We start from the raw sequence: 57671 nt of genomic DNA, 5'->3' as shown, positions 1-57671 counted from the left end.
AACCCTGCTGCCCATGGCCCCCTTTTGATTGATGAAATATCCGGGCTGACCCTCATGCAAGCAGGTTGCAAAAAACGAAAGATGTCTTCTATGAAAATACCCCCAAAGATCAGTGCCGCCATCCCGGTTATTGGTATCGCAGCCTTCAGCGGTACCGGTAAAACCACGCTTATCGAGAAACTACTGCCACTGTTAGCTGGCAAGGGACTTCGAACCGGTGTGGTCAAAGCCTCGCATCACAGGATAGAACCTGATCCACCGGGAAAAGACAGTTATCGTTTACGCCATGCCGGTGCCAGCCAACTGGTGTTGAGCATGCCTGGTCGCTCCCTTTGCTATACCGAGTACCCGAATGGATATGAACGACAGCTGCAGGAGCAACTGCAACTCCTCAATCAGGATCAGCTGGATTTAATCCTGGTGGAAGGTTTTCGAGAGGCTCCCATCGCTAAAATCGAGCTTCATCGCAGTGATTATAACAAGCCCTTCCTGTTTACTGATGACCCCCATATCATAGCCATCGCCTGGGATGGCAATCCCGGCATCAACCTTCCAGGTCATCTGGCAGAACTGGATATCAACAGCCCCGAACATATTGCCAGCTTTATTGAAAACTATTGTCATGAAAAATAGCTTGCATCACCACCTGGCATAACAGAGAGTTAAGCACGCTATTTTTTCCACCCGCTATGAAAGAGGGCAATCATGAGCGACTGCTGTGCCACTGATGGATTAATAAGGCTGGAAGCAGCACTGGCAACACTGACCAGCAGTGTCAAGCCAGTATCCAAAACCGAGACCGTTGCCCTGGAAGACAGCCTTGGCAGGGTGCTCGCAGAGCCTATCGTATCGCCTATCAATGTGCCCTCCCATGACAACTCAGCCATGGATGGTTATGCCCTGGCACTGAAGGATTTGTACAACCGTGATGCTTTACCCCTGGCAGGCCAGTCCCTGGCCGGCCACCCTTTTTCCGGGGAGATTCCCGCAGGACATTGTATCCGCATTATGACCGGGGCCAGTGTTCCATCAGGTGCCGATGTGGTGATCATGCAAGAGCAGACTGAGACCACAGAACAAGGCATTCGTTTTCTCCAGAAACCGGACCAGCCCGGTAACAATATCCGAACAGCGGGGGAAGATATTCCGGAAGGCACCCGGGTGTTCACACCGGGCCGGAGAGTTCGCCCTCAGGATATCGGGCTGCTGGCCTCGCTGGGTATTGCCAATGTCACGGTCTACCGGAAAGTCAAAGTTGCGGTATTTTCCACAGGTGATGAATTAAAGCTGCCCGGCGAGCCACTGAAACAGGGTGATATTTACGACAGCAATCGTTTTGTTATCAAGGCCATGCTGAAAAAAATGGCTGTCGACATCATCGACCTTGGCAGAATTCCTGATGACAAAGCGGCGTTAAGAGCAGCCTTTCTGCAAGCTGATCGGGAAGCTGACGCAGTAATCAGCTCCGGTGGCGTCTCTGTCGGCGATGCGGATTACACCAAAGACATTCTTGATGAGCTGGGGGAAACCAGCTTCTGGAAACTGGCCATCAAACCGGGCAAGCCGTTTGCCTTTGGACAGCTCCCGAACAGTGTCTTCTTTGGCCTGCCCGGTAACCCGGTATCGGCTACCGTCACCTTCCAGCAGCTGGCCGCGCCAGCATTACGCCACATGATGCACCAGCAACCGGAACCAAAAGTGGAGCTGACACTGGCGACGGAAACCCCGCTCAGAAAGCGCCCGGGACGCCGGGATTTCCAGAGGGCAAAACTGGTTTACCGGGAATCCGGTGAACTGCAGGTTATGTCAACCGGTCATCAGGGGTCTGGCGTTCTCAGTACCATGAGTCATTCTGACTGCTATATCGTACTGGCGGAAGAAGACGGTGATAAACCAGCGGGTGAGCTGGTGAATGTGCAGCTGTTTGATGACCTGTTGAAATAAACTATCCACCAAATAGAATAGCCTTCGCATTTATCCACAAGGCTATTCCCATTTCCCTGCTAATTTAAACTAGCGTTTGTCCTTCACTCGATGACCACCGATGTGGAACTTACTCTCGAATATCGGGTCAATTTTATATGCTTCCGTAAAAGAACTGGTGGAAACGTGGATAACGCCCATTTCAAGGCCCCTCTCTCCATAGAATATTACAGACAGGCCGCCAGGGGCTGTATTCGCCAACATCACAGCAGCGGCCATCTTCAGCAGCACACCGGAGAGGTCAACACAAGTCCCGGCAGGGGGACTGGCAATATCGAGAGCCATGTACCAGCCAACCGGACGTCCGGATATCTTGGGTTTAGCTTACAGCCAAGCCACCCTTCTGCCTGTTACGTCAGGCAAGCGCCACCGGGCCAGAGATTACCTGCCCCCGCCGCGAATAGTCCACGCACGTTGGCCCACCATCCCGCTCATCCCCGACTGCCTCCTCCGTCAGCCAGCAAAACGGATTTGCCAGCGCCGGCACAAACCGCAACTCTCCATAATCCACCAGAGGCCGAGGTTCGACAGAGTGAATTTATCGTTAGACCCATTTATGGAAGGATCATACCTTACAATGACCGGTATATCCCTGACCCGCTCCTCAGAGCAGAGGTTCACAGGGATTTTCTGGCCCTTGAGGACTGGATACTTAACCCGTGGGTGGACGATCAGTTATTGTTTGATATCAGCCGGACCGGTGAACAATGGAAGCATGATGAAACTCTGGTTAACTGGGCAATGAAAGAAACACTCTGGACTGAACTTGATGATGGTCCGGTGGATCCCGCCTTCACTGTTACAATAAACCTTAAAGTCAGGGAAGTCGGCAGGCTCAGGGAAACCAGTAATCTGCCGGATGCAGCGTTCGCACAGCTGAAAAAGTGTCGTGAATTGCAGCAACTCCAACAACAGAAAGCCGAGAATTCAGAGCGGTTCGCGAAGTATCTGAAGCTGACACCACTGGTGGGGAAAGAACTCAGAAAACTGACAGAATCCGAAAGACTGGATAAGCTGTTGCCCCACGCTATGTTGCAGGGGTATACGAGAACTGCACAATGGTGCCTGGAAAACGGGGCAAATATCAAAACAGCGATGACAACGTTGCGCCAGCTGAAATCCCGGACAGATAATCAGCCCGGCAACATAACAGATCACCGGACCACCACAGCAACCGCCCCATCAATCAACAGGCGTTCCCGGGGCATCGACTCGTTCAGCCACAATATCAATACAACATTGCTGGAGGTGATTGCTGAGACTCATATCGATATGGCCATTCAGGCAGACTGGCTGCTGGCCAATGGGGCAAGCCTGACACCCGCAGCCTCCGCAGCGCTGCTTAACCAGGCTCTGAATACCTCCCTAAACCGCGGGTATCTTGCCAACGCCCGATGGCTGATCGACAAGGGAGCCACTCTGCAAGCCCAGCATCAATTTGAACAGGCCATGAGCCATTATAATACTCGGGTAGCCCAATGGCTGATGGATAATCACCAGGCCAAACAGAACCCCGGTAAAGCCACCTCGGCATTGCTCAGTTATTTTGATGGCTATCTTTCCCGGGAAGAAGTGGTGGAGCCCATCTACACCCACCAGCCAATAGACTGGTTATTAGAGGTGGGAGGAGCATCCCTTGAGGAATTGCGACCATTTGCGCCACGTATCCTGGAGAGAGCATTGGAGTTCAGTGATCCCTATATCGCAGGATGGCTGTTAAAACACCAGCTCACCACCTTCGAATCCCAACCGGAAAAACCGCAAGAACTGTTGGATAAAGAGATCGTCAGAGCCAGGGAAAAACCGAAAGAAGACAGAAAATATATGATCGACTTTTTGCAAAAACAGGTCGATCAAGAGAGCGCTTCAGACTGTTATGAGCCACCCAAAAAAAAAATCTGCTGATTGTTTGTGAAGAAGTTGTCATAAAACTGTAATAAAGACTCGATACTTTTAGCATCAACTTTATAAGCACCGGGGTGCACTCTCTATGTCTGAAATGACATCTGCTTCTTCACAGGGCGCTGATTTCGAAACCATGACCACGCGACATTACGGTCGTATCTGGCTGCGCGTTGTTCTATGGATTTACGCTCTGCTGGTAGCTGTTAGTGTCATCGGCTCCGGCTTTAAAATGGCGGTGGGTGGCAGTGAAGCGGCAGCACAGCTGTTCAGCTTTGCCAACAATGCCGTCATGGGTCTGCTGGCGGGCACACTGGCGACAGCACTCGTACAATCTTCCAGTACAGTCACCTCTGTTATTGTCGGCCTGGTCGCTGGCGGCCTGCCGGTTCACCTGGCGATTCCGATGATCATGGGTGCCAACATCGGCACGACCATTACCAATACCATCGTAAGTCTTGGTCATATTCGCTGCCATAAAGAGTTCAAACAGGCGTTTGCCGCCTCTACGGTTCATGACTTCTTTAACTGGCTGGCGGTTTTCATTCTTCTGCCTCTGGAGCTATTCACAGGCTTTTTGAGCAAGCTTTCTGCATCGGTAGCCAGTATGCTGGTTGGTGGTCAAAATTTGTCAATGAAAGGCCTGAACTTTATTGACCCGTTAACCTCTCCGGCTGAAGACATTGTCACAGGTTTTGTATCGGTACTGCCAGACAGCACACTGGCTGGCATTGCCATGATTGGCATCGGCATTGTCCTGATCTTTTTCTCGGTGGTTCGTCTGGGCAAGCTGCTCAAAAAAGTCATGGTGGGTAAAGCCAAAGATGCCCTGCACAAGTCCATTGGCCGGGGTCCGATCAGCGGCATTCTGTCCGGTATGACCATGACTGTAATGGTTCAGTCGTCCTCAACCACCACCAGCCTGATGGTACCCATGGTGGCCAATGGTCTGTTTACTGTACGACAGATGTACCCTTTCACCCTGGGTGCCAATATCGGTACAACCATTACCGCCCTGCTGGCTGCCACGGCAATTACCGGTCCTGCTGCCCTGCCCGCACTGACCATCGCCATGGTGCATTTCTTCTTTAACTTCTGTGCCGTAGTTCTGATTTACGGGATCAAGTGGCTGAGGGAGATCCCGCTGTATATGGCTGACAAACTGTCTGATCTGGCAGTCAGAAACAGAATGTATGCGTTTGCCTATCTGTTCATCGCATTCTTCATTCTGCCAGGTGTCCTTATTTTCCTGACAGCGTGATTGGCAAGATTCCTTGCTCTGTAAAAAAACCTGCTGTGCCTTGACTGCACAGCAGGTTTTTTTTTGCAGGCTTAACCCCGTTCATCCTGAGTGGAGATTACACACCAAACTCATCGAAATGGTGTACTAGACTAGGGGTGCTTTGGACAAGAACTATTTAACGATAGCCAGTGTCCAGGAAGACGCAGAACAGGACAGCCTCCCGGGAAAACGCCTGTCAAGTCTCAACATAAAAAGCAACGGATGGGAATGAAAATGAATATCAACCTGTTTGCCAATGGCTCCACTTTTGGCGGGCCCTTTAGCATACCTCATTACAATTTTACGAAGGGTGAAGGGCATAGGGAGAAACTGCATGACCGAAGTCATCTTATTAAATTGTTTCGGGTGTCAGTCAAAACAGCCCACTTTGCCATTCCATTTATACCCAAGCCTTATGGCAAGACAAGGTATTTACATGAAGATTTTGATTTTGAGAAAATGCTCAAAGAGGTAGACATAGAAATGATCCGCCTCAATCCCGATCTCCGATTTATGCCCGCTGAGATTTTTAGCCGCTGTGAAACAATCCCCCTGAAAATACTGGCGAACATGAAGGTTGCTGTCGTGGTTAGTGACAATAAATACCAAACGCTCGGAGAGGTTGGTGAGCAGAACAGGCGTCAATCGTTTTATCATTCCAATACGCCCAGGCATCCTGAATTATCTGATGAACGTATAGCTGAATTAGCAAAATTTGGATTTTTCCTTATGCCCGGGGATGATATGAATGGATCATTGAGCAGGAGAAGCCAGCCCCTTTTCAATATCAATGATAGTGACGCTTTGAGTGAAACAATTCATGGCTTCGACCTGTCAATCTCAGACGAGGAGCTCCTTGAATACAAACATTTTGTCGGCCATGATTTATTGCAGCACCCTATCATCGAAACTGGCCAGGTTTCCCAGGCAGCTTATGTCTCTTCCGTTTATTCACCGACGAACGATAATCACCTGCTTCTCATCAGGCCTGCTGATACCAAACTACCCATGCTGCAAGGGACTGAGCTTATCGAAACGAAGTATCAGGCAATGATTACTCGGATAACGAATGATCGGGATAATAACGCTGGCCAACCAACACGTCTTGAAAATGAGGTGGGGTTGAACAAATCGTTACGGGAAGCGAAGTTTTTTATGGCTCCTTACCAGAAGTCTATAAGGTTTTGTCAATCGGTCATCGAGGAGTTGAGTACCTGCCCACAAGAGTGCCCCAATCTCTCTGTTGCCATTAATAAAGCAATCAGTCGATTGGCATTCTCTGAACAATACATGACTGATTGTTCGGGCCTGGTCAGGCAAGCCATTGTGTATGATGAACTGATGCAGCTGGAGAATACCAGTACTATGGAAGAACTGAAAATTAAACAGGAAGAAATCAGTAAGCAGTTAATCCATAAGGAGGTGGAATGGCATAAGAAAGCTGTGCAGGAAGAAATCCTTTCGGGAAAAGACTCTTATTTCCCAATGATCAACATGCATTCGCTCATCATGACGTCACTCGGTGATCTGTTAATGGAAATGGATTATCACAACTCATGGGGCGAAAACGCATTGCGAGAGAAAATCGTTGCTCGGAAAGCAGAGGCAGAAACTATTTGTACCCAGACAGATGAGCTGCTTTCTGATCGGAAGACCATTCATTCATTAAAGCTAAAGAATATTTGGGTTTCCATTGAGAGCACAGATACGGAGGATGACGTTGAAAATCCCTGACAGGGATAAAAAACCAATTTTCGAGTCTAATTATTCAATATGAGCACACCAATGCAGCCTTAATGACGACACTTCAGAACACAACACCCAACCTCTCGATTGGTGCAGAGAACCTCAAGCGCCTGTGCTGGCTCCGTGGAACCCTGATTGCTGTTGAGGGTGTGGTCTTTTTCCTGGCCAGCCGCCATTTTAACATCCAGATAACCGGCCTTGTTCTGGCCTGTTTAATCACCTTGCTGATGATTGATATTCATTTGCTTGGCATGTGGCTAACATTTGTGCTGAGATCCTTTCTAATCAATTACTTTGTCGAACTGATGGCCTCAGCCCTGAGAAGAGACGGAAAACAGGACAGCCTCCCGGGAAAACTCCTGTCAAGTCTCCACATGAATAGCAACAGATGGGGATGAAAATGAATATCAACCTGTTTGCCAATGGCACCACTTTTGGCGTGCCCTATACCTGTAGCAAACCTCATCACAATTTTACGGAGGGTGAAGGGCATAGGAAGATACGGCTTGACCGAAGTCGTCTTATTCAATCGATTCCGGTGCCAGTCAAAACAGCCTACTTTGCCAATCGGTTTGTGTATGAGCCTTATGATGAAAGGGATTTATCTGGATATTATAATTTTGTGCGTACGCTCAATGTGGTACACACAGAAATGATCCGCCTCAATCCGGATCTCCGATTTATGCCCGCTGAGATTTTTAGCCACTGTGAAGCAATCCCCCTGAAAAAACTGGCGAACAGGAGGGTTGCTGTTTTGGTTAGTGACAATAAATACCAAACGCTCGGAGAGGTTGGTGAGCAGAACAGGCGTCAATCGTTTTATCATTCCAATACGCCCAGGCATCCTGAATTATCTGATGAACGTATAGCTGAATTAGCAAAACTTGGATTTTTCCTTGTACCCGGGGATGATGTGAATGGAGCATATAGTGGAGAAAGCCATCCCGTTTTCAATATCAATGGTATTGACGGTTTCAGTGTAAGATCTTATTGCTTCGACGAGTTAATCTCAGACGAGCAGCTTCCTGAATACAAACATCCTGAATGCAAACATTTAGTCGGCCATGATTTATTGCAGTACCCCATCATCGAAACTGGCCAGGTTTCCCAGGCAGCTTATGTCTCTTCCGTTTATTCACCGACGGACAAAAATCACCTGCTTATCATCAGGCCTGCTGATACCAAACTCCCCATGCTGCAAGGGACCGAGCTTATCGAAACGAAGTATCAGGCAATGATTGATCGGGCCGTTAACGCTGGCCAACCAACAAGAATTGAAAATGAGGGGGTGGTCAAATCGTTACGGGAAGCCGAGTTTTTTATGGCTCCTTACCAAAAGGCTATAGAGTTTTGTCAATCGGTCATCGAGGCGTTGAGTACCTACCCGCAAGGGTGCCCCAATCTCTCTGTTGCCATTAATAAAGCGATCAGTCGATTGGCATTCTCTGAACAATACATGACCGATTTTTCGGGGCTGGTCAGGCAAGCCATTTTGTATGATGAACTGATTCAGCTGGAAAATACCAGTACTATGGAAGAACTGAAAATTAAACAGGAAGAAAACAGGAAGCAGTTAATCCAAAAGGAGGTGGAATGGCATAAGAAAGCTGTGCAGGAAGAAATCCTTCCGGGAAAAGACTCTTATTTCCCAATGATCAACATGCATTCGCTCACCATGACGTCACTCGGTGATCTGTTAATGGAAATGGGTTATCGCAACTCATGGGGCGAAAACCCATTGCGAGACAAAATCGTTGATTGGAAAGCAAAGGCAGAAACTATTTGTATCCAGACAGATGAGCTGCTTTCTGATCGGAAGACCATTCATTCATTAAAGCTAAAAAGTATTTGGGTTTCCATTGAGAGCACAGATACGGAGGATGACGTTGAAAATCCCTGACTTTGCCTGGCATGTGGCTAACATTTGTGCTGAGTGCCTTTCTAATCAATTACTTTGTCGAACCCTCAGCCCTGAGAAGAGACGGAAAACAGGACCGCCTCCCGGGAAAACGCCTGTCAAGTCTCAACATAAATAGCAACAGATGGAGGAGGGAAATGAATATCAACCTGCTTGCCAATGGCACCACTTTTGGTGCGCCCTACAGCAGCCCTCCTGGCAAGTTTACGGAGTGTAAAGGGTTTAGGAATAAACTATGTGACCAAAGTCGTTTTATTAAATCGATTCCGGTGCCAGAGAAAACAGCCTACTTTGCCAATCCGACTATTCGCATGGTTTCTGCCGGGGGAGAAAATTTATTTGGAGATTTGGATTATTATGAGCATACGCTCAAAATGGTAAACACAGAAATGATCCGCCTCAATCCGGATCTCCGATTTATGCCCGCAGAGATTTTTAGCCACTGTGAACCAATCCCCCTGAAATCCCTGGCAAACAGGAATGTTGCTGTCGTGGTTAGTGACAATAAATACCAAACGCTCGGAGAGGTTGGTGAGCAGAACAGGCGTCAATCGTTTGATCATTCCAATAAGCCTATACATCCTGAATTATGTGATGAACGTATAGCGGAATTGGCAAAACTTGGATTTTTCTGTATGCATGGGGAGAGGTATGATACGTATAAAACACTGTGGGGGGGAATCCAGCCTGTTTTCAATATCAATTACAGCGGCACTTTCGGTGTAACACTTCATTGCTTCGAGCTGTCAATCTCAGACAAGCAGCTCCCTGAATACAAACATTTAGTCGACCATGATTTACTGCAGTGTCCCATCATCGAAACTGGCCAGGTTTCCCAGGCAGCTTATGTCTCTTCCGTTTATTCACCGACGGACAAAAATCACCTGATTCTCATCAGGCCTGCTGATAACAAACTACCCATGCTGCAAGGGACTGAGCTTATCGAAACGAAGTATCAGGCAATGATTGATCGGGCTGTTAACGTTGGCCAATCAACAAGCATTGAAAATGAGGGGGTGGTCAAATCGTTACGGAAAGCGGAGTTTTTTATGGCTCCTTACCAAAAGGCTATAGAGTTTTGTCAATCGGTCATCGAGGAGTTGAGTACCTGCCCGCAAAGGTGCCCCACTCTCTCTGCTGCCATTAATAAAGCGATCAGTCGATTGGCATTCTCTGAACAATACATGACCGATTGTTCGGGCCTGGTCAGGCAAGCCATTGTGTATGATGAACTGATGCAGCTGGAAAATACCAGTACTATGGAAGAACTGAAAATTAAACAGGAAGAGATCAGGAAGCAGTTAATCCAAAAGGAGGTGGAATGGCATAAGAAAGCTGTGCAGGAAGAAATCCTTCCGGGAAAAGACTCTTATTTCCCAATGATCAACATGCATTCGCTCATCATGACGTCACTCGGTGACCTGTTAATGGAAATGGATTATCACAACTCATGGGGCGAAAACGCATTGCGAGAGAAAATCGTTGATCGGAAAGCAAAGGCAGAAACTATTTGTATCCAGACAGATGAGCTGCTTTCTGATCGGAAGACCGTGCATTCATTAAAGCTGAAAAGTATTTGGGTTTCCATTGAGAGCACAGATGCAGAGGATGACATTGAAAATCCCTGACAGGGATAAAAAAACCAATTTTCGAGTCTAAGGGTATTCAATATGAGCACACCAATGCAGCCTTAATGACGACGAACACAACACCCAACCTCTCGATTGGTGCAGAGAACCTCAAGCGCCTGTGCTGGCTCCGTGGAACCCTGGTTGCTGTTGAGGGTGTGGTCTTTTTCCTGGCCAGCCGCCATTTTGACATCCAGATCACCGGCCTTGTTCTGGCCTGTTTAATCACCTTGCTGATGATTATTGGCACTGTCATTCGGTTATATGTGGTCAAAAGACACGTTAGCGATCAGGAGTTCTTTGTTCAACTGCTGCTGGACCTTTTTTCCCAGAGTACGCTGTTATTCTTTAGTGGTGGTTATACCAACCCACTGGTATCGACCTATTTGATCACTGTCTGTATCGGCGCAGCACTTCTGCCGGGCAAATACAGCTGGGGCGTGACATTCACTGCGACGCTGCTCTATACCCTGCTGATGAAATGGTACGTACCATCCGGCCCCGGTTCGATGCTTCACTTGCCAGAACAGCAGCTGATGATTGATATTCACTTGCTTGGCATGTGGCTAACGTTTGTGCTGAGTGCCTTTCTTATCAATTACTTTGTCGAACTGATGGCCTCAGCCCTGAGAAAACAACAAAGGGATATAGCCATCAGCAGAGAACGTCAACTGAGAGATGAAAGCATTCTTGCCATTGCCCTTCAGGCAGCGGGTGCAGCCCATGAACTGGGAACGCCATTAACCACAATGGCCATTGTGCTCAGGGATCTTCAGGAAGAATACCAGGGCAGCGCACTGGCTGAGCGCTTGATATTTCTCCGGGATCAGATCGATGAATGCAAGAAAAGGCTGCAACAGTTGGTATCGGAAAGCCAATATAAAGGTATTGAAAGTATTGATAGTCAGGATTTTCTGGCTAAGGTCATCCAAAAATGGCAGCTGCTCAGACCTGAATCCGAGCTTCATTACAACGCCGCTCAATGGCCTGTTTCAGTATCTATTCCCTGTGATCTGACACTGTATCAGGCAATCACGTCATTACTTGATAATGCAGAAGATGCCAGCCCGGGACAGGTTTCACTGCACGTGATTCAGAACCGCCAAAACCTGACCCTGCAGATTCTGGATAAAGGAGCGGGCTTCCCGGAAGCCCAGGGCAGACCCAAAAAAAATTCAGCCCATATAAAAGAAGGGAACTCAACCACCTTATCAAGGACGCCTTATAGCTTAAAAGAAGATGGCCTCGGGATTGGTTTGCTACTCAGTCAGGCCAGTATTGAACGGCTGGGAGGTCTGATACAGATTCGCCCTCTGACCTGCGGGGGAAGCTTGATTGAAGTTCAACTGCCCATCACCGGCCAACCAGAACAGGAACCATGAAGCGACGATGAGCCCCGGAAAAACCCTGGAGTTACCGACTATTTTGATTGCCGATGATGACCAGACCCTGTTACACACCCTTGCCACCTCACTCAGAAAAAGGGGATTCAACCCCATTACGGCAGACACCATCAGTAAGGCGACTACCCTGCAACAACAACACCGCCCGGCAAGCGCGGTTGTTGATCTGAAAATCGGCAGTGAGAGTGGCCTCCGGCTTATTTCACTGTTACGCAACGTCAATCCTGATATTGATATCATCGTACTAACTGGGTATGCCAGCATTGCCACCGCAGTCAGCGCCATCAAACTTGGGGCTAAAGACTATCTCTGCAAGCCGGTGGATACCTTACAGATACTCTCGGCACTCAATATCAGCCAGCAGCCTCATGAACCCGGCCCTGTCATCCCGGAAACAAGAATGCCGGTTTACCAGCTGGAATGGGAGTATCTGCAAAAAGTCCTTCTGGAGCACAATGGCAATATCTCTGCCGCCGCCCGAAGCCTGGGCATGCATCGCAGGACACTGCAGCGAAAACTCAACAAACGATCAGGCTCCCGCTGAAATTATGTAAGCATTATTGCCTCTTCTCTGTCGTAGCCATTATGCTTGTGGGTTTTACAGGCAGCGGCCAGTCTTTTCCAGTGAATTGCTTATTGTTTCGTAGCGCTTTCTTGCGAGGCTCTTTTTTCAGAAAGAATCGTCAGATACTCTCATTGATGGGCCTGCTCAGTATTACCTCCCTCTTTGGCAGCACCCTGGTCACCACACTGGCGATCACCTGGCAGGACACGCTTGACACGCTATCCATCAGCCAGTGGGCCTGGCTCTTTTCAGCCAGCGCCCTGACCATGGCGCTGGCCCTGACACCGTCTACGCTTATTGCCCTGATCAGTGGCTATTTTCTCGGGTGGACAGCGCTTTTCTATATCCTGATTTCCTACCCGGCAGCATCTGTCCTCGGTTATCTGGTCGGGAAATCACTGGATCATGGGAAGCTGATGCGGACACTCCCGCCGAACTCCCGAATACATCTGATTCTGGAGGAGCTGCAACATCATCAGTGGCCGCTGGTCGTTCTGACCCGGATATCCCCGGTCCTGCCCTTTTCATTAATGAACCTGGTGTTACCCGTAATTGGGATCCGCCTTCCTGCATTCCTGATCGCTGGCTTTATTGGCATGTTACCCAGAACGCTGTTTGCCCTTTGGGCAGGTATGCAGGCAAGAGACCTGATCTCTTTACTGAACAACCCGACGCAAGGTAATCTGTCCGTTATAGTCATGGTGATAGCATCGATTCTTTCCATTGGCGGATTGCTTTATCTTGCCCAGAAAGCATCATCCACCATCATAATGAGACAGTCGGCAAGCAAACGCGGGGAAACAAAAACCTATGGCTGAAAATCGTGTTGCGCTGTTTGTTGATGTGCAGAACATCTATTACACCACCCGACAGTTCTATAACAGTCACTTTGACTACAACGCATTCTGGGCGCTTGTCAGTAAAGGCAGAAAGATCACCAAGGCCATCGCCTACGCGATTGATCGCGGAGATCCAAAACAGCGGCAATTCCAGGATATTCTTCGAGCCATTGGCTTTGAAGTAAAGCTGAAACCCTATATTCAAAGAAGCGATGGCACCTCAAAGGGTGACTGGGATGTCGGGATAACGCTGGATGTTATGAGCTGGGCACCCGAGGTCGATACCATTGCCCTCGCTTCCGGTGATGGTGACTTTGACCTGCTGTTGCAAAAGGTGCAACAGGATTTTGGTCGGCAGACTGAGGTATACAGTGTTGAGGCGCTGACAGCATCTTCCCTGATTCAATCGTCCAGTCACTTTATTCCAATTACCCATGACCTGTTACTGCCAATCAAGAGTGCGAAAAACAGTCAACAAAAAGTAACAAACACTATATAAATCAAAGCATTAATTTCCTATCCAAGCGGGTCTTCCAACCCCTGATTTCCGGTTAAAATTCCTCCGATAATTTGTTTTTCACAAACTTGATAAAATCTTTGACATCCCTTCGGACAGCTATTAGAGTTCCTATTGGCCATTATTGAGAAGAACGAAAAATCGTTTTACTTTTTGAGTACTTCCTGATCGTCACACCACTTCTTAGTTTAAGTTATGTTGCTTTAATTGCTTTACTCTTAAATAGATATATGAAGATGTGACTACACATTGGCTCAACGCGTGTACAACGCATTTTTATAGAAATATTCAGGAGACATTGCATGTCTAAATCGACCGGAACGGTAAAGTGGTTCAGTGAAGAGAAAGGCTTTGGCTTTATCGCTCAGGATAACGGCGGTCCAGACGTTTTCGTTCACTTCCGTGCCATCATTGGTGACGGCTTCAAAACTCTCGCTGAAGGTCAGGCTGTGACCTTTGATGTTGAGCAGGGCCAGAAAGGCCTTCAAGCTGCCAACGTAGAGAAAGTATAAGCTTTTCCCTTTTCGGGAAAACAGAAAAAGAGCACCATAAGGTGCTCTTTTTTTATGGGTTAATCCAGCCCTCTTGAGGAAATCAAACCAGTAGCACTGCACAGCCTATTGGTAGAAAAGAGTTCCAAAACGATACAATAACGCACAGAAGTTCCCATCCAATAACGGTCGGATTACTGGAATCAAAACCCGGTTTCATTTGACCCAATACTAACGACAGAAGAAAAACCTGATGGGACCATTTTACTTTTTCTACTTGAAACCTTTGTCAAAAGTTAATATACACTTCTATTCCAAACCGCTCCTTCGTTGAGTATCAGACACCTGTCAACAGTATTAGATAACATCCAGACAGGACCCTTTAAAATGGGCAAAAACACGTTGCCCCACCGACAGATTCAATAACCCCAGCGCTCTTCTGGTGACCAGCGCCAACAATGTCTGCCCTTCCGCCGCCATAAACAGCATGACATTTTTGGAATCCATTTCCTGAATAGCCTGAATCGTTGTTGCCACTCGATTCTGAACACTTGTGCAGTGGATATCTTCCACCACGATACTGACTTCATGAGCTGGCAATATCACTCGCAGGTCGGTTCCCGGCAGCGATGAAAGCTGATTGACCAGCAATTTCTGACCACCCAATAACAGCTCGGTGAAACCATATTCGTGATCGTGGCTGCCCACCTGCACTTCCAGAATCGACAGTGCACAGTCATCCCGGGTTAATAAAGAACCTGGCCGACTGAGTAATTGACGACACTCGCCTCGGGATACCACCTGCCCCTGATCAATAAGCAGCAGTTTATCAGCCAGCCTTGCCACCTCTTCACGGGCATGACTCACCATAACAACCGGTATTTCAAAGTGCTGATGGATATTTCTCAAACAGGGAAGAATGCTTGTTTTTGATGACCAGTCCAATGACGCCAGCGGCTCATCCATTAATAGAAGACGGGGGGCACTTAATAAGGTGCGGGCAATGGCCACACGCTGCTTCTCACCACCGGACAGTTTATCAACCGTACGCCCCAGTAGATGCACAATATCGAGCTGCTCAACCACCTCGGATAATGACGGCATGGCAACATTGCCACTCGCCCGCCTCAAGGCAAACCGGAGGTTTTCCATAACATCCAGATGGGGAAACAGCCTGGCTTCCTGAAATATATAGCCAATGCCCCGTTGCTCCGGCGGAACCCATATTCCCTGTTCCGAGTCCTGCCAGATTTCATTATTAAACTGAAGCCGCCCCCTGGCATGACTTTCCAAACCCGCGATGGTTCTCAGGAGTGAAGTTTTACCACACCCGGAACGCCCCATAATGGCCCAGGTGTTATCGGTATCCAGTGACTCATCAACACCAAGAACAAAGCGGTCCCGGGGCAGCTGAATATCAATTCTTAGCATTAATAACGACCAGGGTTTGATTTTAGGGGTAATTGAGCCGCAGGCTGACGATCAAGGCTGTAAAGGGTAATCAGCAGAATCATGGCAAACACCATCAGTCCCGCTGCAATCTGGTGCGCTTCGGTAAACTGCTGCGATTCCACGGCATCGAACAGGGCAATGGACAACACCTGCGTCTCTCCGGGAATATTGCCGCCAATCATCAGCACCACACCAAACTCCCCGACTGTATGAGCAAACCCCATGCAGGCCGCCAGAATCATCGCCCGGCGGGTACAGGGCAGTACCACATTAAAGAAACGGTCCATTCGCCCTGCCCCCATCATGGCTGCCGCCTCAAGCAGGCCTTTATCAAGCTGTTCAAACGCCCGTTGCAAAGGTTGCACGACAAAGGGCATGGAGCAGATAACAGAAGCGATCACCAGCCCGGTAAAACTGAACGCCAGGGTGGTACCGGTCAGGGACAGCCAGAGCTGCCCGGGAGCGTAGTTTGGTGAGCAAAGCAACAGTATATAAAAGCCAAGGACGGTGGGCGGTAATACCATTGGCAGCCCCACCAGGGCTTCCAGCAGGGGTCTTAGCCGACTCTGCATATTAGCCAGCCCCCAGGCCATGGGAATCGCCAGCAGCATCAGAATCACGGTGGTAATGGTGGCCAGTTTCAGCGTTACCCAGACAGCGGTGAGCAGCATTCAGAGCGCTTCCCTTCAATTTTCGGACGTAGTTTTATCGGCCATTGTCGTCGATACAGGGAAGTAACCCTGTCTGGCAATAGTGCGCTGGGCAGACGGTGACAAAATAAACGCCACAAATGCTCTGGCCGCCTCAGGTTGTCTGGTGTGCTTTAAGATAACCAGATCCTGCTGAATCGGATCATACAACGTTGCAGGAATCGAAAAAATATGACCGTCGTTGCCAACCAGCTGCGCTTTCGCCACCAGCCCTGCAGGAATATTACCACTGGCCACAAACTGCCAGGCCTGCTGGACACTGGCACCCTGAACCAGACGGGAGCGGAACGAGGACCAGAAACCCAGTTTCTCCAGCACCTGCTGTGCCGCCAGACCATAAGGAGCCGTTGCCGGATTGGCAATGGCCAGGCGTCCCTGATAAATCGCCAGATCCTCCAGGGTCATGGCTTCCCCCTCTTTAGCGGAAAACCCGGGGCTCCATAGCACCAGTTCTCCCAGGGCATAGGGGTGGCGGCTACCTTTCAGTGTCAGTCCTTTTTTTTCCAGCAACTCCGGTCTGAGGCTATCTGCTGACAAAAAGATATCGAAAGGCGCACCATGGGTGATCTGGTTATACAGCACACCGGTAGAGGCCGAGGAGATCAACAACTGGTGTCCGGTTTCGATTTCAAACGCTTTTGCCAGAACCTCCAGCGACGGTTTGAAGTTTGCGGCAACGGCCACTTTCAGTTCTTCGCCGTAGACCGATACCCCCGGAAAAATGAGGAAAAATGCTAAAAATACTGTTCTTAACATGAAGCAGATGTTCTTTATGAGTTCGAAGGTTAAAGCCAGCGATCCGCCGCTGCCTGGTCAGACTCACGCTCATCCACCCAGCGATCTCCTTCCGGTGTCGTCTCTTTCTTCCAGAACGGCGCACGGGTTTTCAGGTAATCCATAATAAACTCACAGGCGGCAAACGCTTCTTTGCGATGGGCGCTGGCGACACCCACAAAAACGATTCGGTCCCCGGGGTACATCTGACCAATGCGATGGATAACCCGGACAGTTTGAAGTTCCCAACGAGCCATGGCCTCATCGATAATTTCCTGCAAGGCTTTTTCCGTCATCCCCGGATAATGTTCCAGAAACAGGCCACCCACCTTATCCCCAAGGTTCATATCGCGAACTGTACCGGTAAAAGTGACAATCGCTCCTGATGACTTATTCCCTTCCAGGCGTTCATATTCCTGGCCTGGGTTGAAGTCTTCTGTTTGAATGGCAATCAAGGTTCTGATCCTGTTTGTTTTTTGCACCACTTTTCACCACAAAGACACAAAGTTTTTCCGGGGCTTTCGCGACAGTCTCAGACTGTGGGAACGAGAACAAAATAAAGCCTTTGTGTCTTCGTGTCTTTGTGGTTCAAATAAAAATCACCCGCCGGTCACCGGAGGAAAAAAGGCGACCTCATCACCAGACTGCAATGTGACATCCTGACGAGTCATGGTCTGATTGATGGCAACCAGAGTACGCTCACTCATCATTACTTCACGCCAGTGTTCACCTTGGTCCGCCAACTGACTTTTTAATGCGGACAGCAAGGGAGCATACTCGCCTTCTTCCAGCGTCAACTGTTCGCAGTTCAGCTTTTCCCGAAAACTGGCAAAGAACCGTACTTTAATCATGCTGCACCACCTGTCGCTGAACCATGAATATAGTGACCACTGCGACCACCACTCTTTTCCAGCACACGAATGCCTTCAATATGCATCTCTTTGTCCACTGCCTTGCACATATCATAGATCGTCAGGGCAGCAACCGATGCCGCTGTCAGCGCTTCAATCTCAACGCCGGTTTTGCCATTCAAACGACAACAGGTTTCAATTCGAATGCAGGCTTCGCCATTCACTGAAGCCGCGTCTTCAAGCTGAAACTCAACACCGATAAAGTTCAGCATCAACGGGTGACAAAGCGGCACCAGCTGGCTGCACTGTTTGGCAGCCTGAATGCCGGCAATTCTGGCCACGGCAAGCACGTCCCCTTTTTTAAGGCCATTGTCTTTTACCAGCGCCAGTGTCTCAGGTGCCATGTAGATATAACCTTCGGCCCTTGCTTCACGACGTGTGATGTCTTTTTCACCAACATCAACCATGCTGGCCTTACCATCACTATCAATATGGCTAAGGGCACTATTGGCAGACGACATGATTACCCTGCCTTTTTTAATTGTTCAACAAAGTTACATGGACGATGCTGGCTGTTCAGCTGATCCCTGATAATGCCTTCCCAGGCGGTCTTACAGGCATTATTGGAGCCGGGCATAACAAAAATAACGGTTCCGTTGGCCATGCCCGCCACGGTACGGGACTGGATGGTGGAGGTTTTGATCTGTTCATAGGAAAGCTGGCGGAACAGCTCGCCATAACCATCAATCTGCTTGTCAAAAACAGGCAACAGTGCTTCTGGTGTGCTGTCTCTGCCAGAGAAACCGGTACCGCCTGTGACCAGCACGGCCTGCACACAGTCTGGAGACCCGGCATCACTGGCAATCCAGCGGGATACGACTTCGCGAATCTTGTAGATGTCGTCTTTTACAATGGCCTTATCAACAAGTTTGTGACCATCGGCGGTCAGGCTCTCAACCAGTAAGTGACCGGATGTGTCGTTTTCTTCGGTACGGGTGTCGGACACCGTCAATACGGCGATGTTTACAGGAATAAACTCATCAAACTGATTATGAGCCATGGCTATTCTCGCTCCAGTCGTATTTTCAATCGTATTCAGGGGTGCTCATGACCAGGCCCGCAATGTGGACGACAGCCTACGTCTGAACAACCGCCTTATTAACCAGATTATGCCAGTCTTCTGGTGTATTGACGTTGACAAAAAGGTCTGCCATGGATGACGGCAGTGGCAGGGTCTGCCCACCTGAAAGCTGATGCAGGCGCCACAGGGCATAGTCCTTCGGATTGTCACTGGTGATGGAACTCTCAACGGCTTGTCGCAATTCCGCAGTGACCGGCAATATCACCGGCAGATTAAAACCCGCAAAACAGCAAGCCTGCTGTTGATCGCCAAGTGTCCGGAGCGCATCGGCAGGAACCAGTGGCATATCCACAGGAATCACCAGCAGCCGGTCGCCATCCTGCAGTTGCTGTATAGCCGCATGAATGCCGCTGAGCGGGCCTCTTCCGGGAACCACATCGGCAATAACAGAGTCATCCGGGGCAAAACCGGACCCACTGATCAGAACCTGATCAATCCCGGCCCGGGTCAGCAGAGCAACCATATGCCGGTAAAGCGGTTTGCCACACCAGTTCAGTCGTGACTTGTCCTGCCCCATCCGGGAGGAACGGCCACCAGCCAGAACCAGGCCGTAAAGTGTGCCATGGGCTGTCATTCGATCACAGACTCTTTGTGCCAATATTCAAATTAACCCGGGGATTGTCAGGAAACAGGGCAAGTCAGGAAAACCCCGTCTCCGGACAGACCACCGGCTAGTGTAAGGTTTTCCACCCCGCTGACAAGCCTTGGGACCAATTATCATAGAGAAAAGCAACCGCTTAACCCGCTCGTCCGTTGGCTATACTGTTTTGAACACAGCAAATAGATAACAATGATCAACAATGAGAAAGAATCAGGTACTGAGCCTTTTCCAGCAGAACAAGACAGCCATCAACTGCTGGCTTATCCATCCAAGCCCAATGACGGCAGAGCTGATCGCCCACCAGGGTTTTGACTCAATGACCATCGATATGCAGCACGGCATGATTGGCTTTGAATCGGCCCTGGCCATGCTGCAGGCCATATCCACCACCCCGGTGACTCCGCTGGTCAGGGTTCCCTGGCTTGATCCGGGCATCATTATGAAGATGCTGGATGCCGGTGCTTATGGCGTTATCTGCCCAATGATTGAAACCGCAGAGCAGACCCGGGAATTTGTCGCCACCTGCCGTTACCCTGCCAAAGGCAACCGCAGCTTTGGCCCCAGCAGGGCGATGATCTATGCAGGCAGTGATTACCCGGAAAAAGCAGAAGAGACCATTCTGCCCATGGTCATGATAGAGACCCGTCAGGCCCTGGATAACCTGGATGATATCCTCAGCACTGAAGGACTGGGAGCCATCTATATTGGCCCCTTTGACCTGTCCTACGCCCTGGGCTGTCAGCCCCAACCAGACCACTATGAGGCCCCTGTTATGGAGGCCATCGAACATATCCTTGCCTGCAGCAAAAAACATAATGTTCCCGCTGCCATTCATTGCATGGGACCGGAGTTCGCTGATCGTATGCGAAAAAAAGGGTTCCGTCTGGTCACCGCTGGCTGTGACGCCGACTTCGTCCGGGCGGGTGCCACACACACCATCCAATCACTGAGGCAGTAATCTGAAAGGCGTTCAGAAACCACCTCACTTCACCCGAATAATATAATCAAACCAGTCCGAAGGGTCCGGAACATCTTCTTCTGAAGCGATGTCCTTGCCCTTGATGGAGAAACCGGATTCATGGACAGAGTCCGGGCTTCCGGTTTTCAGAGGATGCCATTGTGGCAGGTCATAACCATGGTAGAGCAGATGATAAGCGCAGCTGTCCGGCAGCCATGGCAAATGCTCATGCAGGGTTTTCGGGGTAAACTTGATGCAGTCATCCACATACTTGCGACGGTGTTTATAATGCCTGCAGCGGCAGGTCTCCAGGTCCAGCAACCGACAGGCTACCGCCGTTGTGTGAATCTCATCCGTATCCGCATCAATAATCTTATTGAGGCAGCAGCGACCACAGCCATCACAGAGCGACTCCCACTCTTCGGGCGTCATCTCGGTTAACGATTTTACCTGCCAGAATGCAGGTTCCTGCTCACTCATCAAACACCTGAACACGATATAACATTGGATTTGCCTGAGCATACTACCACTTCAAAAGATGGCAATACGCGAGTTCACGGTTCAGTAATTATCACACGTTATAACCATCGATAATGGGCTGAAGGTCATCGACACTGCTTCGCTGAATTCTGGTTTGCTTCAAATTGGCGATTTATCCCTCCTGCTCTAAGCTGTTCGGCAGATGGGATGCGTTGATATGAATAACAGAATATCGTCGTGCGACTGTTGTTTTCATTGTTTTTCTTATACTCGTGATGCCTTCTAAAGTCGTGCATTAGTCTTTTGTTATTAAAAGCAATCACAAGGATTATGATTTTCCTCATGAATCTGGAGAAAGAGTATGCAAACACCAACCGAAAAGAATTATGCTGGAGTAACATACCCGGGCAACGTTTTCAGTACATCTCCCGATCAGGAGAACTCCGGGACGGGTAATACCGGGCAGTTAAATGGTTTGAGTGTCATTGCGCGCTCTGCCGTCATTCCTTTTTTTCAGTCGCTCTCTCCTTATTACCAGCAGCCTTCGGCCAATAATAATGAATCAGTGACGTATGATTCAAAGCCAGTTGCACTACCCAGCCAATCAATGCTGAATGATATTTGCCAGGGTGCTGGATTAGTCGCTCAACTGGCGGGAGCCTGGGTGCCGCAAGTGAAAGTGTTGGCTGATGTGGCTTCTAAATTATGTTCCGCTGGTAGTTTTGCAGGTAAAGCCATTGACTACATGCAAGAAAAAGATGCTGTAAAGGGAGAGCTTTCCGGGCAAAAATGTACCGGTGAGAAGCGCCGACCGATCGCCCAAAGTAGTATGCCCCGGGGAGTGCTCACCGCTGCTGCCATGATCACTATGGGGCAGATACCCGTTTCTGCTGCTTCACCTGCACCAAGCAATGCAACGGATCGCCCGATTCCGGTACCAAACCGGGAAACATTGGAACAAATTGGCCAAAATGGCAGTTACCCGTTATCGGGTCATTATGTCCAGACTCAGGATATCAACAGCGATGTAACCATTGGCAGTGAAGATCAGCCGTTTTATGGGGATTACGATGGCGGATGCCATAAGATCACTGGTCAGAGACATTGTTTATTTGGCAAGGTTGCAAAGCATGGTGTTGTCCGTGATCTGAGCATGGTGCAGGCCCATGTTGAGAGTAATGATAAATACAGTGCCGTAGTCGCCTGTAAAATGGGCGAAGGAAGCCGTCTGGAAAACCTGCTGATAGAACACTCCCGCGTTTTGACTAACAAGGATGGCGAGCGTGGCGCAGCATCGATGACTCATGCAGGTGTGATAACAGGCCACCAGCAGGAGAATAGCAATATTGAGCAAGTTTGGGTCAATAATTGCTCAGTGACCAGTACTGGTAAATCTGGAGCTGTTGGCATTGTCAGTGGTAGGGCTGAAGGAGATATACAACATGTGACTGTAAAAAACAGTCGGGTCAAAACAGCTTGTGACGACTCCCGCGCAGGCATTGGTGCCGGAATCGTTGAGGGCCGAATTAGCCATCTTACCGTTCTGGACAGCAAGGTTGAAACCGATGCGACTGATAGTTTCGCCGGCATTGGTGGGGGAATAATATATGACGGGGGCAAACTGGAAAAGTTGACCGCTGTGAACAGTTCAGTAAAGACCGGAGGAGTCTTTTCAGATGCTGGTATCGGTGCTGGTGAGTGTAAATCTGGTGCACTGCTAGCAGGAACAACAGCAATAGCATGTAATGTAAAGACCCTGGGAAGGGGCGCTGATGCCGCCATTGGTGTGGGTGAAACTCGATGTGAGGTTCTTGATACCAGAGCCATTGACTGTTTCGTCAACACCTCCGGAGATTACGCTGATGCTGCCATTGGGACCGGTTATTTTAATGGGGGAAAAACAGAGGGCATTATTGCGGTGAGAGGCGGCATTACTGCCAGCGGTGAAAGTGCAGTAGCAGATATTGCTGCTGGACAGATTGATGTATTTTCCTATCCTTCCGGTCATTCCTCTATTACTAAAATGAGAAAAAGTGTTCAGGCAGTGAAGGTCACTGTAAACGGCGGGTTGCAAAATGTCGGTAATGTGTCCCAGTCCTTTTTAGATCAGTTGTGTGATATTGCCGATCAACGATTTGTGGCCAATGATTGTCGGGTAATGAATCAGCCTTTAAAAGGTTACGGGAACTGTACAACAACGGATTTGCTGTTTGCACCCTCCCTGCCAAGTTCAAGTGCTCCATCGACGCTGAATACCGGACTGGTCAATTATTCCGGAGCCTCAACAGCATTAACCGCCCTGGCAACCGGAGTCCAGGCAGGAACAACCCTAAGCACTGGGGCCATTGTCGGGATTTCTGTAGGGGTGGCGGCGGCTCTGGGTCTCGGTGCTTTATTCGCCTGGCGTTATTACTCACATCGTCAGGCTGATTCGGATGTCGTGACCATGAGAGTACTGAGTGAAGAGCCGAATGATGAGTAATCATTCATTACCCTGACAAGGAAAAAAAGAGGAAAAAAAGAGGAAAAAAAGGAAAAAAAGGAAAGGAAAAAAAGGACATCCAAAGATTTAAAGAGAGGAAGAAAAGGACACCCAAAGACTTTAAAGGAAAAAAAGGGAAAAAAAGGACATCCAAAAGAGGAAAAAAAGGACACCCAAAGATTTAAAGAGGGGAAAAAAGGTAACTGCTCAAAATTTGGTGGGAAATTTTACACAGACACCTCTGCAGCCCAGTAAAATCGATAAAATTTTTCCAGAAAATGCATTTTTACCACCAAATTTTGAGCAGTTACGAAAAAAGGACACCCAAAGACTTTAAAGCCAAGATAATCAAATATTTCGTTCGCTAATTGCGGAAATGAAGGTCACAGTCAAGGAAGAGAAAAGCAATCAGAACTCAGAAATGTTCACTTATGAGCTGCCAGAGTCTATAGCGTAGTGTGAAGGGCAGGGGCTGAAGTCAGAGTTTTTTCAGCTTCAACAATATGGCGGACGGAAAGTTAGCCTGCAAATAGCAAAGCGCTGGTACTCTGACCATGTACCCAAGACTTTCCCACTTTCTCAGCATAACTTTTCAGTGATGCCAGCGTACCAACGGCCCGATAGAAACGATTATTCCACTGCATGGTTTTAATCCACTCATCCGGCGGAATATCAAAAAACTTAAGTATTGAGGGAATGTTGTCGTTTAAACAACCTCGCTTACCTTGACGAACAATTCCTCCCGACCAGTCAACCAGTTCAAAATAACTACTGAGTGCATAAGGCAATGCATGGTCAGGGTTTTGTCCTGGCTCTTTGAAGGGCTTCAATTTGGCAGGTTGCTTTTTACCGGATGGAGCTGAGTAGTATTTCGTCCGTTTGCTGATAGAAGTGTATTCAGAGGTCTCTGGCGATTTCGCCATTTTGGCTCGAACAGGGTTTAAATCGACATAGGCCATACAAGTCAGCAGAGCCGCTTCGTCGAGCAGCGCCTGGCTTTTATAACGTCCTTCCCAGAACCTTCCCTTACAGTTATCCTCTTTATTGGCTTTTCTGGCCAGATGCTCGTTGAGGCATCTCATAAACCAGCCGATATCCATCAAACGACAACGATATTCTTCAGCAAACTCATCCACCCGAAGCCTGTCTGCCTCGCGCAATTGTTCGCCAGAGAGAAATCGTTGGACCAGCATCGGGCCTGAAAACAGGGAAGACCAACGAGTGAGAATCTCATTGGTAGACCAGCTCCTGGCCTGTTTACGGTTGATGTAAAGCACGATGTGGTAATGATTGGACATGACCGCATAAGCACAAACTTCCAATGCAAAGATTGACGATAGCTGTTGAATTCGGTCTTCCACCCATTGGCGACGGTGTTCGCAGTTCTTACCGGAAAACGAATCTTTACCACAGAGAAAGGCTTGACGAACGCAGCGAGCCATGCAGTGGTAATAAGGTGTAGAGGCTGGGTCTATCAAGTTTTTCCGAGCAGTCGTCATGTTTTAGCAGCGATCTTTAAGTTTTTGATGCTAAAAAAGTAGTCGAGATGTCTGAATAATCAAGAAAATGTGGATGTCCTATTTTTCTCTATTTTTCTTCTTGCCATGTTCAGTGAAGAGACTCTGGTGGCTGTGACCATCAGGCTGTAAAAGTAACCGCTTTCACGCCTCCGCCAGCAACGCCCGCCACTCACCCAACTTCTCTTCCAAATCAGCAATATGCGCCTCCAGCCCAGCCAGCTCCTCTTCACAAATGTGCAATCGGTCCCGAACATCATGGTGCCGTTTCACCCGTCGTTGCAGAACCGATAGCTCCTCTTCAGCCACCATCACCCGCACTACCATAGAAGGGATGGAAGAATAACTGATCTTGCCCTGCTTGTTTCGTGGTACCTGTGCCAGATGGATACGATCCATAGCAACGCCTCCTTTGATATCATTTCTGCGGAACGCAGCAGACGATTTAATAGAAGGCAATGGTACTAAGTTCAGAAACGGTATCCCATCCCCAATACGGGAAAAATGTCATTGGCCTTGGCTGAGCACCTGGGACAACTGCAAGCATTGATACGTATCAATGTGAGTATTCCTACAAAGACACAGAATCAGGCGGCTCAAATTAGCAATTGAGTCGAATTATTGTGTAAATTAGTCAGAAGTATTCCGTTGTATATTCCTTTCCAATAGATCTATAAAATCCTCGCACATTTCCCTGACCCAAGGTTTAGGTAATCATGGGCGTAGTTGACGATGCTATTGCACTGAGAAACAGGCTGATTTCTGAAGAAGGGACCGCGGTGCCCGAAGAGTTTTCCGGAATATCAAAGACGAAAATTGCTGAAGTGCTTCAGAGAATTGACCGGAAAACACCAGACATGGTGGATGCTGTTTTTGCTCTCCTGGATACCCGCTCCAACTGGTTCAGTAAGGCACCCATTGGTGCAGCATTCAAAGACGGCGCAGCTACAGCTCACGTTGGAGCACATATTGGTATCTTACAAAGAGGCCAGAATACTAAGCCTGATCGTTAAGGAAGGGATTACTGGCTGAAAAATAGCCGACACCAGACGATTGATCTCCTCCTGAGATGGCAGCGAGTTCCCTTTTGCTCCATGCCCTAAAGCTTGCAACTGCTCTGTTGTCGGGTAACGCAAGTTTCTCAGATCTGTTGCGTTGACTTGGGTATGCCCGTTAAACTGCCGAAAATATTGATCAACAATGGTGCTGTTCAAAAACAGCCATAAACCCCTGGCAAGATCCTGCGGCAACGGTTTACCCAAGGCATGAAAATAGTTGGTTTTATTCTCAAAGCCAACGACGTCTACGTCAGCAACAGACGGTTCATAAAGAGAGGCAACAATCCGGCGCTTTTCTTCTTTTGCTGTCAGTCGTTTGGTCAAAATATAAGTGCCGTTGGGAACCATCAGTTTGGCGGTTTCACTGTTGTTAAGCAGGGCATTCGGTTTTTTTACATTGTTTATTGGCCATACGATAGAACCATTTTTTAAATGCATAGGATAAATTAGCGGCACAGTCTGCGCTTCGGGCTCCATTCTGAGGTTATCCCTGGTCCTGAAATCAACCACTTTTCCGGTGCTGACATCAAGGCCCAAATCAGACAATGAGCACGGCAAACCGCCCACCTTAACGGCGATATCAGCTTCCTGCTCTGAGGTCACAATATGGATAAAACGGTCTGGATTATCTGAATTAACCACTTCATGGAAAGGGGTGATTCGAATAATCGGGTTCCGGTCTTCAGCGCAACTGCTGGATGAAATTTCCACATCCCCCTGTGGTTCCCCCTTTACCAGATGGAAAATCACATTTTCCTGCAGGACTTTGTCCCCTTTAAACGCTTTCGTACGGCTGTTGAATACCCGGATTTTCTTCAGTGCAGTATCCTCTAACAGGATATCCCTGAATCCTTTAAAGTACGGGCCATTGCAGAAACTGCGCGGGGTAATGGCCACCAGTTCACCACCAGGCTCAAGAAGTTTGATGGCAAGTGCAACAAAGGCGGAATAGAGGTTGCCGGTCTCGATGCCTACCTGCTGGAGTAACTTTCGATGGCGGCTTTTACTGCCGATCTTGAAATAAGGTGGATTAAGAATCGCCTTGTTGTAACGAATTATAGGGGTCGCATCGACAGAAATCGCCTGCAATTGATTGACAGCACTCTCAATAAAATCGGCCGGGATAATATTACTGTGCCACTGAATCTTTTGCTCCCCTGCAACCTCAGCAAACAGAGCCATGCTATTGTGCAAGTTATTAATCAGAACCTTGTCGGTTTCGTAGGCGGTAGCTGTAATTTTATTGACACCGCCTTCCTGAACCACTCTTTGCAAAAAAGCAGCGGTTAAGGAGCCAACACCTGCCCCAGCGTCCAGCAATGAGACATCGCCGCTGAGATTATCAAACATGGACGCCAACAGCTCAGCTGTTGGCGCTGGCGTCATATACTGCCCTTGCTCACTCCGTTTGGCTTGATCAAGTTTCAAGGCGGCTTGTTGCCGAATATCATCAATAATGTGTAACAAGTCCCTGAAGTCTCCATGCTTTGCTGGTCGTAATGAATCTGACAGGCTAATCGGGGTATCTGCGTTTACCAGGAAACCCAGACTGTATAAAAAAACAGTTAAAACATAATGGCAAAGCTGGCCGGAAGCAACCGGGATTTTCATTATTTAAATCATTTATCGCTTCGATAGAGCGTTGATTCTAGTGGTTTAATATATAAGTAGTTTTTGAGAATTGCTCCTTGCGCAGAGCTAATAGGTACTATTATCCCAAATAAACCTTCATTTAAATGCATTCAAAGGAGTATAAAATAACTTTTTTATTCAGTAATTTATAAATTAATGATGAATTCCCTGAGCTGATATTGAATTTTTTGGACTTACAAAACTCTAACTTTAATTAAATCCAGTTATTTAAGTCAGGGATTATCAAGTGGATACTAATAACCAGCTCTCACCACACAGGCTGAACACACAATATTCTTCTGCTGCTCGCCGTGGCAGTAACTCTGCCCATACAGAGCGACAGAGTTGCCACCGGGAAGATGAAGATCCCGGTCAAAAATATAATTTCAGTCAGAGTTTTGCGTCCACTCCCACCTGGAAAAGCCTCGGCAAATACAACCCCCAGGGTGTCAGCCAAGTACACACTTTTCTCCCGGGCACTGGCAAAACTCCCGGTCTGGAACATGAAAAACTGTTCGGCATGATGATGCCAGAGATGGAAAAACCAGCACCCAAAAAGAAGAGTAAAGAGCCGGAAAGGCCTAAAGAACTGGAAAAACCTAAAGAACCGGAAAGGCCTAAAGAACCGGAAAGACCTAAAGAGCCCCCTTCCCGGAAGCAAGCCGATGAGATTGAAATTTCAGACTCAGAGCTGGATGAACTGTTCGATGAAGATATAGCACTCCCTTTTATTCCTGAATTACCTGATCAGGATTATCAGAAGTTTGAAATTAAACTTTCGCAGAATTTGAGAAAAATCAGAGAGGGGAAGGGACAAAAAGCCATTCTGGAATTAAAAGAGCTATTTACTTTCAGGGCTCACGATTTTGTCTCTCCCGATAAGGCAACAGCAGCACATCATTTTACTGAGTTCGTACGACGCGTATATCAGCTCGACAGGCAAATGCCAGCAGGCATGAAAGCAAAGGGAGAAATCATCAAACATGCGATCGATCAAATGACCGAGAAATTGGGCATGCTGATGGATGATGTCAGAACTGCCTGCATATCCGAAGCCTTCGGTAACCCCACGTTTAAAGATGCTCTGGAGAAGGTTGAATCGGATACCGATAAGTCTCTTCTTCGCAGGTTACAGACACTTTCCGCTTTTAACTTCATGAGCAATGAAGTAAACGCGCTGGTAAGAGACTCTGGCGTTTCCGTCCCTTCTGCTCCAGATGGCAGAGACCCGGGCTCTGATTCTGGTGTCAATCAGCCACACTCAAACAATGATGGCAAAAAAGAGTCTGTAGCCGGCGCTCTTGACCAACCACTGTCAGGTAATAAAAAACACAAAAAGCAGGACAACACAAAAACTACCAATAAACACTCAACCTCACAGCTTTCAGAACTGGAAAGAAAGCGCCGTGAAGCCATAGATAAGGAAATGGAGGAGGTAGACAGAACACTTGAAGAGGGATGGAAATTCCTTGAACAGTCCAAAAAGAACAGAGAAGAAGAAACAAAGCCAGAGCCAGTGATGTCGAAACCATCTACTCCTCAGCCTGAAGCAAAACCTGTCACCAGCAAACCACCTGTTGCCAGGGAAAAACCAAAGCCTGTCACTGTCACCAAAACCTACCCATCCATCGCCGACATCCGTAAGCTTAAGGGGGATATGGCTATTGCAGATGCGGTGCTGAAGTTTGTAGAAAACTGTCAAAGCGAGCCTGAAAGAAAAGAGCTGGATCAATTTCTGGAAGAGCGCTGTGCAGAAAAATCAAAAGCCATTGTCAGTGATCTTAACCGGGTCAAACAGCAGGCCATGAAACCCAGCGAATGTGTCCACAAGTTTTCGCAAACCGTAGGCTACCGCCAGATTGCCGAAAAGATTGCTCCACCCTCGGCAAGAAAACTCTCTGAAATAACAGACAATAAAAAAGTGCCTGGCAACGGCGGCAATATTGATGGAACAATGCTGCACCTGCTGAAACAATCAGTGGTCTTTCCAAAAAACTGGGATGTCAAAGGGGATCCGGCAAAATGGACTCGCAGGGAATTTTTGGCTGAGTTTGACAAAGGAGCCTCCAGACACTCAGAGAGTCAGCGCCAATGTGTCCGGAAATACGCTGATGATATATTGCGACTCTTTAAGCTGAAGCAATATCCATTCGGCTGGGGGTATGACAAGGAGCGCAAAGCATCTCCTGCTGATCAGGAGTTCGAGCTTATGGCAAAGGCGATGTACGACGACTTCATTGGCAGGCCCTTATTTGATTACAGAGACTGCAAGCGGCTGGAACTATTCACAGCTCAGCAAAGACACACATTTCTGGAGACACTTTTTGGCTCAGAAGTCATATCCACACTTAAACAGATTGTTGTAGGAGCCGGGACAAAAACAAAACGACCACCAACCAGTGTTGAAAGAGCCAGGGCCGAGCACAACAAAAGCATGGTCATTGCCTTGTTCCATGACAAACCGACAGGTGGCTACTATCTTGTGGTTGGCAGAAGTGATCAAAGGCAGGCCTTCCCTGTAAAGGTGAGAAACCCACTGGCTCTTGACTGCTTTAATCAGGAAAAAGGGAGTAACTGCATATATAAGGCAATGGGGTTACCTGCGATTTCGGACAACTGGAATGCTGTCAGATAAGTGAGTCAAATCTGCTGGCTGAAATAAAACAGCTCGCCAGCAAGCTCGTGAACAAATGGATGTCAGGCGGGAAGACAGAATCCTTCGTCCCAGTGGTGCTGAAGGGGTTTATGAGGTTACGGACAAACCAGACTTGCCATATTTACCTGGCCAGCGAACTGACAGAAGGGGTAACAAGCTGGATAGCGAAGAAGAGGGTCTGATCACCGAAGACGAACTGGCGATGTTCAGTGAGGATACTTACGGGCGAACGTGATGGGTTGTGGTTTGTGAGGGAGTGGTTAAGAGGGAACAGGGAATTGGACTATTAACTCTGTAGCAGCCAGGAAATTTCCGTAAATGGAACTTTTTTGTAAACTTAGGATCAAAAATATAGGTAAACAAAATTTAATGACGATCTTATGCTAACAAATATTTCAAATAATCAAACAGAATTATTGCCCAAAGCTCTACCGCAATCAGCAAACTCAACAGAAGACCAACAGCGACAACTTGGCAATTTCAACTAGTTGCCAGTTGAGGCGATTCCACCTAACGCAAATGAACTGGCTCAGCCCGACGAACTCCAACTTGAGCAGACATGCCATAATACCAACAAACCTATTGATCAAAGGGCTATCGAAGATTTACAGCGTCCAATTCAATTCAAGAATATGGAAGCAATAGCAAATCCTGATAAATATGAGAATATGATATCAATTTACAACTCAGGCGTATTTGAACATTCTTATAAACGTTATGAATATGACCACCGCTCAGGTCTTATTTATGAGCCAAAGCGAGTAGATATAAAAAATTTCTATGCAATTATGAGTCTGAGTAACGCAACCCTTAAATACAGTGATGAATTATACACTTTGTATACAGGGTTATTTGAAAATGGGCATGTATTTCTTATTGCGCCTCGTAAAGCCTGTACGATTGTAGAAGATCCAAATAATCCCAACAACGTTTTATTTAAAGGAGATCCATCTGGTTTAAGAGTTGATGCCATTTATTCGGGGAGGACTTTTCAGGAAGTAGAGAATCTAATAAAGACAGTTCATGATAACACTCCACTATCAAACCACATCTCTCATATTCTTGAGCATGAATAGTAAGTAAGGCACTTTAAAGTGCCTGCACCACTTTCATAAACTGGGACAGCCCACTGCCAGTGATACCGCTGTCTCTCAACACCTCAAATTCCAAAAACTGGTGTCATATATGGTCTGCACCGCAATTGAACCACGCGTTATGCCTCCTGTTGACAGATAGTGCCTCTTTCGCAATCAAATATGACTATTGGAAATTTCAAGCCTAATATCTGCTCCGTTTTTTTTCTAAATTCTAACCCATCGTGAATTATTTGACTTTTTTCATCATAAAGTTTGTCATGTCGATTAAAGGTAATTAATATAGCCATTACTGACTCAGTAGCGTATTCGCAAACAACTTCATTGTGATTAAACCTGTTTTCAATTAAATGAGCATTTTCTACCATATAATCTTTTAGTTGCCTGGTGGTTTGAAATAGTTTTTTATTTTCGATATTACAACTCAAAGCAAAGCTACCAGCACAGCCCGGATTAATAATTTTACCTCTCCGAATAGATATGTTTTTGTAGGCTTTTTTTGTACAATCCCATTGCAGAAAATGACCCTGACTATCAACAGGTATTGAACCAACATCACTGTCAGCAATGACATGAAGTTTCGCTTTGTCTGCATCAATGAGAAAACCAATGTTTCGATAAAGTTTTTGTTTTGGGCAAGGAGCCAAAAGTGAGGTCGCAGCGCACTTCACGACCTTATCTTTCGAGGTAAGCTGAACAAACTCCTGCTCTAATCTGACAGAATCCACATGGGTCGAAGAATTAACAAGCATTTTTGCCAGTAATTTTCCACCACGTAACTTTTCATTAAGTAAAGTATTTAAATCTGAAATATAAGAAGTAGGGGTTACTGTTTCTTTTTCAGTTCTTGATAAAAAAGTTGTTGAATTAACCCTTTGTTTTTGAATTATTTGGTTTAAACTTGGGTTCATATAGTTTTAGTCCTAGATTCGATTAGAGGTTCATAAATGCTAACGTTCTCTTCTCCCAACAATTCCGTGCCAACTATACCATCACGGAATCCGGAGCCTCTCTCAATATTTTCACAGTTGGGGAAGATTGGATTAAAAGCCAATCTCTCAGTTCAAGCTGGATTTGTTACCGCCTTTGCCTGTGATGAAATTCGCCGGAAACATGAATTGCCTGCCAGGAATTTTGCTTTCGATAACCTGCCTCATGGTCAACGTCTTAAATACATTAAACTCAACGATTTTGGCATTACTGCCCAGGATGTGTTAATCCCGATAGTCATATTTTCTGCCAGTGGTGGCCTGAATGATCTGTATAACCTTGGTACGTCCATAGCCAAATCCATATACAACAGGACATGCAACTACTTTGCCTGATCACTCATATAACAAGATCAATAATTTGTCATTTCAATCGAGGTCATACCATGGGACCTATCAACAATTCTGCAATTTCAGCCAATCTGCATATGCCTCCTGAATTATCGCCAATATCAACAGCAGACTTGATTAAAAAAGGCATCTTCTCAGTGTGTACTGGAGTGGTAACCGTCGCTATTTGCAATCAGGTCAATGCTATTTACAGTACGCCCGCCGAGAATTATTTTGCCAAGCGTACGACTCCCGAAGCATACCTTAAGTATCTGGAACTCAAGCAAGATGATTCAATAATTGATGAACAATCACTTGTATTGTCTTTAGTTGTTTTTGGTGCCAGTGTTGGCCCGTACAAAATGTACGAAATTGGCAAATATTTACACGAAAGGGCATGCAGATTTTATGATGCTGCAATTCGACAATTGTCTCAGTAATGGTCTCAATATCCCCAATGCCATAGGGGTTGTCGCTGTGGTCGGCTCTGGCGCTGAATACCAAGCACTTTCTGTCTGGCAGCTTCATGCCATTGAAATAGTCAATCCAGACCGATGAATCCACCATCAGCATTTGTCGATTCTCATCTCATCCAGATCGCCTTCCCAGTTCAGCTTGCCACGATACGCTCTGAATTTTTCCTGTTTTTTCAGCTGTATCAGCGCTTTCAGCCCCACCTCTACCGCTTCTTTCCTGGTCGTCAGTCCGCTGGCATTTAACACTTCCTGCATCAGTTCATCATCAATAACAATATTGGTTCTCATGAATCACCTGTGTGTATAAATTATTTCTATTTGTGTGTATTGAGCCAATCCGACTCACTCCAAAAAAATCCGGTTGGACACTTTCTGGACGATTAGACAAACCTGTCTTCTGCCCAGCCATAAAAAAAACCCGCAGATCAATAACCTACGAGGTTTATATATGGTGGTGGAGGCGGCGGGACTTGAACCCGCGTCCGCCAGCTCTCAGCCTTTGGCTCTACATGCTTAGATCCACCTTTAGTTTTTACACCGTAGCGACCCAGTGGTCGGGGTTCTTCAGTGCGATTCTCACAAGTTTTAACCCGTCAGCCAGAGACCTGCTGATCGTGGCGAGCCCGCTTACGATGACAGTCTGAATACCAGCCAGCAGACGAGCCGGTTAGACTGGAAGCTTCGTAGTGTTAAGTACGATTAAGCAGCGGCTGCTGCAGCTTCAAAGTTGCTATCATTGGCAACTAATAGGTTTGTAGTGTTTTGATTAACGAGAACCACTACGCCCTCGGCATGCACCTCAGGGTTCAATACCGTCGTCGAATCCGAATCGCCCCCAGAGTTAATAGTTATAGAGCATAGAGGCAGAAGTCGCAATGGCTGGAGATCATCAGTGACTATATCACGCTGTTCACGCCATGACGTACCAATACGATCCGATGGTGCAACAGGCCGGGCCATAATCGCAGCTCCGCTGCCCGATGGTGTAGTCATTGCCCAGCAGCACTGGCCCTGGCAGACGGTCAGCGGTTACAAAATGTGCTAAAAATACCCACGGGCATGACGTCCATCAGTGAATTGATCTACAAGCTTTGGATACTATAGCTATCTTTGGTGATACAGCTGACTGCGTTAATTTTTCTTTACCTGCCAGAGATGTTCACAATTTGCCATGTGGACACTCCTCAGACCTCACACCACTTTCTATGTAAAGTTGGACTATGAAAGTTGGCGATTTGTTTTCCAGGGCAATGGCGTATTTATGAAGATTTTTCAGGAAGTGTTTGGAGCCACTCGCTCCGGTAAACCGGTGTATGCCTTCCGGCTCTGTAACCAGCAAGGCATGGAAGTCACCATCCTGACCATGGGCGGTATTATTCAGAGCATTCGTGTTCCGGATAAAGCAGGTAATATGGGCGAAGTCACCCTGGGCTGTGATTCGGTGGCGGATTACGAGCGGTCCAGTGCTTATTTTGGTGCCATTGTTGGCCGTTATGCCAACCGTATCGCCAGGGGAGAATTTGAACTTGAGGGTGAACCGTTTCAACTGGCCTGCAACAATGCACCGAATCACCTGCATGGTGGCAAGGTTGGTTTTGATCATCACCTGTGGCGGGCAGAGTCTTATACCAGAGACGACATATGCACACTGTCCCTTGACTATGACTCAGAAGATGGTGAAGAGGGTTACCCCGGCAAACTGAGTGTCAACGTGATCTACACCCTGAATAACCAGAATGAGCTGGCTATTGAGTATCGGGCAACGACGGACGCCCCCACCGTGGTTAATCTGACCAACCACACTTATTTTAACCTTAATGGCAGTGACGACTGCCTCAGCCACCGGCTGCAGATTCACTCCAGCCAGTTCACCCCAACGGATGAAACGTCCATTCCCTATGGTGAGATTGAGTCGGTCATGAACACCCCCATGGATTTCACCACCATGAAGCCTATTGGTCAGGATATTACCCGGGACTTTGTTCAGCTGAATCAGGCCAGGGGATACGATCATAACTGGGTTATCTGGACGGAGAGGGGAAATGGTCGTTCTCTGACACCTGTCGCCCGGGTAGAAGAACCAGACAGTGGTCGTACTCTGGAAGTGCTTACCACTCAGCCGGGAGTGCAGTTCTATACCGGCAACTATCTGGCAGGTGAGCCTGCACGGGGTGGCAGCCAATATGGTATGCGGGCTGGTTTCTGCCTGGAGACCCAGCATTTTCCAGACTCCCCCAACAGGCCGGAGTTTCCTTCAACCCGGCTGAATCCCGGTGAAACCTATCAGGAAAAAACCATTTTCCGCTTTGGCCTTTTATAAGCGCCGTTTCAGGCCGGAACCACCGGCCTGAAATTATTTTTCCACTTTTTTTCAACGAATCTGTAACATCCCACCAACTTTCCCGTTGTATTGATAAGTCCGCACTTTGCGGTCGGTTAAAAAACGACAGGAGAGTCACCATGACAACAAAAACCAACAAACTGACCAACCTGGTTGCTGCCACCCTGGTTTCCGCTGCATCCGTCACCGTCAGCGCCGATATGACCGGCTCCATCAGCTCCTTGAACCAGGGCTACGAGGGTATTGTGCTGGCCGAAAAACGGGTGGATGAGGGCAAATGCGGTGAAGGCAAATGTGGTGCATCGTCGGCATCGGCCAAAGCGGACGAAGGGAAGTGTGGCGAGGGCAAATGCGGTGGCGACAGCGCCATGAAAGCAGACGAAGGCAAATGCGGTGAAGGTAAGTGCGGCGAATCAGCCAGCAAGGATGAAGAAGGCAAATGCGGCGAAGGCAAGTGCGGAGCTGCCTGATGAAGCCTGTTCCTTCACTCAGCGGTGCAGGCCTTGGCCTGCGCCGGGAGCATCTTCAGAGCCTGGCCAGAGAGGTGCCATCCTCCGTTCAGTTTCTGGAGGTTGCTCCGGAAAACTGGATTAAAGCACCGAAACAGAGACGCCAGCTGCTGGAGCAGATTCTCGATCAGACACCGCTGGTCTGCCACGGACTCTCCCTGTCACTGGGTAGTCCGACACCGCTGGATATGAATCTGCTGCACGATATCAGGACATTTCTTCAGACGCATCAGGTAGTTCGTTACACTGAACACCTGAGTTACTGCTCTGACCAGGGACATCTCTATGACCTGATGCCTATTCCCTTTACCAAAGCGGCTGCACATTACGTGGCGGACCGGATAAAACAGACCCAGGACTTTCTGGGTGAGTCCGTTGCGGTGGAGAACGTCTCTTACTACTGTGCTCCCGGGCAGCAGATGCCGGAAATTGAGTTTATTCATCGGGTTCTGGAACTGGCGGATTGTGAGCTGCTGCTGGATATCAACAATATTTTTGTCAACAGCGTCAATCATGGTTATGACGCGGATTCGTTTCTGAGGCAGCTACCCACTGAACGTATCAGCTACGGTCATATTGCCGGTCATTATGTTGAGCAGCCGGACCTTATTATCGACAGTCATGGCGCACCGGTTCGCGATGATGTCTGGCAGCTGCTTGGCAAAGCTTACCAATACCATGGCGTTTTCCCAACGCTGCTGGAGCGGGACTTTAATATTCCGACATTGGATAAGCTGGTTGAAGAGCTCGATTCAATACACCGGATTCAGCACTCTGTGATGCATCAGCAGAAGGAGTATGCCTGTGGATGATTTTCAGACTGTTCAGCAGCAGTTTACCGAGGCTATACGTCATCAGACAGATAATCCATTTGATCAGATAAAGCCGGAACGCTTTGCCGTTTACCCCCGGCTGATCCGAAACAATATTTCTAACTTTGTCAGCCAGGGCTTCCCTGTGCTGAAAAAGTTATTGCCGGAGGAGGCGTTTAATCATCTGGTGGATCGCTTTATTGCCGATCACCCTGCCAGCTCCCCCTACTTTATTGATATCTCCGGGGAGTTTCTGGCCTGGCTTAATACCAATCCAGTGACTGATAAGTCGCACACTCTGCCACCGTTCCTCCGGGAACTGGCCCACTATGAATGGCTGGAAACCCTGTTGCTGGGCAATGAACAGGACGAACCACCCGCAACAGCAATCGAAGTTTTTTCAGACTGTGAAGATGCACTGATATGGTCGGTTAATGCTGTGGCCGCCGCCTACCAATACCCGGTCCATACCATCAGCCGTGACTTTCAACCTCAGGCTGCTTCCGAACAACCAACCCTGCTGATTGTTTACCGTCAGGAAAATGAAACACGGTTTCTGGCGGTGGATGCACTGGCCTGGCAGCTTTTTCAAACTGCCTCCACCCTGGATCAGCCAGTGAACCAGGAGCGGCTTATCAAGCAGACATTGCAACACCTGACGACGGCCGAGCGAACCCGGGTTAAGCCTTATGCTCAACAGGCATTGATGAGTTTTTATCAACTGGGTTTGATTGTAGGAAGGCTTTAAACCAGGAATATTATTCGACAGTTATGACTAAAAAACCCAGGGGCACTCTACCCCTTGGGTGAACCGTTAATTTTATCCATTACCGACTTCACTTCATCATCAGACGCCGGTTCACTGACGGAGTGCTCTGCCAGCTTTTTAATAACGGCAAACTGTTTGAGAAAACGTCGGCAATGGTGGCACATGATCAAATGCATTCGCATACTCAGACGCTGTCGCCAGTTTAGCTCGTCATCCTGAAGCTGACCCGCCATTTGCTCGATATCCCGACATTTCAACATCGGCCTGTCTCCTGAAACTGTTCAATACCGGAATACAGCGTTGCCCGCGCCCGGTGCAGCAGAACCCTGACATTGACTGCGGACTCACCGATAAAACCGGAAATATCATCCAGTGACATCTGGCTGAGATCTTTCAAGCCAAACACCAGACGTTGCTTCTCCGGCAACATGGTGATCTTGTGGTTCAGGCAGTCCATCAATTCCCGCTTATCCAATAGCGCCCCCGGCCCATCGATGTGCCAGTTGGAAGGCGGCTGTTGCCAATGGCCATCTTCTTTAAAACGATGGGCCAGCGGCGCTTCTTCCGGAGCATCGGACAGCAGCTCTCGCTTCTGCCGACGATAGCGGGAACGGGCTTCATTGGCGGTAATGGTCAGCAACCATCCCTTGAAACTGCCCCTGGGCTGCCATTGAGGCAATTTCTGATGCACCATCAACCAGGCTTCCTGGACAATCTCATCGGCATCACTTTCGCCCACAATCGGCAGGGCAACAAAGCGCATCAAGCGATAGTAATGCTTCACCAGCACTGTAAACGCCTGCTGATCACCATTTTGTGCATGTTTTATTATTAACGCTTCATCGTCCATATCGTTACAAACCCGGAATGAAAAAATAACCTGCACACTGTAACAATCCCACGGCTGAAACGTTGAGTGATTAACTCAATAAGAACATCCTGGGAATCAGCCATGAATAAGCTCCTGTCACTCTACCAAAAAACAGCAGGTTACCTCCATCACGCTGATGGACTTCCGTTGCTGGCCCTGCGCCTGTACCTTGCCCCCATCTTCTGGATTGCCGGCACCAACAAACTGGCGCATTTTGACGATATTGTGATGTGGTTTGAGCATGGACTGGCCCTCCCCTTCCCCTGGCTGATGGCAGCACTGGCAACCTGGACAGAGATTATCGGCGCTGTGCTACTGGTGGCTGGCCTGGGCATCCGGTTAATTTCAGCCCCTCTGATCATCACCATGCTGGTGGCTATTTTCGCGGTGCATTGGCCCCATGGCTGGCAGGCCATTGCTGACCCAGGCAGCTTTGCTGCCAATGAACACGCCGCTGAAGCAACCCAAAGACTGAATGGGTTTCTGGGCTGGCTGAAGTCAAACCATCCCGGCCGCTACCACTATATTACCGAGTTTGGCAAGCCGGTGATTCTGAACAATGGCATTGAGTTTGCTGCCACCTACCTGGTGATGTTGCTGGTGCTGGTTTTCCAGGGAGCCGGACGTTATGTCAGTCTGGATTATTTTGCCGGAAGGAAACTGCTGAACAGATAGCGATCAGAAACGTCAGACAAGTGCTGACGTTTTTATCATTTGTCATGCCAGTGGAAATACCCGGTCAATGTCTTCTGAAAGGAAAGGCCGTCCTTTAGCGTTCACTGATGTACCAATAACCAGCGCATCGATGGCCAGCCTGTTATCCCGTTTACGGAAGATTTTCTGTTTAAAACCAAATTTCAGTTTGGAAAGTCGCACGGGCTCTACTTCTACATAAAATTTATCCCCGGGTACCAGCGACATTTTGTAGTCCATCTCACTTCTCAACACCACCAGATGAATTTTCTCTGCGGCCAGCCTGGCAAAGTCGATATCGTTGGCGTGCAGAAACTCATGCCGTGCATGCTCCAGATAATTGAAGTAGACACTGTTGTTGACGATTCCCTGCAGGTCGCACTCATAGTCGCGAACCTTCATCTCCAGACGGAATGGCATGCTGTACTCTCTCGATCAATAGCTTGAAATGGATCAGATCATCAGTGTATGGCGAGACTATGGCTTCTCATCTATTTTTACACAAGCTTACGGGGATATTGGTTGCTCAATTGACAATAAATCCGCTCATTGGCCTAAAAAAACCGGGATTGTAACCCTGCTTACCCAAAGGCCTCTGATGTGCAACATGAAATGTTAAAAAATAAAAACTGTCCATCGAAAACACCCAATGAAATCAAGAGCCACCGATTATTTAATATTCCTGTTAATCACAACCATTACCGCAAGTCTTAATGCTGACGGAGGCATGGAGATCACCAACACTTATCAGCTAATACATGATCAATTAGCAAAAATCCACTCCGCAGATAAATACAAAAACGCCATAAACTCGCGTAACCAGAAACAGGAGTTACCTGAAATTCTTCTGTCCCCGGGAGAAAGACGCAGCATTCTTTTGCAAAACTTTTCCCGTACTCATAAAACGGGCAACGAGATAATGACCCATCATGCCGTTAAAGACCTGCATATTCTCAGTGGCACCCTACAAAACCCCGGACATAGCCTGCTCAGCAATTTAGGCTCTCCGATGACGGTCGCTGGTGAAATCATGTTGGCCAACCTGCTGATATCCCCCATTACGGATATAAAGGTTCTTGAAAAACGCCAAAACGCACTTCAATACTTGTTGGATCACCCCAAAGTCATCTTTCAGATAGAGGAGCAACTGATCCGTTATGCCGCGGATGAAGATGGACTCATTGCCCTGCTCGACCCTTCTGATGCTGTGAACAGCCCACATTTTGATGAGATTGATTACCAGACCTACATTCCGGGGCTCACCTCCGATGCCTCCTATGAAGAGATTGCCCGCCGATTAAACGACATCATTAGTGTTATGAGCGCATTGAATGTGCCTATTGGCCTGATCGGGTCCACGCTGCTTGGCAAGTTTGACTCACAATACGGGATTATTCATGGGCTTCTCAATTCAGCCATCAACCTGCCAGCCAATATGAATCTGGTCATTTCTGAAATGCACGATCACTTTCAGGGGCTTCCACCACCGGTCAAAATTTTTACCTTCGGCAGCTTTGCGGTACTGCAAATGATCGCAATTTATCAATCATACTGGCTCTTTCAGGATAATCGGGCCGCTTACACGTTTGTCATGGAGCGCAGCCGCAGACCCGGAAGGGCACTGGCCAGTGCCAGAGAACTTAAGCAACTGGCCCGGCATCACCCTGCCCTTGAGGATATTCTGGACCATTACAGCGGCTTCCTGAAATTTCGAAACTCCACCCAGATTCAGGAAATAGCCACACTGTTACACGATGCGCCGGAGAAAACACCCGACACACTGGCCTATCTGGCAACCAACATGGGACGCTATAAAAGAAGCCTGATGCTGCTGCGCCGAAACCACATCCCACTGATCAGGATTATGCAGGCCACCGGTGAGATTGATGCCTGGCTGACCGTTGCCAAGCTGCTGAGGTCATCTTCTTACCGGGAAACGAACCCATTGTGCTTTGCACAATATCAAGTATCAGCGCAACCGGGTATTGAGCTTCAGGGCTTCTGGAACCCTCTGCTCCCCCCTGCCATTGCGGTTTCCAGTGACCTTGCCGCCAGCCACTTCGTACCACCGGCCAATATCATTATTACCGGGCCGAATGCAGCGGGAAAATCCAATGCCATGGTTGCTGCTGCCCTTAACGTCATTATGGCGCAGACACTGGGTATATCCCCGGCGGCATCCTTTAAACTGACACCATTTTCCTTTATTCATACCCATAAGGTCATTGAACCGGAAATGATTACTGGCGTTTCCAGTTTCAGCGCAGAATCAAAGCGGGCAATCACGCTGTTACAGAAATTGCGCGCTCTGGAGGCGGGCCAGTACAGCATTGCCTTTCTGGATGAAATTTTCAGCAATACCAGCCCAAAAGAAGGGGAGATCGGTGCACTCGCCTATATAAAATCGATTGGCGATTTACCCGGGACGATCAGCATTTCTTCTACCCACTATACCCGGCTGACCTCACTGGCTGATCAGTTCCCGGACAGGTTTCAAAATCTTCATGTCAGCGCTGAGATCAACAGTGAAGGCCGCCTGCTCTATGATTATGTCCTGAAACCCGGCTTCTCAACCCAGAACGTTGCCTTCCATATTCTCAAAGAGGAAGGCATCCGGGAGGACTTGCCTGATATTTTTCAAGACCTGCCTGATATTCCCCGAAAAGCGCCACCCTGACCATTTAATAAACGACAGAAACTTAATGATAGACAGACCGGAAAATGCCCGGCCTGTTCAGTTGCGGGTAACGGGTGCGATAGAGATGCGCTCACCATCCTTGAAACGTGCCACCAGTTCCAGCTCACCGCCCAGAGCCCGGATGTAGGTGATAAGGGTGGAGAGGTTGAGATCCTCACGCTTTTCGATCTGGGAGATATTGGGTTGCCTGGTACTCAGCGCAGCAGCCAGATCTTCCTGGCGAATGCCTTTGTGTTTGCGCAGCTCTGCCAGGGTCATTTCCTTAAGCAGCTCAAACGCCTGTTTTTTGGCCTGCTCAACCACCGCGGGGTTAAGCTCTTTTTTGAACGCCTCGAATGGTGTGGTAGCCATAATTAATTCCTGTCTCTTTATACTCTCAAACGCCACATTCCCTGTAGCCCGGGGACAAGCGGATAAGATCTTTGTTTGCTCTTCGGAGTATTTCCAACGCTAATCGTTACCGGTTAACGATGCCAGGTGCCGGTCAAAAATGGCGTCAGCCTCTTTAATCAACTGCTGGTAAAACCTGTTTTCGTTCAGCCCGGTTTTGTCACCAGCACACAGGACAATGGCTGAACGCTCCGGGTCAAAAGCGTAGGCAACCCGGACCGGATGGCCTTTATGCTGAACCCGCAGCTCTTTCATATTGCTGTGTTTGCTGCCATTGAGGGTGTCTGCGTACGGCCTGGAAAGTTGCGGGCCACGAACCTGCAAAACCTCAATCATGGACAGGACATCGGCCTGTATGGCCTCTGTCTGTGCAGTAAACCAATGCTTAAACTCATCGGCCAGCAATACATTCCACGACATAACAACTCTTATCATTATATAAGCTGAAGGTGATATAATCCACAAGTGATATAACTTGAAAGTAATATGGTTGCGTAACCATTAAAAAACAAGCCCGAGGCATGGGCAACGGATGACATGCCAGAACCCATGCCCGATAAAGTGGGGAGTGGCAGTTTTAATGCCTCTGCTTTCTGGGCCAGACCAGACTGAACCGGGCTCCTCCCAGGGGACTGTGACTGACCAGCGCCCGTCCCCCATGCCAGTACATAATCCGCCGGACGATTGAGAGCCCCAGACCGTAGCCTCCTGACTTACGCGTTCTGCTGTCGTCCAGTCGGGAAAAAGCAGAAAACACCCGTTCCCACTGTTCTTCCGGAATCCCGGCCCCGTCATCATCCACATCAATACGACAAGTATCCTGGGTGGATGAAAAACGCACCTGAACTTTACTGTCCGCATAGCGACAGGCATTGCCTACCAGGTTCTGTATCGCCCGATGAATATAGCGACGGTCAATTTCGACAAAACGCCTGGGGTTTAACACATTGCAGGGAATATGCTCTATCTCAACCCGGTTCTGTAATCTGAGATGCTCACCAACCACCTGGGCCACTACTTTATCAACATCATGACGTTTCAATCGGAGGGTCGGGGTTCCCTGTTCCAGGTTGGCATAGGTCAGAAACTCATCCACCAGATGATCCAGTTCCTGGATATCCTGGTCCATACCCTCCAGCTGGGCCTCCCGCGCTTCCTGTGTTCTGGCATCGGCAATCAGATCCAGGCCAAAACGCAACCTTGCTACGGGGGTTCTTAATTCATGGGACACACCACGAATCATCTCTTTTTGCAGACTCAGCAGGCGTTGAATATGGTCGGCCATGGCATTAAATGCCATGGCCAGACGACCAATGGAATCCGCCCCGCCAACATTAACCCGTACCTCAAAGTCTCCCCGGCTAAAGCGTGTCGCCGCCCTTTCCAGTTTTCGCAGCCGCTTCTCCATTCCCCTGACCAGGATATAGATGGCAAGGCTCAGAGAGATCAAGACGAACAGCCCCAGGGTCAGGATCAGTTTAAAAGGATAAGGGTTCAGTAATTTCAATGGACCAAGATGGAGTATCTGATCACTGTCCTTCATCTGGGCATAGAGCTGGAGCGATTCATCTCGGATGTTCAACACAGTCACAATACTGCCCTGCTGCAACTGGGTGTTTTGCAGGGGCGTTAACGACGCAGCGGAGTGGACAATGGACACAGGAAAGCTCAGCGATTCTCCGGATCGCTGAGCCAATACCGTCACGCGCTCATCCGCAGAGTAATGGCTGAGCAAGTGTCTGAGAAAAACAATGGTACCACTCGCCATTTGTTCTGATATCTCCGCCACCCGTCCCTGCAACAACCACCGGTCATCAATTAAGGCGGTAATAACCGCGGCCTTTTCCGTTAGCATCTGAACATCAATCCCCCCTAAAGAGAGCTGCTCAATCTCTTTAGGTGTGAAGTCGGATCGCTCCAACGGCAACATGGAAAAAGGAATCGACAGTTTATGTCCCCACTCTCCCAGCCACTTATGTCGCTGCTCTTCTGGCATGTCTGCCAGTACTTCAGAGACGAGACGGAAGGTCCCTCGGGCAATATCCTCCCGGTACTCGGCCAATCGAACACCATTGACAATAGTGACAACGATACCAGAAAGCACTGAGACCAGAACCAGGGAAAACAGCAGCCCGCCATAGATACGAAGAAATATACTGCTCATGACGCTATGCCAGCAACTTACTCATTTGTCACATGCTCTTCACAAAAAGATACCCTTTACTGCGCACCGTCTTGATCAGACGAGGATGCATCGGGTCGTCACCAATTTTGGGGCGAATGCGTGACACCCTGACATCGATGGAACGGTCCTGACCGTCGTATTCAATCCCGCGCAACTGGGCAAAGATCTCTTCCCGGCTCAACACCCGGCCAGCATTCGAACAGAGCAGCCAGAGCAGATCAAACTCAGCGCTGGTGAGGTCAACGCTCTGGTCATCCAGCCAGGCCTCACGCATAGAGTTATCAACGACCAGCGCGCCAAAGCGAAGGCTATTCTGCACTTCCGGCTCGTCTTCTACCGGTGCCGTGCCCCTTCTCAACAGGGCTCTTATACGGGCAAGCAGTACTCTTGGACGAACCGGTTTGGCAACATAATCATCCGCGCCCATTTCCAGCCCCAGCACTTCATCAAGGTCATCGGTGCGGGCGGTCAGCATCAGTATCTGACCATGATACTGGCCTCGCACCCGGCGACAGATGGACACCCCATCTTCCCCCGGCAGCATCAGATCCAGTACCACCAGATCGGGGCGCTCACTCAAAATACGCTCAACGGCCTTACCACCATCACCTTCCACCGACACCTGAAGGCCATTATTTTCAAGATACTCACGGGTCAGGGTTGCCAAACGCTCATCATCCTCAACAATCAGGATGCGACCCGTTTCTGCATTATCCAAAGCCATTGTTTTACACCCCGGGGGTTAAGAGACGAAATATTGAAAGCGGCAAAAAACCGGCACTTCACTGGCAATCTAATGGTTTATGGGCCGTAGATGTTACACTACCGACGATCGAACGTCCTCCCCGGAACCGGAGCAGGCCCAAACATTTCTGAATCAACGTCCGGAAGCCAAAGTATTCATGATTTTTTCTCCGAACCGGACTCAGAATTTTTTTTTATTTTGACAAAATCCCATCTTGAGCTTGCAAATTTCTCGCTCTGTCTGAAAAAGTTACCCGGGAGTTAGCGGGCACCAACACCGAAAGAAATCCACATCTTATCCACAGCACTCCCCCGGTTTTATCGGCTTGAATTTCTCCCGACTGCGCATTATCTTGTGTAGATAAACGGCCGCTACACTATATATGGTACCCCTCGCTGCTGAGTAACACATTGTCGCCTGAGCAACCCGGCATACCGGAAATGCCTCAGGCAACAGTCCAGCCAAACAGCGGATTTACTGTTGGCAGCAGCACATAACGGAAGAGCGGACGGTAATCAGGGAAGAATGCTTATACAGATTGTCAGCTGCGCGGCCTCGCGGTTCCGCCGCCACAGCCTGTCTCGCAGAGGCGGGGATCTGACTCATCAGGTATATCCCGGACAGACTCATAGTCTCACAGCCACTGCAGTGCACAGTGGCTGGCGATGAGACAGTGATGGAAAGCACGCGCAGTAAATACTGTCTGCTGGCCTGGCCATGAAGCGTGCTGCAAGGTCATTGATAGCCGCGCTATATCAAGCGTGTTCATTGAATACACAGGTAAGGGCTGAATGAATAAAAATATCCTGGTCACCAAGCGTGACGGAGACAAGGAACAACTGGATCTTGAGAAGATCCATAAAGTGATTATCTGGGCAGCCGAGGGCCTGGACAACGTCTCCGTTTCTGAAGTTGAACTTAAGTCTCACATACAGTTCTACGATGGCATCAAGACCACGGATATCCATGAAACACTGATCAAATCCGCTGCCGACCTGATTTCAGCCCAGGCTCCGGACTATCAGTATCTGGCTGCCCGTCTGGCCATTTTCCACCTGCGGAAAAAGGCCTACGGCCAGTTTGAACCGCCCGAACTGTATAGCCATGTGGTCAAACTGGTGGAGATGAAGAAGTATGACCAGCACCTCCTGACGGACTACAGTGAGGCTGAATTTGATCAGATGGAACGCTTTATTGATCACAGCCGGGATATGAACTTCAGCTATGCGGCGGTCAAGCAACTTGAGGGCAAATACCTGGTGCAGAACCGGGTAACCGGCGAGTACTACGAGAGCCCCCAGATTCTTTACATGCTCATTGGTGCCTGCCTGTTTGCACAATACCCGAAAGAGACTCGCCTGGATTTCATTGAGCGTTTCTACCATGCGGTGTCCACCTTCAGACTCTCTCTGCCCACCCCGATCATGTCCGGGGTACGGACAGCTACCCGTCAGTTCAGCTCTTGTGTGCTGATTGAATGCGGGGACTCACTGGACTCCATTAATGCCACGTCCAGCGCTATCGTTAAATACGTCAGCCAGCGGGCGGGGATTGGTATCAACGCCGGTAATATTCGCGCCCTGGGCAGCCCGATCCGTGGGGGAGAAGCCTTCCATACCGGCTGTATCCCGTTCTACAAGCACTTCCAGACGGCCGTAAAATCGTGCTCTCAAGGGGGCGTTCGCGGTGGCGCAGCGACCCTATTCTACCCGATCTGGCATCTGGAAGTTGAAAACCTGCTGGTTCTGAAAAACAACCGGGGGGTTGATGATAACCGCGTTCGCCACCTGGACTATGGCGTGCAGTTTAACAAGCTCATGTATCAGCGCCTGATCGAAGGCGGTGATATCACCCTCTTTTCACCCAGCGATGTGCCGGGACTGTATGATGCGTTCTTTGCTGACCAGGAAGCGTTTGAAAGGCTCTATAAGCAATATGAGCAGGACAGCAGCATCCGTAAGACCACGTTGAAGGCGATTGAACTCTTTTCACTGTTTGCCTCCGAGCGGGCCAGTACCGGGCGGATCTACCTGCAAAACGTCGATCACTGCAATACCCACAGCCCATTTGACCCGGCAGTGGCCCCGGTTCGCCAGAGTAACCTGTGCCTGGAAATTGCCCTGCCCACCAAACCCCTGGATCATATCCATGACGAAGAGGGCGAGATTGCCCTGTGCACCCTGGCCGCATTCAACCTGGGAACCCTGAAGGGTCTGGCAGAACTGGAAGAGTTGTCGGAACTGATTGTGCGTGCCCTCGACAGCCTGCTGGACTACCAGGACTACCCGGTTCCTGCAGCTTATAACTCGACCATGGGACGGCGTCCCCTGGGTGTCGGGGTGATTAACTTCGCCAACTACCTGGCCAAAAACCATGTCCGGTATTCGGATGGCTCCGCCAATGGCCTGACCCACCGCACCTTTGAGGCCATTCAATACTACCTGTTGAAAGCGTCAAACAAGCTGGCCAGAGAGAAAGGCACCTGCTCCAAATTCAATGAGACCACGTATGCCAAAGGTATCTTACCTATCGACACCTACAAACGTGACCTCGATACGGTTTGTGAAGAGTCCCTTCATCTTGACTGGGAAAGTTTGCGTGAGGAGATCAAGTCGTTCGGCCTGCGCAACTCAACACTGACCGCCCTGATGCCATCCGAGACATCATCCCAGATCAGCAACGCCACCAACGGTATTGAGCCGCCCAGGGGCTTTGTCAGCGTTAAGGCCAGCAAAGATGGCATTCTTAAGCAGGTTGTTCCTGATTTCGTCGAGCTTAAGGATCGTTATGAACTGCTCTGGAACATCCCGAACAACGATGGCTACCTTCAGCTGGTTGCCATCATGCAGAAATTTGTCGACCAGACGATCTCAGCCAATACCAACTATGATCCAGGCCTCTTTGAAGGCGGCAAAGTACCGATGAAGCTGCTGCTGAAAGACCTGCTGACCGCTTACAAACTGGGCGTAAAAACACTGTATTACCACAATACCCGTGATGGTGCCGCTGACGCTCAGAATGATATGGATGATGACTGCGCAGGGGGGGCCTGCAAAATCTGATGAACATCCCTTGTCAGAACTATTGATCAATAGCGAACAGCAATCATGTCTATAGCGCAAATGCTTATAGATAAACAACGCGGTTCGCTTCACTCTAGGAGCCTGTCGGACTTAAGACTGTCCTACTGCGGTTGCGATAAATTGGTCTAAAAATTCCTGCTTCTTCGTCAAATAGCCCCGCTATTCTCCTCAGAAGCAGAAATTTTTATCCTCAATTTCTCGCAATCCTCGCTACGGACGCTTAAGTCCGACAGGCTCCCAGGCCAGCAAACCATACGCGGAAACCACTGAATTGGGGCAAATCGAACAATGACATACACCACATTTAACCGGGAACACTTCAATGCTACCCAGGAGCCCATGTTCTTTGGCCGTAATGTCAATGTATCCCGTTATGATGTCCAGAAGTACCCGATCTTTGAGAAGCTGATTGAGAAGCAGCTCTCCTTTTTCTGGCGCCCTGAGGAGGTGGACCTCTCAACCGATCGCCGTGACTTTGCTGCGCTTCCCGATCATGAAAGGCACATCTTTCTCAGCAACCTGAAATACCAGACCCTTCTGGACTCGGTGCAGGGCCGCTCACCGAACGTTGCCCTGCTGCCTATTGTTTCCCTGCCGGAACTGGAAACCTGGATCGAAACCTGGGCCTTCAGTGAGACCATCCACTCCCGTTCCTATACCCATATTATCCGCAATATCGTCACCGAACCGGCCCGTATCTTTGACGATATCGTGACCAATGAAGCGATTACCAAACGCGCCCGGGACATCACCCGCTACTATGACGCCCTGATCGAAGGTGTCAGCCTTTACCATCAGCTGGGTGATGGTAAACACACCGTTAACGGCGAAGAAATCAACATCAGCATTACCGACCTGAAGCGCAGGCTCTACCTCACCGTGGTGTCTGTGAATGTGCTGGAAGCGATCCGTTTTTACGTCAGTTTTGCCTGCAGCTTTGCCTTTGCCGAGCGCTCCACAATGGAGGGCAACGCCAAAATCATCAAATTGATCGCCCGCGATGAAGCCCTCCACCTGACCGGCACCCAGCACATCCTGCAACTGCTGGCCGATGGCAAAGATGACCCGGAAATGGCAGTGATTGCCCGTGAGCTGAAAGACCAGGCCAGACAGATCTTTATCGATGCGGCAGAACAGGAAAAAGACTGGGCAGACTACCTGTTCCGTGATGGCTCCATGATTGGCCTGAACCGGGACATTCTTGGCCAGTACGTTGAATACATCACCAACCAGCGGATGGTTGCCGTCGGCTTTGAACCGGCGTTTGCCATCAAACAGAACCCTCTGCCCTGGATGAACAGCTGGCTTAACAGCGACAACGTTCAGGTTGCCCCTCAGGAGGTGGAGGTCAGCTCCTACCTGGTTGGGCAAATAGACAGCGAAGTGCAGTCCGAAGATTTCAGTAACTTTTCGTTATAAGTCCTGCATTAAAAAACAGTGTAAGCAGTTTCAATACCCAACGTCCCATAGCCAGGCCTGCTTCAGGCCTGGCTGATACAGGCGAAACACCATGGCTCATATTGTCAAGATTCTTGAAGGCTTCAGCTTTATTCCCCGCAAAGAGCTGACGCTTCTGGAAGCCCTTGAGCAGGAAAACGTCGACATGGAGTATCAATGCCGTGAGGGGTTTTGTGGCAGCTGCCAGGTCACCCTTGTAGCGGGTGAAGTCACCTATACCACCGAACCCATCGCCTTTATTCCGGAAGGAAAAATACTGACCTGCTGCTGCCAGCTGAACAGTGACGTCACCATTGAAATCCCGGGCGGGTGCAAAATGAAGAAACACAACTTGTAAGCCTGTTATTCCACTCTCATCAACGGATCAGGCGCTTTGATTTATCCCCCCGCACCTTTAAATTTGAACGTTAGCCTCTTTTTCTGGTCATAGGTAAGTAGTTGGGCAAATGGAATCGTATATTTCATTTGGTTAACTACTTACTAACCTCTGGTTTTCAATATTGGTCAGGAAAGCCCATGCACCCTAACTCTATACGTCTATTAATTGCAGTCCCCTTATTGTTGAGCAGTCTCAGTTTGTTCGCTATTGCTGACGCCACGCCACAGGCGTCTGGCATCACCGCTGAATGGACTGCGCCGCCACCCGCCAATTCCGGCATGGAGCCTGAACAAACACCCGAATTCAACGAAAATGATCAACAGCAAACCGTTAAAAAAAGAACCGTAGATTACCGGGCCACCACTGAACTGCTATTGGAGCGTTACCCCTATGCCTTGATGAGCTATTTTTCCGAAATGGACGCAATCCTGACCTCCGATGATCCGGAAAAACAGCTATTTGCTATTTTCAGGCTCTCTTACCTGGGCTCCAGACATTTTCTATTCGTGGCGGATCCGGAAGCCATCCCTGAGCAATGGCAGCCCCATTTTACAAGTACCGCCGAGGAGAAACGAAAATCTGGCCAGACCCGCCACCAGATAATCGGCCAGGTCACTATCCCGGACTCGAATATCAGGATCAGGGTATTTAAACTGACTGAAGACCCTTCATCTGACGCCCAGACCAAGAGCAAGATTGTTCTGGCCCTGGCCGGTGAAAAGTCCGATGAGGCTGTCCAATGCCTGGTCACCCAATCAAAACCCGCTCACCCCGGCAGCTCTCCCTGCTCTCTTGCGGTAAAACAGCTGCAGGATATTAGCGATCTCGCGGATTCCCTGAAAGATATGTATCCGAACCATTCAGTGGAGATAACCGGTTACTCCTTCAGCGGCGCTATTGCCCAGGCCGCCATGTCAATATCCGAGACCATTGAGCAAGCCTACATTTTCAACAGCTACGGTATTCACCCAAGCTGGCTGGCAGGTATGCCCGAAAGCCGATTGGCCAGAATTCATCACTCCTATGTTGAAGGCAGCTTTCTTCATGGACAGGACTATAACCCGCTCAGCCGATACTCTCGATGGAAACTGCCGCCAAACAAGGTGGTGGTTGCCGGAATGAAGATTCCTTCCAGCGGGCTTGAACCCAACATACGACATATCTACCAGCTGAACCATCATGACAGTTGGCTGGACACCTTTTATAACTTTGTCACCAGCATCTGGATCTTACACTCCAAAGAGTCGGTTCTACGGGCATTTGAGGCAAATTTAAGGCTTGACCTCCCCTGGTAATTCTTCAGACAAGAGCATGAGCGGGACTGGCCGGTATCTGGTCAAGCCGCCTCCCCTGACCGGAACGCTGAAATCTCTTGACCAACGACAGTTGAAGTGTAAAATGCCAGACAATTTGTCAATCGGACTGCTTTTACCCAACAAAGAAGCTGACTGCTTGACCAAAAAGAGTTAACCTGAACGACACTCACCCGGGATAAGGTTTCGATGACACTGCACATGAACCGTCAGTCAATCAAAAGAACAAGCAGAATCCTTATGACTGGTGCCAACCACTTTATCTGTATTGCAAAAAAAAGCCCCTTAATCCAGGGGCTTTTTTTTGACTTGAAAATGACCAAAGGCGACAGGTATTACCCCCATGGGAAACAGGTTCTTTAACAGGAACATTATCTCCATAGCCGACCTTACCCGGGAAGATATGGAACAGATTCTTGAAGTGGCTGCTGAACTCAAGCACACGCCACGTCCCGGTCTATTGCAGGGCAAAGTAATTGCCAGCTGTTTTTTTGAGGCATCCACCCGCACACGCCTCTCGTTTGAAACAGCCGTTCAAAGGTTAGGCGGCACCCTGATTGGTTTTGCCGACGGTGGCAACACCTCTGCCAAAAAAGGGGAAACCCTTGCGGACTCCATCAAAATCATCAGCTCCTATACCGATGCGGTGGTGATGCGCCACCCTCAGGAAGGTGCTGCCCGGCTGGCCTCGGAATTCTCCAGCGCCCCCATTATCAATGGCGGCGACGGCTCCAACCAGCACCCAACCCAAACCCTGCTGGATCTGTTTAGTATTCGCGAGTGCCAGGGTCGACTGGATAACCTGAAAGTCACCTTTGTCGGTGACCTGAAATATGGCCGGACAGTGCACTCCCTGGCTCAGGCCCTGACCCACTTTAACGCAGAATTTCATTTTATTGCCCCGGATGCACTGGCAATGCCAGACTACATCCTGCAGGAACTGGATGAAAAAGGCATCCGGTGGCGTCGGGCGGAAAGCATCGAAGAAGTGGTTGCCGATACGGATATCATCTACATGACCCGGGTTCAGAAAGAGCGATTCGATGAAACCGAGTATAAGCACATCGCGTCAAACTATGTACTGACCAATGAAGCCCTGAAGCAGGCCCCCGCACACCTTAAAGTACTGCACCCGTTGCCAAGGGTTGATGAGATAGCCGTTGAAGTCGATCAAACCCCCCATGCCTATTACTTTGAACAGGCCCGAAACGGGGTATTTGCCCGTCAGGCGCTGCTGGCCCTGATTCTCAATGAATCCTTTGATGACAAGATGTGAGGAGTGATCGATGAGTAACAAACTTCAGGTTGAAGCCATCTGCCAGGGCACTGTCATCGACCATATTCCGGCGGGACAGGGAGTAAAAATCCTTGACCGTCTTCATCTGCTGAACAGTGAAGCGCGTATTACGGTGGGCTTTAATTTGCCCAGTAAAGCCCAGGGCTTCAAAGATATTATAAAAGTCGAAGGACGGATGTTTACTGAACAGGAGGCCAACGAACTGGCACTGTTCGCACCCAGCGCAACCATCAACGTGATTGACGATTACCGGGTGGTGGATAAGTTCACCATGGCCATTCCGAAAACGCTGAGAGCCGCGTTCGCCTGCCCCAACTCTAACTGCATTACGCATAATGAACCGGTGGAGAGCTATTTCTACCTGCGTCAGAAAAGTCATGATATCCAGCTGAAGTGCCACTATTGCGAAAAATCCTTCAGCAAGGAAATTGTGGCAGAGCTGAGATAACGGCAAGAAAGAGGGCGTTCAGTGACTGATAAAGAGCGCCTTCTATTTCCGGCCTGATCAAACAACTGATTGAAATAGAAAATAAAATTCTTCCTTTCCCACCAATGTCTAACTTCCAAACACGGCATCTCTACCTATTATTTAATTTTCAGCCAGATGGTGGGTAACAACTATGAGTTCTTGTCCAATATCTAATTTTATCGGTAATCGCTGCATGCCAGACCCTGTAAGAACGGAGTCTGTTGGGGAAAAAAACCAGAAATTTGCTGAAGAAGCCAGTTTTTTTACCGCTTTGTTCAAGAATCTCACAGTAAGACCAGTGCCTGATCCTGGCCTGATCATGGTTCTTAACAAGCAGTGGCTGGAAAGGAAGAAAAGGAAAGTGTCCAAGAAAGGCAAATCTGAACAATTGTGGCTGGGCAAGCGAGCGGATGATGAGCCGTCTGGCGAGTGGGGAAAATTCGAGGACGATTGACCAGACCGTGTTAACCACACGGCATCCCATTCAGCCATGTCGCCGGATTTGCCTGGTGGAAAGACACTATTTCCATCATTCGCGCGAATCCGTACAGTTCGTTTGATTTGTCCATTAATTCGGCGCGATAATACGCCATATCATTTACCGTGAAGATCCTCTCAAGGTTGCTCTCACGCTATACCGTACCCACTCGCACCGTAAAGTGGGCATGGTATTAACCAGCTAACTTCTTCCTCGCCCATCTCTGCGACGATCAGGATAAAGATTGTATCCTTATAGCTGGCTCACCCGGCTGCCAATTGGTAAAGCCATTGTTCAGGACTGAAAGGAACGAGATTAAGGCATTGAGTGGTTTTCTAGGATTTTTTAAGAAAAGCAGCGCGAGTAAAGACGCTTCCCCTGAAAAAGGGAAGAAAGCGCTTTCCGGCAGCAAAAAACAGGCTGCGCATTCCAGAAACAACGTCAAATCATCAAAGCGTCCGAAGCGGACAAGCAGCAGAAAGTCAGACCGTCCTGCCCAGGCACAGGAAAGCTGGAGTATTGATCAGTTCCAGGTAGCGCCTGACCCTGAAAAGACCCGCTTTCACGATTTTGCCCTGCCCGACGAACTGATGCATGCGATTGCTGACCAGGGCTTCAAGTACTGCACACCAATTCAGGCAGAGGTGCTGGGCAGCACTCTGGCGGGTCGGGATGCGATCGGCAAGGCTCAGACAGGAACCGGTAAAACAGCAGCATTTCTGATCAGCACGATCAAGCAGCTGATTGACACCCCGGCACCGGACACCCGCTACCTGGGCGAGCCACGCGCGGTCATTATCGCCCCCACACGGGAGCTGGCATTGCAGATCGGTAAGGACGCTGAAGCCCTGACCCAATACCTGCCGCTGCACGTTGTCACCGTTGTAGGTGGTATGGATTATGAGAAACAGCGTAAACGTATCGGCGAAAATTATGTGGATATTCTCGTTGCCACGCCCGGGCGTCTGCTGGACTACTGTGAGCGTAAAGACCTGTTTCTGGACCTGGTTGAAGTCATGGTGATCGACGAAGCGGACCGCATGCTGGACATGGGCTTTATCCCGCAGGTACGGCGTATTATCCGCATGACGCCAAGGCCGGGAGACCGTCAGACGCTGCTATTCTCGGCGACATTCACAGATGATGTATTAAGGCTTGGAGAACAGTGGACCTGGAACCCGGTAAAGGTTGAGATTGAGCCTGACAGTGTGGCCACCGACACGGTGGAACAAAAGGTTTACATTCTCTCATCGGAGCAGAAGTTTCCCCTGCTGGTAAACCTGATTAACCATCACCAGCTGGAAAAAGTCATTGTTTTCACCAATCGCAGGGACCAAACCCGCAAGCTGACCGAACAGCTGCAAAAGGTTGGGATCAGGGCAGACCAAATCTCCGGCGAAGTTCCCCAGAACAAGCGCCTCAGAACTCTGGAAGATTTCCGCTCCGGAAAAATTTCAGTACTGGTGGCTACCGATGTTGCTGGCCGGGGAATTCACATTGACGGAATCAGCCATGTGATCAACTACAACCTGCCTGAAGACCCTGATGACTACGTCCACAGGATTGGCAGAACCGGAAGAGCGGGGGCAAGTGGAACCAGCATCAGCTTTGCCTGTGAAGATGATTCGTTTCTGATTCCGGATCTTGAAGCGCTGCTGGGGGATAAACTGAAGAAGGACTACCCACCGGAACAGCTTCTTGTTGATCCCCGAAACAGTAAGCACCGATAAGCTAACCCGGATATTTCATAAACTGCCCCGAATCTCGCGCACGACCACATGGATGTGGGAGGTAGGGCGACGCAGGATGCCAAAGCCGAGGACTTTGTCGCTCTAAGGGATTTTGTGAGGGAGCGCCGTACCGGGGAGTACGGTCGACTGAACAAAACTCCCTTAGAGCGGCAAAGGACAAGCGAGAACGGGAGCATGTTTATGAAATATCCGGGTTAACAGTGCAGGCGAACGCTAACGATTCGCCTGCTGACATGGGAGGGAATAGTAAGAATTAAAAGAAATATCAATCAAAAAAACAGTAAAATTTTTATAAAAAAATACGATATATCCTTTCAAGCATAAGAGTAAAACACATCAACTTAAACCCTTTAGGAGGAGAAAAAAATTTTTTTATTCTTCATCGAAATTTAGCCTTGCCGGATTAACGCTTTTCGATAAGAATCAACTATGAGTAACCCAAAAACAGACAAGGGAGCTGCCTATGGGACATGCCCTGGAAACCAGGCCAGAAAACTCACCCATCACAACCACCTACATACTGGACAGTAACGTCCTGATTCACGACCCTAACTCTATCCTCAACTTTGAAGAACATCAGGTAATCATTCCCATCACCGTTCTGGAAGAACTGGACAAACTCAAGAACGGCAAACAAACCATAGCCGCTGACTGTCGTCAGGCCATACGACTGATTGATAATATTCTGGGTACAGCAACACCTGCGGAGATAGAGCAGGGAGTCCCTATCCAGAGAAGCCACAGCACGGAAACATCCGGTACGCTCTCCATCATGATGAGTCATGCCGACGATAAAATCACCACACTCCCCAGCAGTAATAACGATAACCAGATAATTAACGACATCTGTCAGTATCAGAACGCCCATCCGGACCGGCAGTTCATACTGGTCACCAAAGACATAAATATGCGCCTCAAAGCCAGGGGCTGCGGTATTCTTACCGAAGACTATCACAGTGACCAGCTGGTCAGTGATATTGGCTTACTGACCAAAGGTTATATCCATTATGAAGGCAACTTCTGGGACCGGGTCAATGAAGTAAAAACGGTACAGCTTGATGGCAAAACCATTCATACCCTGAATAAAAGTGAGTTTGCCGAAGAGTTGTATCTCAACAAGTTCCTTTTAGACGACCAAGGGTTTGTAGCAAAAGTCATCGACCTATCGGACGACCAGGTAAGTCTTCAACACTACAGTAGAGAAAGCCTGATGCATCAGGAAGCCTGGGGGTTGAGACCATTGAACATCAACCAGGCCATGGCCCTGAATCTGCTGCTTGACCCGGATGTTCACCTGGTGAACCTCAATGGTGCCGCCGGTTCTGGCAAGACCATTCTGGCCCTGGCAGCCGCCATTGAAATGACCATTGCCACGAAACAATACCGGAGAATTATTGCCACCCGTTCCACCCGGGGATTGGATGAAGACATTGGCTTCCTGCCAGGTACCGAGGCTGAAAAAATGGAACCCTGGCTGGGCGCTATTACCGACAACCTGGAAGCGCTGCACAATGATGACGAATCCACCAACAGCAGTGTGGAGTACATTCTCGACCGGGTACCGCTCCATTTCAAATCCCTGAACTACATCCGTGGCAGGAGTTTCCAGCAGAGTCTGATCATCATCGATGAATGTCAGAATCTGACTCCTCACCAGATCAAAACCATCATCACCCGCGCCGGTGTCGGCAGTAAAGTGATCTGCCTTGGCAACCTGGCCCAGATCGACACCCCTTATCTGGCCGCCACCAGCTCCGGCTTAACCTATATGACTGAGCGCCTGAAGCATTTCCCCCATGGAGGTTCAATGCAGCTTCAGGGTGTACCAAGGTCACCACTGGCAGCGTATGCTGAAACCCATCTGTAATTCATTCCTCTTCATCACGACAAAGCCCCGGGTCGCCGGGGCTTTCTATTTTTCCGACCGTGTGACAGGCTCACTGATATCATCCGGG

58 protein-coding genes and 1 other RNA gene are annotated in these 57671 nt (G+C 48.9%); 37 read left to right on the top strand and 22 right to left on the bottom strand.

Features of this window, described 5'->3' with window-relative positions; translation table 11 throughout:
* The first annotated feature begins 90 nt into the window (after positions 1–90).
* From mobB to J7438_RS03390, 13 genes are all read left to right on the top strand, one after another.
* Entirely contained in the window at positions 91–633 is a 543-nt protein-coding gene (gene mobB / locus J7438_RS03450; RefSeq protein ID WP_209203979.1) for a molybdopterin-guanine dinucleotide biosynthesis protein B, read from the top strand.
* A gap of 72 nt (positions 634–705) precedes the next feature.
* A complete protein-coding gene (gene moeA, locus J7438_RS03445) occupies positions 706–1944 on the top strand; it encodes a molybdopterin molybdotransferase MoeA (RefSeq protein ID WP_209275461.1) in 1239 nt (412 codons plus the stop codon).
* Positions 1945–2109: 165 nt separating this feature from the next.
* A complete protein-coding gene (locus tag J7438_RS03440; protein WP_209275460.1) occupies positions 2110–3888 on the top strand; it encodes a hypothetical protein in 1779 nt (592 codons plus the stop codon).
* 133 nt (positions 3889–4021) lie between these two features.
* Positions 4022–5146 carry a Na/Pi symporter gene (locus J7438_RS03435; RefSeq protein ID WP_209275519.1) on the top strand — a complete coding sequence of 375 codons (1125 nt, stop codon included), beginning with the start codon at positions 4022–4024 and terminating at the stop codon, positions 5144–5146.
* A gap of 255 nt (positions 5147–5401) precedes the next feature.
* Positions 5402–6901, top strand: a complete 1500-nt coding sequence (locus tag J7438_RS03430; RefSeq protein WP_209275459.1) for a tetratricopeptide repeat protein — start codon at positions 5402–5404, stop codon at positions 6899–6901.
* A 62-nt stretch (positions 6902–6963) separates the two neighbouring features.
* The gene (locus tag J7438_RS03425; protein ID WP_209275458.1) at positions 6964–7311 is read left to right on the top strand and encodes a hypothetical protein; all 348 of its coding nucleotides are present in this window, start codon (positions 6964–6966) and stop codon (positions 7309–7311) included.
* 2 nt (positions 7312–7313) lie between these two features.
* On the top strand, positions 7314–8813 hold the full coding sequence (locus J7438_RS03420) for a tetratricopeptide repeat protein (RefSeq protein ID WP_209275457.1): 1500 nt from the start codon (positions 7314–7316) through the stop codon (positions 8811–8813).
* Positions 8814–8968: 155 nt separating this feature from the next.
* Entirely contained in the window at positions 8969–10459 is a 1491-nt protein-coding gene (locus J7438_RS03415; RefSeq protein WP_209275456.1) for a tetratricopeptide repeat protein, read from the top strand.
* A 65-nt stretch (positions 10460–10524) separates the two neighbouring features.
* Positions 10525–11841 carry an ATP-binding protein gene (locus J7438_RS03410; RefSeq protein ID WP_209275455.1) on the top strand — a complete coding sequence of 439 codons (1317 nt, stop codon included), beginning with the start codon at positions 10525–10527 and terminating at the stop codon, positions 11839–11841.
* A 7-nt stretch (positions 11842–11848) separates the two neighbouring features.
* Positions 11849–12406: a response regulator transcription factor gene (locus J7438_RS03405; RefSeq protein ID WP_209275454.1), complete on the top strand. Its 558-nt coding sequence runs from the start codon at positions 11849–11851 to the stop codon at positions 12404–12406.
* A gap of 155 nt (positions 12407–12561) precedes the next feature.
* On the top strand, positions 12562–13245 hold the full coding sequence (locus J7438_RS03400; protein WP_209203969.1) for a TVP38/TMEM64 family protein: 684 nt from the start codon (positions 12562–12564) through the stop codon (positions 13243–13245).
* Positions 13238–13765 (top strand): LabA-like NYN domain-containing protein, encoded by a 528-nt coding sequence (locus J7438_RS03395; protein WP_209203968.1) that lies wholly within the window; start codon positions 13238–13240, stop codon positions 13763–13765. Before J7438_RS03400 ends, J7438_RS03395 begins: the two co-directional genes overlap by 8 nt.
* Positions 13766–14085: 320 nt before the next feature.
* Positions 14086–14295 (top strand): cold-shock protein, encoded by a 210-nt coding sequence (locus tag J7438_RS03390; protein ID WP_101745061.1) that lies wholly within the window; start codon positions 14086–14088, stop codon positions 14293–14295.
* A 336-nt stretch (positions 14296–14631) separates the two neighbouring features.
* Here J7438_RS03390 and modC read toward each other — a convergent pair whose 3' ends face one another.
* From modC to mobA, 8 genes are all read right to left on the bottom strand, one after another.
* Entirely contained in the window at positions 14632–15705 is a 1074-nt protein-coding gene (gene modC / locus J7438_RS03385; protein WP_209203967.1) for a molybdenum ABC transporter ATP-binding protein, read from the bottom strand.
* Positions 15705–16397 (bottom strand): molybdate ABC transporter permease subunit, encoded by a 693-nt coding sequence (gene modB, locus J7438_RS03380; protein WP_209203966.1) that lies wholly within the window; start codon positions 16395–16397, stop codon positions 15705–15707. The genes modC and modB overlap by 1 nt, the downstream gene beginning before the upstream one ends.
* A 15-nt stretch (positions 16398–16412) precedes the next feature.
* Positions 16413–17192 (bottom strand): molybdate ABC transporter substrate-binding protein, encoded by a 780-nt coding sequence (gene modA, locus J7438_RS03375; RefSeq protein WP_209275453.1) that lies wholly within the window; start codon positions 17190–17192, stop codon positions 16413–16415.
* Between the two features lie 29 nt (positions 17193–17221).
* Positions 17222–17665, bottom strand: coding sequence for a molybdopterin synthase catalytic subunit MoaE (gene moaE, locus J7438_RS03370; RefSeq protein ID WP_209275452.1), 444 nt, complete (start codon positions 17663–17665; stop codon positions 17222–17224).
* Between the two features lie 144 nt (positions 17666–17809).
* Positions 17810–18061, bottom strand: coding sequence for a MoaD/ThiS family protein (locus tag J7438_RS03365; RefSeq protein ID WP_209203963.1), 252 nt, complete (start codon positions 18059–18061; stop codon positions 17810–17812).
* A complete protein-coding gene (gene moaC / locus J7438_RS03360; RefSeq protein ID WP_209275451.1) occupies positions 18058–18582 on the bottom strand; it encodes a cyclic pyranopterin monophosphate synthase MoaC in 525 nt (174 codons plus the stop codon). The genes J7438_RS03365 and moaC overlap by 4 nt, the downstream gene beginning before the upstream one ends.
* 2 nt (positions 18583–18584) lie before the next feature.
* A complete protein-coding gene (gene moaB / locus J7438_RS03355) occupies positions 18585–19121 on the bottom strand; it encodes a molybdenum cofactor biosynthesis protein B (RefSeq protein WP_209203961.1) in 537 nt (178 codons plus the stop codon).
* Positions 19122–19197: 76 nt separating this feature from the next.
* Positions 19198–19776, bottom strand: coding sequence for a molybdenum cofactor guanylyltransferase (mobA, locus tag J7438_RS03350; RefSeq protein WP_209275450.1), 579 nt, complete (start codon positions 19774–19776; stop codon positions 19198–19200).
* 226 nt (positions 19777–20002) lie between these two features.
* Here mobA and J7438_RS03345 point away from each other — a divergent pair, with 226 nt between their 5' ends.
* Positions 20003–20761: an HpcH/HpaI aldolase family protein gene (locus tag J7438_RS03345; protein ID WP_209275449.1), complete on the top strand. Its 759-nt coding sequence runs from the start codon at positions 20003–20005 to the stop codon at positions 20759–20761.
* Positions 20762–20785: 24 nt separating this feature from the next.
* Here J7438_RS03345 and J7438_RS03340 read toward each other — a convergent pair whose 3' ends face one another.
* Positions 20786–21241: a YcgN family cysteine cluster protein gene (locus J7438_RS03340; protein ID WP_209275448.1), complete on the bottom strand. Its 456-nt coding sequence runs from the start codon at positions 21239–21241 to the stop codon at positions 20786–20788.
* A 361-nt stretch (positions 21242–21602) separates the two neighbouring features.
* Between J7438_RS03340 and J7438_RS03335 the strand changes: the two genes are divergently transcribed.
* Positions 21603–23723 carry a hypothetical protein gene (locus J7438_RS03335; RefSeq protein WP_209275447.1) on the top strand — a complete coding sequence of 707 codons (2121 nt, stop codon included), beginning with the start codon at positions 21603–21605 and terminating at the stop codon, positions 23721–23723.
* 518 nt (positions 23724–24241) lie between these two features.
* Here J7438_RS03335 and J7438_RS03330 read toward each other — a convergent pair.
* Together J7438_RS03330 and J7438_RS03325 are read right to left on the bottom strand one after the other, a co-directional pair.
* Positions 24242–25222, bottom strand: coding sequence for a transposase (locus J7438_RS03330; protein WP_209275446.1), 981 nt, complete (start codon positions 25220–25222; stop codon positions 24242–24244).
* Between the two features lie 162 nt (positions 25223–25384).
* Entirely contained in the window at positions 25385–25639 is a 255-nt protein-coding gene (locus tag J7438_RS03325) for a hypothetical protein (RefSeq protein WP_209203955.1), read from the bottom strand.
* A 317-nt stretch (positions 25640–25956) separates the two neighbouring features.
* Between J7438_RS03325 and J7438_RS03320 the strand changes: the two genes are divergently transcribed.
* The gene (locus J7438_RS03320) at positions 25957–26253 is read left to right on the top strand and encodes a hypothetical protein (RefSeq protein ID WP_209275445.1); all 297 of its coding nucleotides are present in this window, start codon (positions 25957–25959) and stop codon (positions 26251–26253) included.
* Here J7438_RS03320 and J7438_RS03315 read toward each other — a convergent pair.
* Complete coding sequence (locus J7438_RS03315; protein ID WP_209275444.1) at positions 26218–27909, bottom strand: Eco57I restriction-modification methylase domain-containing protein; 1692 nt, start codon at positions 27907–27909, stop codon at positions 26218–26220. The two genes, J7438_RS03320 and J7438_RS03315, sit on opposite strands and share 36 nt — an antisense overlap.
* Positions 27910–28177: 268 nt before the next feature.
* Between J7438_RS03315 and J7438_RS03310 the strand changes: the two genes are divergently transcribed.
* The 3 genes from J7438_RS03310 to J7438_RS03300 all read left to right on the top strand — a co-directional run bounded on the left by J7438_RS03310 (position 28178) and on the right by J7438_RS03300 (position 31662).
* A complete protein-coding gene (locus J7438_RS03310; protein WP_209275443.1) occupies positions 28178–30565 on the top strand; it encodes a hypothetical protein in 2388 nt (795 codons plus the stop codon).
* Positions 30566–30620: 55 nt separating this feature from the next.
* Entirely contained in the window at positions 30621–30821 is a 201-nt protein-coding gene (locus J7438_RS03305; protein ID WP_209203951.1) for a hypothetical protein, read from the top strand.
* A 253-nt stretch (positions 30822–31074) separates the two neighbouring features.
* Positions 31075–31662, top strand: coding sequence for a hypothetical protein (locus J7438_RS03300; RefSeq protein ID WP_209275442.1), 588 nt, complete (start codon positions 31075–31077; stop codon positions 31660–31662).
* Positions 31663–31799: 137 nt separating this feature from the next.
* Here J7438_RS03300 and J7438_RS03295 read toward each other — a convergent pair whose 3' ends face one another.
* Positions 31800–32591 (bottom strand): hypothetical protein, encoded by a 792-nt coding sequence (locus J7438_RS03295; protein WP_209275441.1) that lies wholly within the window; start codon positions 32589–32591, stop codon positions 31800–31802.
* Positions 32592–32798: 207 nt separating this feature from the next.
* Here J7438_RS03295 and J7438_RS03290 point away from each other — a divergent pair, with 207 nt between their 5' ends.
* Together J7438_RS03290 and J7438_RS03285 are read left to right on the top strand one after the other, a co-directional pair.
* Positions 32799–33005: a hypothetical protein gene (locus J7438_RS03290; protein WP_209202486.1), complete on the top strand. Its 207-nt coding sequence runs from the start codon at positions 32799–32801 to the stop codon at positions 33003–33005.
* A 50-nt stretch (positions 33006–33055) separates the two neighbouring features.
* Entirely contained in the window at positions 33056–33439 is a 384-nt protein-coding gene (locus tag J7438_RS03285; RefSeq protein WP_209202488.1) for a hypothetical protein, read from the top strand.
* A gap of 126 nt (positions 33440–33565) precedes the next feature.
* On the opposite strand, the gene J7438_RS03280 is transcribed toward J7438_RS03285, so the two are convergent.
* Both J7438_RS03280 and ssrA read right to left on the bottom strand, forming a co-directional pair.
* Positions 33566–33763, bottom strand: coding sequence for a type II toxin-antitoxin system VapB family antitoxin (locus tag J7438_RS03280; protein ID WP_209275440.1), 198 nt, complete (start codon positions 33761–33763; stop codon positions 33566–33568).
* Between the two features lie 164 nt (positions 33764–33927).
* Positions 33928–34312: a transfer-messenger RNA gene (ssrA, locus tag J7438_RS03275) on the bottom strand.
* A 55-nt stretch (positions 34313–34367) separates the two neighbouring features.
* Between ssrA and J7438_RS03270 the strand changes: the two genes are divergently transcribed.
* The 5 genes from J7438_RS03270 (at position 34368) to J7438_RS03250 (ending at position 37885) form a co-directional block, all read left to right on the top strand.
* Positions 34368–34520 (top strand): hypothetical protein, encoded by a 153-nt coding sequence (locus J7438_RS03270; protein WP_209275439.1) that lies wholly within the window; start codon positions 34368–34370, stop codon positions 34518–34520.
* 216 nt (positions 34521–34736) lie between these two features.
* The gene (locus tag J7438_RS03265; protein WP_209275438.1) at positions 34737–35795 is read left to right on the top strand and encodes an aldose epimerase family protein; all 1059 of its coding nucleotides are present in this window, start codon (positions 34737–34739) and stop codon (positions 35793–35795) included.
* Positions 35796–35935: 140 nt separating this feature from the next.
* Entirely contained in the window at positions 35936–36286 is a 351-nt protein-coding gene (locus tag J7438_RS03260) for an HvfA family oxazolone/thioamide-modified RiPP metallophore (protein ID WP_209202496.1), read from the top strand.
* Positions 36286–37137, top strand: coding sequence for an HvfB family MNIO-type RiPP peptide maturase (locus J7438_RS03255; protein ID WP_209275437.1), 852 nt, complete (start codon positions 36286–36288; stop codon positions 37135–37137). Before J7438_RS03260 ends, J7438_RS03255 begins: the two co-directional genes overlap by 1 nt.
* Positions 37130–37885 (top strand): HvfC family RiPP maturation protein, encoded by a 756-nt coding sequence (locus tag J7438_RS03250; RefSeq protein ID WP_209275436.1) that lies wholly within the window; start codon positions 37130–37132, stop codon positions 37883–37885. The genes J7438_RS03255 and J7438_RS03250 overlap by 8 nt, the downstream gene beginning before the upstream one ends.
* Before the next feature lie 47 nt (positions 37886–37932).
* On the opposite strand, the gene J7438_RS03245 is transcribed toward J7438_RS03250, so the two are convergent.
* Positions 37933–38166, bottom strand: coding sequence for an anti-sigma factor family protein (locus J7438_RS03245; RefSeq protein ID WP_209275435.1), 234 nt, complete (start codon positions 38164–38166; stop codon positions 37933–37935).
* On the bottom strand, positions 38160–38756 hold the full coding sequence (locus J7438_RS03240) for an RNA polymerase sigma factor (protein WP_209275434.1): 597 nt from the start codon (positions 38754–38756) through the stop codon (positions 38160–38162). The genes J7438_RS03245 and J7438_RS03240 overlap by 7 nt, the downstream gene beginning before the upstream one ends.
* Before the next feature lie 102 nt (positions 38757–38858).
* Here J7438_RS03240 and J7438_RS03235 point away from each other — a divergent pair, with 102 nt between their 5' ends.
* On the top strand, positions 38859–39452 hold the full coding sequence (locus J7438_RS03235; RefSeq protein ID WP_209275433.1) for an HvfX family Cu-binding RiPP maturation protein: 594 nt from the start codon (positions 38859–38861) through the stop codon (positions 39450–39452).
* Positions 39453–39494: 42 nt separating this feature from the next.
* On the opposite strand, the gene J7438_RS03230 is transcribed toward J7438_RS03235, so the two are convergent.
* On the bottom strand, positions 39495–39890 hold the full coding sequence (locus J7438_RS03230; protein WP_209275432.1) for an acyl-CoA thioesterase: 396 nt from the start codon (positions 39888–39890) through the stop codon (positions 39495–39497).
* A gap of 229 nt (positions 39891–40119) precedes the next feature.
* Here J7438_RS03230 and J7438_RS03225 point away from each other — a divergent pair, with 229 nt between their 5' ends.
* Complete coding sequence (locus J7438_RS03225) at positions 40120–42147, top strand: MutS-related protein (protein ID WP_209275431.1); 2028 nt, start codon at positions 40120–40122, stop codon at positions 42145–42147.
* A 57-nt stretch (positions 42148–42204) separates the two neighbouring features.
* Here J7438_RS03225 and J7438_RS03220 read toward each other — a convergent pair whose 3' ends face one another.
* The 4 genes from J7438_RS03220 to J7438_RS03205 form a co-directional block, all read right to left on the bottom strand.
* Complete coding sequence (locus tag J7438_RS03220) at positions 42205–42519, bottom strand: helix-turn-helix domain-containing protein (protein ID WP_209275430.1); 315 nt, start codon at positions 42517–42519, stop codon at positions 42205–42207.
* 99 nt (positions 42520–42618) lie between these two features.
* Positions 42619–42978 (bottom strand): type II toxin-antitoxin system RelE/ParE family toxin, encoded by a 360-nt coding sequence (locus J7438_RS03215; RefSeq protein ID WP_209275429.1) that lies wholly within the window; start codon positions 42976–42978, stop codon positions 42619–42621.
* 157 nt (positions 42979–43135) lie between these two features.
* A complete protein-coding gene (locus J7438_RS03210) occupies positions 43136–44722 on the bottom strand; it encodes an ATP-binding protein (RefSeq protein ID WP_209202511.1) in 1587 nt (528 codons plus the stop codon).
* 28 nt (positions 44723–44750) lie between these two features.
* Positions 44751–45467 (bottom strand): winged helix-turn-helix domain-containing protein, encoded by a 717-nt coding sequence (locus J7438_RS03205; protein ID WP_101747830.1) that lies wholly within the window; start codon positions 45465–45467, stop codon positions 44751–44753.
* A gap of 812 nt (positions 45468–46279) precedes the next feature.
* Between J7438_RS03205 and nrdA the strand changes: the two genes are divergently transcribed.
* The 9 genes from nrdA to J7438_RS03160 all read left to right on the top strand — a co-directional run bounded on the left by nrdA (position 46280) and on the right by J7438_RS03160 (position 57583).
* Positions 46280–48550: a class 1a ribonucleoside-diphosphate reductase subunit alpha gene (gene nrdA / locus J7438_RS03200; protein WP_209275428.1), complete on the top strand. Its 2271-nt coding sequence runs from the start codon at positions 46280–46282 to the stop codon at positions 48548–48550.
* A 309-nt stretch (positions 48551–48859) separates the two neighbouring features.
* Positions 48860–49990, top strand: coding sequence for a class Ia ribonucleoside-diphosphate reductase subunit beta (gene nrdB, locus J7438_RS03195; RefSeq protein WP_209275427.1), 1131 nt, complete (start codon positions 48860–48862; stop codon positions 49988–49990).
* Positions 49991–50081: 91 nt separating this feature from the next.
* Positions 50082–50366, top strand: coding sequence for a class I ribonucleotide reductase maintenance protein YfaE (gene yfaE, locus J7438_RS03190; RefSeq protein ID WP_209202517.1), 285 nt, complete (start codon positions 50082–50084; stop codon positions 50364–50366).
* Positions 50367–50545: 179 nt separating this feature from the next.
* Positions 50546–51703: a hypothetical protein gene (locus tag J7438_RS03185; RefSeq protein ID WP_209202519.1), complete on the top strand. Its 1158-nt coding sequence runs from the start codon at positions 50546–50548 to the stop codon at positions 51701–51703.
* Positions 51704–52064: 361 nt separating this feature from the next.
* On the top strand, positions 52065–52997 hold the full coding sequence (pyrB, locus tag J7438_RS03180; protein WP_209275426.1) for an aspartate carbamoyltransferase: 933 nt from the start codon (positions 52065–52067) through the stop codon (positions 52995–52997).
* Positions 52998–53007: 10 nt separating this feature from the next.
* Positions 53008–53466, top strand: coding sequence for an aspartate carbamoyltransferase regulatory subunit (gene pyrI, locus J7438_RS03175; protein WP_209275425.1), 459 nt, complete (start codon positions 53008–53010; stop codon positions 53464–53466).
* A gap of 214 nt (positions 53467–53680) precedes the next feature.
* Entirely contained in the window at positions 53681–53941 is a 261-nt protein-coding gene (locus tag J7438_RS03170; RefSeq protein ID WP_209202525.1) for a hypothetical protein, read from the top strand.
* A gap of 347 nt (positions 53942–54288) precedes the next feature.
* A complete protein-coding gene (gene rhlB, locus J7438_RS03165; protein ID WP_209275424.1) occupies positions 54289–55695 on the top strand; it encodes an ATP-dependent RNA helicase RhlB in 1407 nt (468 codons plus the stop codon).
* Between the two features lie 484 nt (positions 55696–56179).
* Positions 56180–57583 carry a PhoH family protein gene (locus J7438_RS03160; protein WP_209275423.1) on the top strand — a complete coding sequence of 468 codons (1404 nt, stop codon included), beginning with the start codon at positions 56180–56182 and terminating at the stop codon, positions 57581–57583.
* Positions 57584–57671: the final 88 nt, after the last annotated feature.

It is taken from the genome of Thalassotalea sp. G20_0, assembly GCF_017744175.1.
Lineage (GTDB): Bacteria > Pseudomonadota > Gammaproteobacteria > Pseudomonadales > Endozoicomonadaceae > Endozoicomonas.
This window is presented reverse-complemented; position numbering and strand designations above follow the sequence as displayed.

Excerpts from the sequence above, each read along its gene's own strand:
- mobB (WP_209203979.1), top strand. The coding sequence starts at position 91 with ATGAAAATACCCCCAAAGATCAGTGCCGCCATCCCGGTTATTGGTATC.
- moeA (WP_209275461.1), top strand. The coding sequence starts at position 706 with ATGAGCGACTGCTGTGCCACTGATGGATTAATAAGGCTGGAAGCAGCA.
- J7438_RS03435 (WP_209275519.1), top strand. The coding sequence starts at position 4,022 with ATGACCACGCGACATTACGGTCGTATCTGGCTGCGCGTTGTTCTATGG.
- J7438_RS03430 (WP_209275459.1), top strand. The coding sequence starts at position 5,402 with ATGAATATCAACCTGTTTGCCAATGGCTCCACTTTTGGCGGGCCCTTT.
- J7438_RS03425 (WP_209275458.1), top strand. The coding sequence starts at position 6,964 with ATGACGACACTTCAGAACACAACACCCAACCTCTCGATTGGTGCAGAG.
- J7438_RS03420 (WP_209275457.1), top strand. The coding sequence starts at position 7,314 with ATGAATATCAACCTGTTTGCCAATGGCACCACTTTTGGCGTGCCCTAT.
- J7438_RS03415 (WP_209275456.1), top strand. The coding sequence starts at position 8,969 with ATGAATATCAACCTGCTTGCCAATGGCACCACTTTTGGTGCGCCCTAC.
- J7438_RS03410 (WP_209275455.1), top strand. The coding sequence starts at position 10,525 with ATGACGACGAACACAACACCCAACCTCTCGATTGGTGCAGAGAACCTC.
- J7438_RS03405 (WP_209275454.1), top strand. The coding sequence starts at position 11,849 with ATGAGCCCCGGAAAAACCCTGGAGTTACCGACTATTTTGATTGCCGAT.
- J7438_RS03400 (WP_209203969.1), top strand. The coding sequence starts at position 12,562 with ATGGGCCTGCTCAGTATTACCTCCCTCTTTGGCAGCACCCTGGTCACC.
- J7438_RS03395 (WP_209203968.1), top strand. The coding sequence starts at position 13,238 with ATGGCTGAAAATCGTGTTGCGCTGTTTGTTGATGTGCAGAACATCTAT.
- J7438_RS03390 (WP_101745061.1), top strand. The coding sequence starts at position 14,086 with ATGTCTAAATCGACCGGAACGGTAAAGTGGTTCAGTGAAGAGAAAGGC.
- modC (WP_209203967.1), bottom strand. The coding sequence starts at position 15,705 with ATGCTAAGAATTGATATTCAGCTGCCCCGGGACCGCTTTGTTCTTGGT.
- modB (WP_209203966.1), bottom strand. The coding sequence starts at position 16,397 with ATGCTGCTCACCGCTGTCTGGGTAACGCTGAAACTGGCCACCATTACC.
- modA (WP_209275453.1), bottom strand. The coding sequence starts at position 17,192 with ATGTTAAGAACAGTATTTTTAGCATTTTTCCTCATTTTTCCGGGGGTA.
- J7438_RS03365 (WP_209203963.1), bottom strand. The coding sequence starts at position 18,061 with ATGATTAAAGTACGGTTCTTTGCCAGTTTTCGGGAAAAGCTGAACTGC.
- moaC (WP_209275451.1), bottom strand. The coding sequence starts at position 18,582 with ATGTCGTCTGCCAATAGTGCCCTTAGCCATATTGATAGTGATGGTAAG.
- moaB (WP_209203961.1), bottom strand. The coding sequence starts at position 19,121 with ATGGCTCATAATCAGTTTGATGAGTTTATTCCTGTAAACATCGCCGTA.
- mobA (WP_209275450.1), bottom strand. The coding sequence starts at position 19,776 with ATGACAGCCCATGGCACACTTTACGGCCTGGTTCTGGCTGGTGGCCGT.
- J7438_RS03345 (WP_209275449.1), top strand. The coding sequence starts at position 20,003 with ATGAGAAAGAATCAGGTACTGAGCCTTTTCCAGCAGAACAAGACAGCC.
- J7438_RS03340 (WP_209275448.1), bottom strand. The coding sequence starts at position 21,241 with ATGAGTGAGCAGGAACCTGCATTCTGGCAGGTAAAATCGTTAACCGAG.
- J7438_RS03335 (WP_209275447.1), top strand. The coding sequence starts at position 21,603 with ATGCAAACACCAACCGAAAAGAATTATGCTGGAGTAACATACCCGGGC.
- J7438_RS03330 (WP_209275446.1), bottom strand. The coding sequence starts at position 25,222 with ATGACGACTGCTCGGAAAAACTTGATAGACCCAGCCTCTACACCTTAT.
- J7438_RS03325 (WP_209203955.1), bottom strand. The coding sequence starts at position 25,639 with ATGGATCGTATCCATCTGGCACAGGTACCACGAAACAAGCAGGGCAAG.
- J7438_RS03320 (WP_209275445.1), top strand. The coding sequence starts at position 25,957 with ATGGGCGTAGTTGACGATGCTATTGCACTGAGAAACAGGCTGATTTCT.
- J7438_RS03315 (WP_209275444.1), bottom strand. The coding sequence starts at position 27,909 with ATGAAAATCCCGGTTGCTTCCGGCCAGCTTTGCCATTATGTTTTAACT.
- J7438_RS03305 (WP_209203951.1), top strand. The coding sequence starts at position 30,621 with ATGGATGTCAGGCGGGAAGACAGAATCCTTCGTCCCAGTGGTGCTGAA.
- J7438_RS03295 (WP_209275441.1), bottom strand. The coding sequence starts at position 32,591 with ATGAACCCAAGTTTAAACCAAATAATTCAAAAACAAAGGGTTAATTCA.
- J7438_RS03285 (WP_209202488.1), top strand. The coding sequence starts at position 33,056 with ATGGGACCTATCAACAATTCTGCAATTTCAGCCAATCTGCATATGCCT.
- J7438_RS03280 (WP_209275440.1), bottom strand. The coding sequence starts at position 33,763 with ATGAGAACCAATATTGTTATTGATGATGAACTGATGCAGGAAGTGTTA.
- J7438_RS03265 (WP_209275438.1), top strand. The coding sequence starts at position 34,737 with ATGAAGATTTTTCAGGAAGTGTTTGGAGCCACTCGCTCCGGTAAACCG.
- J7438_RS03260 (WP_209202496.1), top strand. The coding sequence starts at position 35,936 with ATGACAACAAAAACCAACAAACTGACCAACCTGGTTGCTGCCACCCTG.
- J7438_RS03255 (WP_209275437.1), top strand. The coding sequence starts at position 36,286 with ATGAAGCCTGTTCCTTCACTCAGCGGTGCAGGCCTTGGCCTGCGCCGG.
- J7438_RS03245 (WP_209275435.1), bottom strand. The coding sequence starts at position 38,166 with ATGTTGAAATGTCGGGATATCGAGCAAATGGCGGGTCAGCTTCAGGAT.
- J7438_RS03240 (WP_209275434.1), bottom strand. The coding sequence starts at position 38,756 with ATGGACGATGAAGCGTTAATAATAAAACATGCACAAAATGGTGATCAG.
- J7438_RS03235 (WP_209275433.1), top strand. The coding sequence starts at position 38,859 with ATGAATAAGCTCCTGTCACTCTACCAAAAAACAGCAGGTTACCTCCAT.
- J7438_RS03230 (WP_209275432.1), bottom strand. The coding sequence starts at position 39,890 with ATGCCATTCCGTCTGGAGATGAAGGTTCGCGACTATGAGTGCGACCTG.
- J7438_RS03225 (WP_209275431.1), top strand. The coding sequence starts at position 40,120 with ATGAAATCAAGAGCCACCGATTATTTAATATTCCTGTTAATCACAACC.
- J7438_RS03220 (WP_209275430.1), bottom strand. The coding sequence starts at position 42,519 with ATGGCTACCACACCATTCGAGGCGTTCAAAAAAGAGCTTAACCCCGCG.
- J7438_RS03215 (WP_209275429.1), bottom strand. The coding sequence starts at position 42,978 with ATGTCGTGGAATGTATTGCTGGCCGATGAGTTTAAGCATTGGTTTACT.
- J7438_RS03210 (WP_209202511.1), bottom strand. The coding sequence starts at position 44,722 with ATGAGCAGTATATTTCTTCGTATCTATGGCGGGCTGCTGTTTTCCCTG.
- J7438_RS03205 (WP_101747830.1), bottom strand. The coding sequence starts at position 45,467 with ATGGCTTTGGATAATGCAGAAACGGGTCGCATCCTGATTGTTGAGGAT.
- nrdA (WP_209275428.1), top strand. The coding sequence starts at position 46,280 with ATGAATAAAAATATCCTGGTCACCAAGCGTGACGGAGACAAGGAACAA.
- nrdB (WP_209275427.1), top strand. The coding sequence starts at position 48,860 with ATGACATACACCACATTTAACCGGGAACACTTCAATGCTACCCAGGAG.
- yfaE (WP_209202517.1), top strand. The coding sequence starts at position 50,082 with ATGGCTCATATTGTCAAGATTCTTGAAGGCTTCAGCTTTATTCCCCGC.
- J7438_RS03185 (WP_209202519.1), top strand. The coding sequence starts at position 50,546 with ATGCACCCTAACTCTATACGTCTATTAATTGCAGTCCCCTTATTGTTG.
- pyrB (WP_209275426.1), top strand. The coding sequence starts at position 52,065 with ATGGGAAACAGGTTCTTTAACAGGAACATTATCTCCATAGCCGACCTT.
- pyrI (WP_209275425.1), top strand. The coding sequence starts at position 53,008 with ATGAGTAACAAACTTCAGGTTGAAGCCATCTGCCAGGGCACTGTCATC.
- J7438_RS03170 (WP_209202525.1), top strand. The coding sequence starts at position 53,681 with ATGCCAGACCCTGTAAGAACGGAGTCTGTTGGGGAAAAAAACCAGAAA.
- J7438_RS03160 (WP_209275423.1), top strand. The coding sequence starts at position 56,180 with ATGGGACATGCCCTGGAAACCAGGCCAGAAAACTCACCCATCACAACC.